Annotated in this window: 42 protein-coding genes (1 of these 42 only partly in view); 10 read left to right on the forward strand and 32 right to left on the reverse strand. The window is 51.2% G+C overall.

The window, feature by feature from the left end:
* A protein-coding gene (locus CUZ56_RS08100) for a cation-transporting P-type ATPase (RefSeq protein WP_239442277.1) crosses the window boundary here: on the forward strand, positions 1–594 show its 3' portion. 2184 nt of this gene lie to the left of the window's left edge; the window shows 594 of its 2778 coding nt (coding positions 2185–2778); its start codon lies off the left edge, out of view; the stop codon is at positions 592–594.
* 146 nt (positions 595–740) lie between these two features.
* The gene (gene pgi, locus CUZ56_RS08105; RefSeq protein WP_126979874.1) at positions 741–2357 is read left to right on the forward strand and encodes a glucose-6-phosphate isomerase; all 1617 of its coding nucleotides are present in this window, start codon (positions 741–743) and stop codon (positions 2355–2357) included.
* Between the two features lie 80 nt (positions 2358–2437).
* Here pgi and CUZ56_RS08110 read toward each other — a convergent pair whose 3' ends face one another.
* Both CUZ56_RS08110 and CUZ56_RS08115 read right to left on the reverse strand, forming a co-directional pair.
* Positions 2438–3568, reverse strand: a complete 1131-nt coding sequence (locus tag CUZ56_RS08110; RefSeq protein WP_162615288.1) for a porin — start codon at positions 3566–3568, stop codon at positions 2438–2440.
* A 205-nt stretch (positions 3569–3773) separates the two neighbouring features.
* Positions 3774–4919 carry a porin gene (locus CUZ56_RS08115; RefSeq protein ID WP_126979876.1) on the reverse strand — a complete coding sequence of 382 codons (1146 nt, stop codon included), beginning with the start codon at positions 4917–4919 and terminating at the stop codon, positions 3774–3776.
* A 387-nt stretch (positions 4920–5306) separates the two neighbouring features.
* On the opposite strand from CUZ56_RS08115, the gene coq7 reads away from it, so the two are divergent.
* Positions 5307–5936, forward strand: coding sequence for a 2-polyprenyl-3-methyl-6-methoxy-1,4-benzoquinone monooxygenase (coq7, locus tag CUZ56_RS08120; RefSeq protein ID WP_126979930.1), 630 nt, complete (start codon positions 5307–5309; stop codon positions 5934–5936).
* Between the two features lie 85 nt (positions 5937–6021).
* Here coq7 and CUZ56_RS08125 read toward each other — a convergent pair whose 3' ends face one another.
* Complete coding sequence (locus CUZ56_RS08125) at positions 6022–6459, reverse strand: OsmC family protein (RefSeq protein WP_126979877.1); 438 nt, start codon at positions 6457–6459, stop codon at positions 6022–6024.
* Positions 6460–6810: 351 nt separating this feature from the next.
* Here CUZ56_RS08125 and ilvA point away from each other — a divergent pair, with 351 nt between their 5' ends.
* Together ilvA and CUZ56_RS08135 are read left to right on the forward strand one after the other, a co-directional pair.
* On the forward strand, positions 6811–8373 hold the full coding sequence (ilvA, locus tag CUZ56_RS08130; RefSeq protein WP_126979878.1) for a threonine ammonia-lyase, biosynthetic: 1563 nt from the start codon (positions 6811–6813) through the stop codon (positions 8371–8373).
* Positions 8374–8379: 6 nt separating this feature from the next.
* Entirely contained in the window at positions 8380–9285 is a 906-nt protein-coding gene (locus CUZ56_RS08135; RefSeq protein WP_126979879.1) for a 5'-nucleotidase, read from the forward strand.
* Positions 9286–9449: 164 nt separating this feature from the next.
* On the opposite strand, the gene cydX is transcribed toward CUZ56_RS08135, so the two are convergent.
* The 13 genes from cydX to CUZ56_RS08200 form a co-directional block, all read right to left on the reverse strand.
* Positions 9450–9554 (reverse strand): cytochrome bd-I oxidase subunit CydX, encoded by a 105-nt coding sequence (gene cydX / locus CUZ56_RS08140; RefSeq protein ID WP_126979880.1) that lies wholly within the window; start codon positions 9552–9554, stop codon positions 9450–9452.
* 30 nt (positions 9555–9584) lie between these two features.
* Positions 9585–10745, reverse strand: coding sequence for a cytochrome d ubiquinol oxidase subunit II (cydB, locus tag CUZ56_RS08145; protein ID WP_126979881.1), 1161 nt, complete (start codon positions 10743–10745; stop codon positions 9585–9587).
* A 5-nt stretch (positions 10746–10750) separates the two neighbouring features.
* On the reverse strand, positions 10751–12436 hold the full coding sequence (locus tag CUZ56_RS08150; RefSeq protein WP_126979882.1) for a cytochrome ubiquinol oxidase subunit I: 1686 nt from the start codon (positions 12434–12436) through the stop codon (positions 10751–10753).
* A 72-nt stretch (positions 12437–12508) separates the two neighbouring features.
* Complete coding sequence (cydC, locus tag CUZ56_RS08155; RefSeq protein ID WP_126979883.1) at positions 12509–14233, reverse strand: thiol reductant ABC exporter subunit CydC; 1725 nt, start codon at positions 14231–14233, stop codon at positions 12509–12511.
* Entirely contained in the window at positions 14230–15945 is a 1716-nt protein-coding gene (gene cydD / locus CUZ56_RS08160) for a thiol reductant ABC exporter subunit CydD (RefSeq protein ID WP_239442292.1), read from the reverse strand. Before cydD ends, cydC begins: the two co-directional genes overlap by 4 nt.
* Before the next feature lie 244 nt (positions 15946–16189).
* A complete protein-coding gene (locus CUZ56_RS08165; RefSeq protein WP_126979884.1) occupies positions 16190–16684 on the reverse strand; it encodes a hypothetical protein in 495 nt (164 codons plus the stop codon).
* 139 nt (positions 16685–16823) lie between these two features.
* Positions 16824–17222, reverse strand: coding sequence for a hypothetical protein (locus CUZ56_RS08170; protein ID WP_126979885.1), 399 nt, complete (start codon positions 17220–17222; stop codon positions 16824–16826).
* 146 nt (positions 17223–17368) lie between these two features.
* Entirely contained in the window at positions 17369–17887 is a 519-nt protein-coding gene (locus CUZ56_RS08175) for a hypothetical protein (protein ID WP_126979886.1), read from the reverse strand.
* 62 nt (positions 17888–17949) lie between these two features.
* Positions 17950–18612, reverse strand: coding sequence for a hypothetical protein (locus CUZ56_RS08180; RefSeq protein ID WP_126979887.1), 663 nt, complete (start codon positions 18610–18612; stop codon positions 17950–17952).
* Positions 18613–18874: 262 nt separating this feature from the next.
* Positions 18875–19912, reverse strand: a complete 1038-nt coding sequence (locus CUZ56_RS08185) for a hypothetical protein (protein WP_126979888.1) — start codon at positions 19910–19912, stop codon at positions 18875–18877.
* A 241-nt stretch (positions 19913–20153) separates the two neighbouring features.
* Positions 20154–20885 carry a hypothetical protein gene (locus tag CUZ56_RS08190; RefSeq protein WP_126979889.1) on the reverse strand — a complete coding sequence of 244 codons (732 nt, stop codon included), beginning with the start codon at positions 20883–20885 and terminating at the stop codon, positions 20154–20156.
* An 18-nt stretch (positions 20886–20903) separates the two neighbouring features.
* Complete coding sequence (locus CUZ56_RS08195; RefSeq protein WP_126979890.1) at positions 20904–21476, reverse strand: hypothetical protein; 573 nt, start codon at positions 21474–21476, stop codon at positions 20904–20906.
* A 128-nt stretch (positions 21477–21604) separates the two neighbouring features.
* A complete protein-coding gene (locus CUZ56_RS08200) occupies positions 21605–22153 on the reverse strand; it encodes a GbsR/MarR family transcriptional regulator (RefSeq protein WP_126979891.1) in 549 nt (182 codons plus the stop codon).
* Positions 22154–22488: 335 nt separating this feature from the next.
* Between CUZ56_RS08200 and CUZ56_RS08205 the strand changes: the two genes are divergently transcribed.
* Positions 22489–22968: a dual specificity protein phosphatase family protein gene (locus CUZ56_RS08205; protein ID WP_204250864.1), complete on the forward strand. Its 480-nt coding sequence runs from the start codon at positions 22489–22491 to the stop codon at positions 22966–22968.
* A gap of 113 nt (positions 22969–23081) precedes the next feature.
* On the opposite strand, the gene CUZ56_RS08210 is transcribed toward CUZ56_RS08205, so the two are convergent.
* From CUZ56_RS08210 to sucC, 4 genes are all read right to left on the reverse strand, one after another.
* Entirely contained in the window at positions 23082–23756 is a 675-nt protein-coding gene (locus CUZ56_RS08210; protein WP_126979893.1) for an FHA domain-containing protein, read from the reverse strand.
* A 172-nt stretch (positions 23757–23928) separates the two neighbouring features.
* Positions 23929–24675 carry a TerC family protein gene (locus tag CUZ56_RS08215; protein ID WP_126979894.1) on the reverse strand — a complete coding sequence of 249 codons (747 nt, stop codon included), beginning with the start codon at positions 24673–24675 and terminating at the stop codon, positions 23929–23931.
* A gap of 214 nt (positions 24676–24889) precedes the next feature.
* A complete protein-coding gene (sucD, locus tag CUZ56_RS08220) occupies positions 24890–25786 on the reverse strand; it encodes a succinate--CoA ligase subunit alpha (RefSeq protein WP_126979895.1) in 897 nt (298 codons plus the stop codon).
* 11 nt (positions 25787–25797) lie between these two features.
* Complete coding sequence (gene sucC / locus CUZ56_RS08225) at positions 25798–26958, reverse strand: ADP-forming succinate--CoA ligase subunit beta (RefSeq protein WP_126979896.1); 1161 nt, start codon at positions 26956–26958, stop codon at positions 25798–25800.
* A 124-nt stretch (positions 26959–27082) separates the two neighbouring features.
* On the opposite strand from sucC, the gene CUZ56_RS08230 reads away from it, so the two are divergent.
* Both CUZ56_RS08230 and CUZ56_RS08235 read left to right on the forward strand, forming a co-directional pair.
* On the forward strand, positions 27083–27442 hold the full coding sequence (locus CUZ56_RS08230; protein ID WP_126979897.1) for a hypothetical protein: 360 nt from the start codon (positions 27083–27085) through the stop codon (positions 27440–27442).
* Between the two features lie 37 nt (positions 27443–27479).
* Positions 27480–28238 carry a MarC family protein gene (locus tag CUZ56_RS08235; protein ID WP_126979898.1) on the forward strand — a complete coding sequence of 253 codons (759 nt, stop codon included), beginning with the start codon at positions 27480–27482 and terminating at the stop codon, positions 28236–28238.
* Positions 28239–28261: 23 nt separating this feature from the next.
* Here the strand turns inward: CUZ56_RS08235 and CUZ56_RS08240 are convergent, their stop codons facing one another.
* From CUZ56_RS08240 to CUZ56_RS08290, 11 genes are all read right to left on the reverse strand, one after another.
* Positions 28262–29083, reverse strand: a complete 822-nt coding sequence (locus CUZ56_RS08240; protein ID WP_126979899.1) for a M55 family metallopeptidase — start codon at positions 29081–29083, stop codon at positions 28262–28264.
* A 9-nt stretch (positions 29084–29092) separates the two neighbouring features.
* Entirely contained in the window at positions 29093–30148 is a 1056-nt protein-coding gene (locus CUZ56_RS08245) for a DmpA family aminopeptidase (RefSeq protein ID WP_239442295.1), read from the reverse strand.
* Between the two features lie 22 nt (positions 30149–30170).
* Positions 30171–31052, reverse strand: coding sequence for a glutathione ABC transporter permease GsiD (gene gsiD, locus CUZ56_RS08250; protein ID WP_239442298.1), 882 nt, complete (start codon positions 31050–31052; stop codon positions 30171–30173).
* A 23-nt stretch (positions 31053–31075) separates the two neighbouring features.
* Positions 31076–31996, reverse strand: coding sequence for a glutathione ABC transporter permease GsiC (gene gsiC / locus CUZ56_RS08255; RefSeq protein ID WP_126979901.1), 921 nt, complete (start codon positions 31994–31996; stop codon positions 31076–31078).
* 148 nt (positions 31997–32144) lie between these two features.
* Positions 32145–33695, reverse strand: coding sequence for a glutathione ABC transporter substrate-binding protein GsiB (gene gsiB, locus CUZ56_RS08260; RefSeq protein WP_126979902.1), 1551 nt, complete (start codon positions 33693–33695; stop codon positions 32145–32147).
* Between the two features lie 189 nt (positions 33696–33884).
* On the reverse strand, positions 33885–35435 hold the full coding sequence (gene gsiB, locus CUZ56_RS08265; RefSeq protein WP_126979903.1) for a glutathione ABC transporter substrate-binding protein GsiB: 1551 nt from the start codon (positions 35433–35435) through the stop codon (positions 33885–33887).
* A gap of 75 nt (positions 35436–35510) precedes the next feature.
* Positions 35511–37415 (reverse strand): dipeptide ABC transporter ATP-binding protein, encoded by a 1905-nt coding sequence (locus CUZ56_RS08270; protein WP_126979904.1) that lies wholly within the window; start codon positions 37413–37415, stop codon positions 35511–35513.
* Positions 37416–37439: 24 nt separating this feature from the next.
* Positions 37440–38402 carry an isoaspartyl peptidase/L-asparaginase family protein gene (locus CUZ56_RS08275; RefSeq protein WP_126979905.1) on the reverse strand — a complete coding sequence of 321 codons (963 nt, stop codon included), beginning with the start codon at positions 38400–38402 and terminating at the stop codon, positions 37440–37442.
* A 7-nt stretch (positions 38403–38409) separates the two neighbouring features.
* Complete coding sequence (locus CUZ56_RS08280) at positions 38410–39333, reverse strand: MurR/RpiR family transcriptional regulator (RefSeq protein WP_126979906.1); 924 nt, start codon at positions 39331–39333, stop codon at positions 38410–38412.
* A 392-nt stretch (positions 39334–39725) separates the two neighbouring features.
* Positions 39726–40841, reverse strand: a complete 1116-nt coding sequence (locus tag CUZ56_RS08285; RefSeq protein ID WP_126979907.1) for an alkene reductase — start codon at positions 40839–40841, stop codon at positions 39726–39728.
* A 110-nt stretch (positions 40842–40951) separates the two neighbouring features.
* Positions 40952–41365: a hypothetical protein gene (locus tag CUZ56_RS08290; protein WP_126979908.1), complete on the reverse strand. Its 414-nt coding sequence runs from the start codon at positions 41363–41365 to the stop codon at positions 40952–40954.
* Positions 41366–41659: 294 nt separating this feature from the next.
* Between CUZ56_RS08290 and sstT the strand changes: the two genes are divergently transcribed.
* Both sstT and CUZ56_RS08300 read left to right on the forward strand, forming a co-directional pair.
* Positions 41660–42889, forward strand: coding sequence for a serine/threonine transporter SstT (gene sstT / locus CUZ56_RS08295; protein ID WP_126979909.1), 1230 nt, complete (start codon positions 41660–41662; stop codon positions 42887–42889).
* Positions 42890–42945: 56 nt separating this feature from the next.
* The gene (locus CUZ56_RS08300) at positions 42946–43317 is read left to right on the forward strand and encodes a hypothetical protein (RefSeq protein ID WP_126979910.1); all 372 of its coding nucleotides are present in this window, start codon (positions 42946–42948) and stop codon (positions 43315–43317) included.
* Here the strand turns inward: CUZ56_RS08300 and CUZ56_RS08305 are convergent.
* Positions 43300–44205 (reverse strand): LysR family transcriptional regulator, encoded by a 906-nt coding sequence (locus CUZ56_RS08305; RefSeq protein ID WP_126979911.1) that lies wholly within the window; start codon positions 44203–44205, stop codon positions 43300–43302. The two genes, CUZ56_RS08300 and CUZ56_RS08305, sit on opposite strands and share 18 nt — an antisense overlap.
* Positions 44206–44841: the final 636 nt, after the last annotated feature.

Here is a 44841-nt window from a genome sequence, read left to right on the forward strand (position 1 = left end):
GCGCTGGTGATCATTGCAGCCATTTTCCTGCAGTTCACCCTACCGCTCACCCCGGCCCAGGTATTGTGGATCAACATGGTCACCTCCTGCACGCTTGGGCTTGCACTGGCTTTTGAAGCGGCCGAGCCCAATATCATGACGCGCCCTCCCCGCGCTTCCAGTGAAAAACTGCTCTCCGGCTTCTTTATCTGGCGCATTATCATGGTTTCTGTACTGATGATGGCTGCAGTGCTCACGCTGTTTCTCTGGGAACTCAGCCACGGCACTGCCGAAAACACCGCCAGAACCATTGCCGTGAATACACTGGTTGCCGCGGAAATGTTTTACCTGCTCAACAGCCGGCATGTTTATGATACCGTACTCAGCCGTGAAGGCCTGCTGGGAAACAAATACGTGCTGTTATCCATCGCTGCCTGTTTTGCTTTGCAACTGCTGTTTACCTACCTGCCGGCATTCCAATATTTATTTGGCTCTACAGCACTTGATTTAACCCAGTGGCTGAAAGTCTTTGCCGGTGGGGTGTTTGTTTTCCTGGTGGCTGAACTCGAAAAATGGATCATACGGCGGTTTATCTCTTTAAAACCGGCAACATGACCCTATGACCATGCCGGCACTTCTTTAAAGTGTGCCCCATTTGATCGCATGCATCTTCTTGATAGAATCACAATAGCAGCCACCCCACGTGATAAGGCTGCCATACGGCTTAGCCTTACCATAACCTTTTAATGTGCTTCACCCATATGCCAACACTCCGCTGCGACCAAACGCCCTCCTGGAAACAACTGCTCGCCCATGCGCAGCAACATGCACAAATGCCAGCTTTATCTGCACTGTTCGAGCAGGACGCACAACGTTTTCAACGGTTTTCATTTACCGCCCCTGCCGTGTTTGCAGACTTATCCAAACAGCAGATCACAACACCCGTTCTCGACAGCCTGCTGTCACTGGCTCGTGAATGCCAGCTTGAAACCAAGCGGGACGCCATGTTCCGTGGTGATGAAATCAACATCACAGAAGGCAGACAGGTACTGCATACCGCTTTGCGCGGTGGCGCCAACAGCCCGCATTACAACGAGGTGCAGGGTGTGCTCACGGAAATGCTGGCATACGCCGAACAGATTCGCAACCAGCCCCAGATTACCGACATCGTCAACATCGGCATTGGCGGCTCTGATCTGGGACCCCGCATGGCCGTACAGGCTTTAGAGCCATTTACCCAAACGGACAAACGTTACCATTTTGTATCCAATGTCGACGGTTTTGATCTGGCCAGCATATTGCAGAAACTGCGGCCACAGAATACGCTGTTCATTATTGTGTCCAAAACATTCACCACACAGGAGACACTGAGCAACGCACACAGTGCCAAGGCCTGGTTTGAAGCCAGCGGCGGCACCGGCTTAGCGGACCACTTTATCGGCGTCACCACCAACATTGAAGCCGCCAGCGCTTTTGGCATACAACGTACCTTCGGCTTTTGGGACTGGGTCGGCGGCCGTTACTCCGTATGGTCTGCCGTCGGACTGGTACTGGCGATGGCAATTGGCGCCAAGTCCTTCCGCGCTTTTCTTCACGGCGCCCGGCAGATGGACGAGCACTTTATGCAGACGCCGCTGGAACACAATGTTCCCGTGTTGCTGGGGCTGGTGGACATTTGGAACCGCGTGTTTCTGCAACGCTCATCCCGTTGCGTTGCGCCTTACCACCAGGGGCTGGCACGCTTTGCTGCCTACCTTCAACAACTGGAAATGGAATCCAACGGCAAAGGGGTGGATATTTTAGGCAATGCGGTTGCCTACCCGACCTCGGCCACCGTCTGGGGCGAGGCCGGCACCAACGGCCAGCACGCTTTTTTCCAGATGCTGCACCAAGGTACTGACATCATTCCGGTTGACTTTATCATCGCCAAAGAAGCCATTTACCCTGCTGCCACTTTGCCTGACCAGGTCGTCAATCAGCTCAAGGCGCAACACCAGATATTACTTGCCAATGCACTGGCACAAAGCCGGGCACTGATGATCGGAAAAACCCGCGAACAGGCACTGGCAGAATTTGCTGGCAAACCAAGCACCGGTATCGACGCCTTGACTTTAGCCAAACACCGCACATTCCCAGGCAACCGCCCAAGTACAACGCTGCTGCTGCAAAACCTGAGTCCTGAAAGCCTGGGCGCATTGATTGCATTGCATGAGCACCGGACTTTTACCTGTGGCGCGATCTGGAACCTGGACAGCTTTGACCAATGGGGCGTTGAATTGGGAAAAACGCTGGCAAAAGACCTGCTGCCCCGCTTTAAAACCGGTCAGACCGAAAACCTGGATGCATCAACAGCAGAACTGTTAAAACGCATAAGCTGACGCTTCTTTTTCACCCATAACAAAAAGAGCCCATGAGGGCTCTTTTTGCATCACTTGGAAATACAATCAGAAAAATAACATCAGAAATTATGAATCATCCCGATGCTGGCACTGTACTTGCGCTCTGCAGCATTAAAGGTTTCCGCATCGTTGTTGGTTCCACCGTATTGCACATACAGCTGAGTGCGCTTGGACAAATCATAGGTCGCAAATAATTCCCATGCCAAAGGCTTGACTTCGCGATCCGTATCATATGCATAAGGAACCCAGGTTGAACCTGATGGAATCCACGCATATTTGGTTTCTGTGCCGCTGTAGGCCTTCATGTTATAAGCAACCTGCGCACCGACTGTGAAAGCCGTATTGCTGATTGGTGCAGCAATACCTAAAGAGAAGCCACGGCCATCATTCTTCAGATGGTTATCAAAATACGAAGCCGATACCAGGAAGCTGCCAAAGTCATATTTGGCACCAATACCCCAGGACGCGCTGATATCCGTACCAGGCATGCTGGCCGGCTTGCTTTCATAAACAGCACCAATGGTGAAATCACCGTAAGAGTACATGGCGCCGATGGTATAAATCGTTTTGGCTGATGCATAAAGCGGATTGCCCCAGATATCACTGCCGGTATTCATCCCATCCAGGCCGAAAGCATCGTCATTTTTCAAAATAACCGCTGCCTGGAATGAAAACCCGCTGAATTCGGGTGATACATAGGCAATGACCGAATCTGCATGATCATAAGTTCCATCTGCAAACCTTTGCGCATCCCCGGAAACCCCGGCGTTACCCAGTGAAGAGGTCAGAGCAGGCGCACCGCTGACGTCAAATTCACTCATGATGTTGCTTGCAACTGTTGACTGGCGACCAGCCTGAATGGCACCAAAATTCCCTGCAAGTCCTACGAAGGCAGCACGGTTAAAGCCTTCTGATGCACCATCTTCAGGGTTAATTTCTGATTCCAGTTGAAAATAAGCCTTCAAGCCATTACCCAGATCTTCAGAACCTTTCAATCCCCATACAGACGTTGCTTTTGAGCCACCCCACTGCTGGAATTTACCATTCCCGGTTGCCGCACCTTCATAAATCCCCTGGTTTCCCACACCATAGCCTACATCCAGAGTTCCATACAGAGTTGCTTCTGATTGTGCCCATGCGGGAGCTGCCAACATGCCAATTACTGCTGACGCAAGTAAAGTCTTTTTCATGATGTCCTTTCGTTTTTGATATGAATCAATGGGAATGATTATCATTTAGAGATAAACTTTTCTCAATAAAAACGAAATACTTGATCATTACGCATGGTGCGCGAATACAACATTCAGATTACGCACAGCCGCAAAAACGTTGAACACAAAAAAAGAGCTCCCGAAGGAGCTCTCTCTGATTCAATCAACTTATCAGATGAACTGATTAGAAGTTGTGGATCAAGCCGAAGTTGGCACTGTACTTACGTGAAGCACCCTGATATTCTTCAGCATCGTTGTTGATACCACCGTACTGGAGGTACAACTGGGTACGCTTAGACAGGTTGTAGTAAGCGAACAGTTCCCATGCCAGAGGCTTAACTTCTCTGTCACCGCTGTAGCTGTACAGATCCCAGCTGCTGGTAGAAGCATTGGGGAACCACACGTAGTTGGTTTCTGTACCGTTATAAGCTTTGGTGTTGTAAGCAATCTGTGCACCAACAGTGAAGGCACCGATAGGAGCTTTCACGCCCAGGTAGAAGCCTTTACCATCGCTCTTGAAGTGGTTGTCAAAGTAGCCACCGGAAACCACGAAGGAACCGAAGTCGTACTTAGCACCAATACCCCAGGAAGCGCTGATGTCAACTCCAGGAACGTCAGCAGGTTTGCTTTCGTAAGCAGCACCAATGGTGAAGCCACCGTAGTTGTACTGAGCACCCACTGTGTAGATGGTCTTGTTTTCAATCAGGCGAGGATTGCCCCAAATGTCGGTCACGCCAGTGGCCACACCGTCCAGACCGAAAATGTCATCATTCTTCAGAACCACAGCACCTTGGAAGCTGAAGCCGCTGAAGTTAGGAGAAACGTAAGCGATAGCAGAACTTACACGTGAGTAGGTTCCCAGGCCGCCACCGTTTGCATTCTGAGAAATAGCGGAGATACCAGCATTACCCAGAGCAGAAGTTACGTTAGGAGAACCGCTCAAGTCGAACTGACCCAGAACGTTGTTGATGACGTGTGTTTGACGACCAGCTTGGATAGCACCGAAGTTACCGGCGATACCAACGAAAGCTGCACGGTCAAAACCGCCTTTATCAGCGCCAGACTCAGGATTGAAACCCTGTTCCAGGTTGAAGTAAGCCTTCAGGCCATTGCCCAGGTCTTCAGAACCTTTCAGACCCCAGCGTGATGTAGAGTTAGCATTACCAAACTGTTGGAATTTGCTTTCATGTGGGCCACCCAGTTCGTAAGCGCCGTTGTTGCTGACACCATAGCCAACGTCGATTTTACCGTAAAGGGTAGCTGTTGACTGGGCAGCTGCAGCACCTGCAAATGTGCCGAGGACGGCCAGTGCGATTAACGATTTTTTCATTTCCAATTTCTCCAAGTGTTAACAGAGCGCGCGGTCTTCAGAGATCACTTATCTGTCTTCCGCACTACCTCCTAATCGGGAAGTAGACTCTATTGCACCAAATCTTGGACTTTATGGCAAACTTTTCTGAATACCCATTCCTGTTTTCGTTGCCACTGTGCAACAATTTATCCGTTCTTTTAGATACATCCCAGCACGGTCAAAAATGGCAAGGCTGCGCCATAAACCCATGCTTTGCGCTAAAATTAGGCCATTAAACGCTAACTGAATTCAACTTAAGACAAAAACTTGCCTTTTTGTCAAAAACCAGAGGTATTTGCAGTGGCACATACAGAAACATCTCCCCGTTCCGGCTGCCAGCAACGGCCCATAGAACAGCCTGCTACATTGGATGACTGGCTTGCCGCAGCCGATGTGGCACTGAAAACAGTTTTTGCCCGCCCTGCAGCCGCCCGTCCCAACCCAGGGGACAAGTTTGTTGATACGCATGACATGCAATTGGACGAAAAACAACGCCGGCTTTCCGGCGCTTTGATACGGGTTGACCATGTCGGCGAAGTCTGTGCTCAGGCACTTTATACAGCGCAATCTTTAACCACCAAAGACCCCGCTTTACGCAACCATCTGAAAAAAGCCGCCCAGGAGGAAATTGATCACCTGGACTGGTGCCGCGACCGGCTGAATGCTTTAGGTACCCATTCCAGTGTGTTGAACCCTCTGTGGTTCGCCGGGGCATTTGCCATCGGCATGGCTGCAGGCAAACTGGGCGGCGACAAGGCCAGCCTGGGGTTTGTCATTGAAACTGAAAACCAGGTTGAGGCACACCTGCAGGGACACCTGGAACGCCTGCCCGCCAATGATGCCGCTTCGCGGGCAGTGGTGGAGCAGATGAAAACAGACGAAGTGGAACATGCCCAGGCAGCCGAACGCGCAGGCGGCATTAAACTGCCACTGCCAATTCGATTGGCCATGCGCGCTGCCGCCAAAGTCATGACAACAACTGCGCATTACATTTAATCAGTTCCTTTGAACTGTTTACGCTACGAAAGGCCATCCTCACTTTAGCGGATGGTCTTCTTTTTTGATAAGCCGCTTCTGCGTCTTACCCTTCAACAATTTCAAAACTGCTCGTCATCGCAGCCGTCTTAGAAAGCATCATAGATGCCGAGCAGTATTTCTCATGCGAAAGCTGTATCGCACGCTCTACCGCAGCTTCAGAAAGCCCTTTTCCCGTCACCACATAATGCATATGAATTTGCGTAAACACCTTCGGGTCTGTGGGCGCACGCTCAGCCTTCAGTTGAATATGGCATCCGGTTACCTGCTGGCGTCCGCGCTGTAAAATCATCACCACATCATAAGCTGTACAACCACCGGTGCCGGCCAGCACCATTTCCATCGGACGCGGTGCCAGATTATGCCCGCCACCCGGGCTGCCATCTGCATTAGGCGCACCATCCATTACAAGCGCATGTCCGCTGCCTGTTTCGGCCCAAAACCCCATTCCTCCTGGCCCTGTCCAGCTCACTTTACATTCCATAGATAGCCTCTTTTTTCAAACAGTCTCCCCTCCGAAACCAAGTGTCCCAACAGGTAGTTCTGTTGTTTCAGAATAACACTCCGGTTGCATTAGGGTAAACCCTGCAATATAATTCATCCATTGTTTCAGGTTGTCTCCTCCACCTCCTCCAATTGGTGGATTAAGCCCAGATTATGAAGTATCTGGGCTTTTTTTTGCCTGAAACTTTTCACAAACCCCTATTTGGCTCCTTAGTCCTGTCATTTGGTCTTGATTTATGCGGGCTCGTTTACTTTTGCCGTGTATCAGTTGTATGATGAAAAGTTTGGAATTTCATCAATATATTCAATACAACCTGTACAAAAAATAAACATGACAACCGCCCCAAAACAAAAACGCAGCCCAGCACTTAAACATCCTGACCTGTCTGATTATTTGAAAAAAATCCTGACTGCCAAGGTTTATGACATTGCGCAGGAATCACCCCTGGAACAGGCGAAACTGCTTTCCAAGCGGATGCGAAACAAAATTCTGCTGAAAGAAGAAGACTATCAGAGTGTTTTCAGCTTTAAACTGCGTGGCGCCTATAACAAAATGGCGCACCTGTCCAAGCAGTCTCTTGAATGTGGTGTCATTTGTGCTTCCGCAGGCAATCATGCACAAGGTGTGGCATTGGCAGCACAGCAACTCGGATGCCGGGCGGTTATTGTCATGCCGGTCACAACCCCCCAGGTAAAAGTCGATGCTGTTAAACATCTGGGCGGCGAGGCGGTTCTGTTTGGCGACAGCTATTCTGACGCTGCCGCCCATGCCCAGCAACTTGCTGAAAAACAGCACCTGACATTTGTACACCCGTTTGACGACCCTTATGTCATTGCAGGGCAAGGCACCATTGCCATGGAAATCCTGCGCCAGCACCAAGGCCCGCTGGATGCGATTTTTGTGCCTATTGGCGGTGGCGGCCTGATTGCCGGCGTTGCGGCATACATCAAGGCGGTACGCCCGGACATCAAAATCATTGGTGTGCAAATGAATGATTCTGACGCCATGATGCGCTCTGTGCGCCAGGGACGACGCATCACACTGCCGGATGTCGGCCTGTTTTCCGATGGCACGGCTGTCAAACAGGTTGGAGAGGAAACATTCCGGCTCGCACGCGCATTGGTTGACGATTTTGTGGTGGTGGATACCGACGCCGTCTGCGCTGCAATCAAAGACGTTTTCCAGGACACACGCAATATTGTGGAGCCGTCCGGCGCCATGTCCGTTGCGGCGGTCAAGCAATACATCACCACAAACAAGATCCGCGGCGGTACTTTTGTTTCCATCCTTAGTGGCGCCAACATGAATTTTGACCGGCTGCGCTTTGTTGCTGAGCGGGCCCAGATTGGTGAAAAACGCGAAGCGCTGTTTGCCGTCACCATCCCCGAGCAGCCAGGCTCATTCAAACGCTTTTGCGAAGTCATCGGATCGCGCAGCGTTACCGAATTCAACTACCGTATTTCACGCGCCAACCAGGCCCAGATTTTCACCAGTATTGCCACATCCGGCGCAGAAGGTGAAAGCGATAAAATCACCGCGCAACTCAAGCGTGCTGGCTTTCCGACTCTGGACATGTCGGATGATGAACTCGCCAAAGAGCATATCCGTTACATGGTTGGCGGCAAAGGCGAACTGGCCAAAGATGAGCGGCTGCTGCGCTTCACCTTTCCTGAACGGCCCGGCGCTTTAATGAAATTCTTATCCTCCATGTCGCCTACATGGAACATCAGCCTGTTTCATTACCGCAATTCCGGTGCGGACTTTGGCCGTATTCTGGTCGGTATTCAGGTTCCGCGCAAAGATAACGCTTTGTTCAAAGAGTTTTTGACCTCTCTGGCCTATCCATGGGAAGAAGAAACTAAAAACCCGGTGTATCAACTCTTTTTGCGCTGACCCCTTATGTCTACCCCTCGCACGCATCAGCTCGTCGTCGCCATTTCCTCGCGCGCATTGTTCAATTTTGAAGATGAAAACCGCGTTTTTGAAACCGGGGATGACCGGGCCTACATGGAACTCCAACTGGAACGGCTGGAGCAGCCTGCAACCCCCGGGGTGGCCTTTTCCCTGGTCAAAAAACTGATTGCCTTCAATGAAATGGCGGCAACCCCACGGGTAGAAGTCGTGATACTTTCGCGCAACGACCCGGTTTCAGGGTTAAGGGTTTTCCGTTCTGCCGCACACTACGGCCTGACCATTCAGCGCGGTGTATTCACCCGCGGTGAATCGCCCTGGCGCTATCTGGTCCCATTGCAGGCTCATCTTTTTCTCTCGGCCAATCCGTTGGATGTACGTGCGGCATTGCAGGCAGGTTTTCCGGCTGCCACGGTGTATCCACAGTCTGCATTGGCCTCAGACGCACACCCCGACGAAGTGCGCATTGCTTTTGACGGGGATGCGGTACTGTTCTCAGACGAAGCCGAACAGGTCTATCAAAAAGAAGGCCTGTCGGCCTTTTATCAGCATGAATCCAGCAAGGCAGCCCAGCCCTTGCCTGCTGGCCCGTTCAAACCATTGCTGATTGCACTGAACCAGTTACAGCAACAACCCGCGCCTCACATGCGTTTGCGCACCGCCCTGGTCACAGCACGTTCGGCACCCGCACACGAACGCGCCATCCGCACCCTGATGGACTGGAACATTGAAATTGATGAAGCCATGTTTCTGGGCGGGTTTGCCAAAGGCGAGTTTTTACGCGAATTTGAACCCGATTTTTTCTTTGACGACCAGACAACCCATGTGCGCAGTGCTGCCTCCCACGTGCCATCAGGACATGTGATTAACGGCATCACCAACGAAAATAACTGAAATTAACAACCAGATATTTTCTGTCCACTGATTGCGCTACGCCGGTTTAACCTTAAATAGATCCAAATGAAAACGCCTGTAAGAATCAACTTACAGGCGTCTTGTCAAAATGCGCTGCCTGCACTAAGCAGGCAGAAACTCACGGCTTATCCTTTAAGCCAGCATCAGTTCTTTTGATCTGCGTTCTCACGGATGTCAAACCACATCCCCATGAGTACGCCGAAAAGTGCTGCAAAAGGTAAGCCCAGGATCCAAGCGAAATACCACATGTTTAATTCTCCTTTCTGTACCTTGAGCAATCAATAAGAGAACGTCTTGCTGTCGTCCACACTGTCGCGGGTAACCTTACCGCGCAACACGTAGAACACATAGCTGGTGTAAGCCAAAACAATCGGCACAAAGATCAACGCAACCACCAGCATGATAAACAGAATCATGTGGCTGGAAGACGTATCCCATACCGTCAGGCTATGACTGGGGTCGACGCTGGAAGGCAGAATCATCGGGAACATGGACACGCCCACGCTCGAAATAATCCCGGTCATAGACAAGCTGCTGCAAATGAATGCCAGCAATGCCTTACCCGCTTTCAGCAGAACTGCTGCCAGCAAAGCACCCACAATCCCCAGGATCGGAACGATCCACAGGATGGGCAGTGCGCCATAGTTGGCAAACCACTGTTTTTCAACCCCGCCTACAGCTGTTTTCAGCAGTGGGTTAGAAGGGCCGTCCAGCACAGCAGGAGAAGAGTAGGCATAGCCCTTGATGCCCATGTACAGCCACACCCCGGCCAGAATGTACAGCACAGCGGTTGCAATTCCGGTAATAGAGCCGATGGTGCGAGCACGTGACTCTACAGCACCCTGGGTTTTTACAGCTACCCAGGTGGCGCCGTGTGTCACCAGCATCGCTACAGAGACCAGGCCTGCCAGAATACCAAACGGATTCAGCAATTCAAACAGTGTGGTGCCGTCATAGTAAATGCGCTGTTCCGGGTTAAAGTGGAAGGGAACCCCTTGCAACACGTTGCCCAGTGCCACACCAAAAATCAGGGCAGGCACAGCACCACCGATAAACAAGCACCAGTCCCAGGTTTTACGCCATGTTGCATCATGCAGCTTGCTGCGATACTTGAACCCGACCGGGCGCAGAATCAAAGCAAACAGTGTTGCAAACATCGCCAGATAAAAGCCCGAGAATGACACTGCGTACAGGATTGGCCAAGCGGCAAAAATAGCACCGCCGCCGGTAATCAGCCACACCTGGTTGCCTTCCCACACGGGGCCGACAGTATTGATCACAATACGGCGCTCCACATCATTTTTGCCGATAAAGGGCAACAATGCTGCAGTACCTAAGTCAAACCCGTCCGTGATTGCAAAACCGATCAGCAGCACACCCAGCAGCAGCCACCAGATCACTCGCAAAACTTCATAGTTAATAAGTGTATGTAGTTCCATGTTTATTACTCCGCTGCAGCCAGTTTGGGTTCATTAGCTTGTTTCTGCAGGGCTTCCGGAGAGCCTGGCTCCGGCTGCGGCCCCTTACGAATGCTCTTGACCATCAGCGACATTTCAACAATGATCAACACGGTGTAGATCAGTGCAAAACCGGCAATAGTCAGCAGCAGTGCCCATGCGCCCAGTTCCGAGTGCGCTGATACTGTTGGCAACACCCCTTCAATGATCCAGGGTTGACGTCCCATTTCAGCAACCATCCAGCCCATTTCTGCTGCGATCCAGGGCAGAGGAATGCTCCACACCGCCAGTCTGAGCATGAACGGATGTTTCTCCAGCGTACGGCGAGCCGACATGAAGAAGAAGACAAGCATGAACAGGATCAGGTAGAAGCCAATTGCCACCATGATACGGAACGACCAGAAAGCCGTTGCCACATGAGGAATGGTCTTGGCAGCTGCCAGCATGATTTCGCTTTCAGGCACATTGCTCAGGTCAGGCAGTTTATTGCCACCTTCAGATGCCGCAGTCGGGCCTCTGAGCAACAGTGCGTAGCCATAGTTGCGGATGTTGTCATCCACCAGCGCTTTCAACTCAGCCGGTGCATTGCCATAGCTGCCATATTCCTGGCGGATTTGCTGCAATGCATTATAGGCAACCAAACCACTGCGGATACGGTCAACCGAGGTTTCAACCTGCGACTCTTTCCCGTCCAGACGGCGGCCAAATGCCAGTTCATTGATACCAGCGAGCTCCTGTGTCAGGGTACGTGTACCAATCAGCCCCATCACGATGGGAATATGGATACCGCCTGAAGTTGAGCCTGCATTCTGTGTTCTGGCTGTCTCTTCATCTGAATTCTGGCTGGTAAAGCCAATCAGCATGAAAGAAGCCGGTGCAGGTTCCGTGTCCCACATGCCTTCAATAGCAGCCATCTTCATTGGCTGGTCTTTACCAACCATATAGCCGCTCTCGTCGCCGAGGAACACCACAGACAATGCTGCGCACAAACCAAATGCCGAAGCCACTGCAATCGAGCGCTTGGCAATTTCCAGATGGCGACCTTTGAGGATATACCATGCAGAAACACCAATCACGAACGCCGCAGCTGTACAGTAACCGGCAGAGACCGTATGGACAAATTTAGCCTGTGCCACCGGGTTGAACAATACATCAGCAAAGTGTGAAACTTCCATACGCATGGTCGCCGGGTTGAACACTGAACCGGTCGGGTTCTGCATCCAGCCGTTGGCAATCAAAATCCACAGCGCTGAGAAGTTAGAGCCAATTGCCACACACCAGGCCGCAACCAGGTGAGCACCTCTTGACATGCGGTCCCATCCAAAGAAGAACAACCCAACAAAGGTTGACTCCAGGAAGAACGCCATCAAGCCTTCAATCGCCAAAGGCGCGCCGAAGATGTCGCCTACATAGTGACTGTAATAGCTCCAGTTCATACCGAACTGAAACTCCATCACAATCCCTGTAGAAACACCCAGGACAAAGTTGATACCGAACAAAGTGCCCCAGAACTTGGTCATCTGACGCCAGATGGGTTTATTCGTAAAGTAATAAACCGTCTCTATTGTGGCAACCAGTGCCGACAGACCTAATGTGAGGGGGATGAATAGAAAGTGGTACAGCGCCGTCAAGGCAAACTGAAACCGGGATAGTGTTGCAACATCAAAGTCCATACTTGTTAATCAGGCCAGCCTGACTCCCTTCGTGGTTAATTCTGATATACGCGATTTTGGCACAGAATGGAACTAATTGGGCCTTAGTTGACCTAAAGCAGCCGTATATTCCAATTGCCCCCTTTGATAACTGTTTTTTATTTGATTTTTATCAATGACAAAAATAAAATCAGCCGTTTCAGCTTCTCTTTTTAGATGGGTTGCAATCAGCATGGCCTGCTGCCCACCTTTCTCTGTTATCCGACGCAACACGTCTGCTGCTGTTTGCTGATCCAGCCCTTCTGTAGGCTCATCCAGCAGCCATAACGGGGCTTTTCTTAATAGCAGTCTCGCTAATGCTAAACGACGCGCCTGCCCCCCCGATAAACCTAAACCACCTTCTCCTAACCAGGAATCTAACCCATCGGGTAATTGTTTGATTGTATGCGCTAAACCGGCATCCTCCAAGGCCTGCCATAACATTTCATCAGATGCTTGTGGGTCAGCCAGCAACAGATTCCCACGCAACGTATCTTTAAACAGCTCCGTTCGCTGTGTCAATACGCTGAAACGCTCACATCTGATTTCACCACTATCCGGCTGCAGTTCCTGCGCAATCAGCGCCAGCAGTGTTGACTTGCCGCTGCCACTGCCGCCCACCAGCGCGATGCGCTGCCCTTTAAGCATCTCTAGGTTGATATCTTTGAGCACTTGGCGTGTTGTATCAGGATAACAAAAATTCACGTGTTTTAGCGCTAAAACAACATCCCCTCCCAGAGGGCAGGCCATTGTGGTTGTATTTTGGGAAACCGAACCATTTTTTTCCAGCCTCGGGGCCAGGCGCTTCACCGCCAGCAGGGTACGCCCAAGCTCTACCGCGCCACGGCGCAAGGCGGTAAAAGGCTCAAAAATCGCCAGCAGTACCAGTAAAGCAAACGCGGCAACAGCCGCCCCCAGCAATGCCGACTCAACCAGAACCACACATACCAGCAATACGCCTGAAAGCATCACCGCCGTAGCCAGGCCGTGGGCAACAGTCACCCACATTTCTAACCGGTTCATGTCATCGTCTGCACGGCTTAAATGCGCATCTGCCTTCATGATCAAATCAAACTGGCGACCTGCCTGCCCGGCCATCAGCAGTTCAACCTGCCCGGCCACCAGGTCCACCGACCTGGCACGCAGCGCTTCGCTGGCATAAGCCTTCAGGCGCGCTGCACGCTGCGCGCGCAAAGACATCAACAAAGGCACGCCAAGCCCCACCACGGCCAGCCAGATGACCAGTGCCACGCCCAGCCATGGATGCACCCAGAAGCCATAGGCCAGACCGGTCAATACCGTCGCAACCAATGCCGCAGCCACAGGCACCAAAATACGCAGGTACAAAGAATCCAGCGCATCAATATCCACCGTCAACCGAAACAGCAACTGCGCCGGCCTTTTCATCAGCGATCGCGCTGCCTGTGGCTCAGCCCAGCCCCGGAATAGCCGCTCGCGCAAATCCGCCAGAACCGCCAGCGTGGCATCGTGCGTTACCAACCGCTCACCATAGCGGGAAACCGTGCGAGTCAAAGCCAGAAAACGGATACTTGACGAGGGAATCAACACATTAAACAGCTTTGCCGTCATGAAGTCCAGGCCGGCAATAGACGTTGCGGTAATAAACCAGCCCGACACCCCCAGCAGCGCCAGGCCAAACACCACGGTGATAGACGCCATCAGTATGCCCAGCCACAGCTTGGCACGCTGCGCTTCAAAAAACACCTGCAATATCTGGCACAGTGCTTTCCAGGTACTTGCTTTTTGATACCGGCTCATACTGCCTCCCCTGAATACACAGGCGACAACTGCACCACTTTGTCCATATAAGGCAGAATACGCTCGTCATGCGTGGCAACAATCACCGTTGTACCCCGCTGTGCCACAGCCATCAGCCCTTGAATCACCGCTTGTGCCGTCTCGGTATCCAGATGCGCCGTCGGCTCATCGGCCAGCAGCAAGCCAAGCTGGGGCGTCACCATGGCACGTGCCAGTGCCAACCGCAACACTTCCCCCCCGGAAAGACCTACGCCCCCCTCACCCAACCGCCGTTGCAACTGTCCATGTGCAATATCAGTCATCGCAGCAGCATCTACTGCACTTTGCACCTGCTGCGCAGAAATATCTGCGCGGCCTAACGTGATGTTGTGCAACAAGCTGCCGGCAAAAATATGAGGCTGCTGGCTGATCCAGCCCATATGCGTTCGCAACGCATCAGCCGTGGCATCGGTCAACTGCACACCACCAATTTCAATGCCCCCTGCATTTGCCTGCAACAACCCTGCCAGCAAGGCCAACAAGGTCGATTTCCCCTGCCCACTGGGCGCCACCAATGCCACCTTCTCTCCGGCTGCCACCGTCAGATCAAAATCATGCAATACCGGCTGCACACTGCCAGGGTACTGAAAACTGATCCCCTTAACCTTCACCGCCAAAGCGCCGCCTGAAACATCAGGTGTATCAGACACATCTGGCACAGCGGTTGAAGCCGCACCGTGCCGCCCGCCGACCAGGTCTTCTCCCTGAGCACTCAGGCTAGCCATGCTGTCCATTGCCGCTACACCCGAGGCACGGTCATGCCAGACAGCCGAAAGCTCGCGCAACGGATCAAAAAAAGTAGGCGCCAGCAACAGAATAAACAGCCCCTGCGTCAGCGTCAGCTTGCTTCCCCAGGCTCCAAACGACAGATCCCCCAACAGGTGAAAACCAATATACACCGCCACCATCGCCACGCCCAGCGCGGAAAACAACTCCAGCACCGCTGAAGATAAAAACGCAATACGCAGCACCGACATCGTTTTGCGGCGCACACCATCGGCTGCGTCCCGCAGCCGCCTGGCAATTACATCCACCGCGTCAAAAGCCCGGATCGTCGTCAAGCCGCGTAAACGGTCCAGCAAAAAACCATTCATCTGCCCGATTTCCAGCATCTGCTTTTCGCTGGCCTCTTTGGCACGCCAGCCAACCAGAATCATAAAAACCGGAATCAAAGGTGCCGCACACAACAACACCAGCGCGGCAACCCACGAATTCACAATGACCGCCACCAGAAACACCAGCGGCACAATCATCACCTTCAACTGCACCGGCTGATACCTCGACAGATACGGCACAATCTGCTCGGCCTGCTCGGTCAGAACACTGGCCGCCTGTCCCGAAGTCGGGCGCGTTGTATCCAATGGGGAACGCCTGCTCAATGCCTCAATGGCCTGCTGCCGCAAGCGGCTCAACTGCTGCCTGGCTGAACGGAAAGAAATGCGTGCGCCCCAGGCATCCAGCCCGGCACGCACGATACCAATCAACAAAACCCCGATGGCACTGTACAAAGACACCGCCCATATATCCTGACCATCTGCCATGGCACCCACCGCCACGGCCAAAAGCCACGCCTGGGGCAACCACAGCAACGCAGCACCTAATTGCAGCATGCCACCGGGCGTCCATGGTGACTGCCGCTGGCGGCGTGGTTTTGTGGGGGCGGGCTGTTCCAATTATTTCTCCTGTCGTGCCGTGGAGGCATCATACTTTATATCCGCAGACACCACATTATGCCCAAAGCACACGGCAGCACCAATAACAGCATATCAAAACCATCAGAACAATAGCCAAACGCTGCCGTTGTCCATACCGCTGTTTATCCGACCTTTTGCTAATACACACAAATCATATTGTCTTGCCGTACGGACAAAACAAAACGCCCTGCACTGCAGGGCGTCTTTCACAAAAACCGCACGATCAAAGCGATTCACATGCCATCCGGTACAAACCCAATGCCGCAGCCCCGGCGTCCATTGCCACAAATGGCGCCTGATCATTTGAAGTGATATCCAAAATTTGACCTGATGCATCCAACGCATAAAAAGCGGGGGTTCTATAAGTACTGTCCTTGCACCTGACTTCAGAATAAATCAATGTTCCCGTCACACTCTCTGAACTCTGTGCACTTAACGGAATAGCCACAGGAAACACCATACGCAACCATACCGTACTCACGCCATCAGGTTGCAGCACAATACGCTCTTTGTTGGCATAAACCGCATTGCCCATGCCATCATCCTGCACCATTAACATCCAGCGTTCACGGGCACTGTTGGCCAGAAAATGCGCAGCCCCGTCCCTGTCCTGGGGAAACGCCGGCACATTTGCCGCCTGCTCATCCACCGGTGCCGCACAGGCCCCAGCCAGTAATGCTCCAATGATTACCAGTCCCCAATTGATCACTTTTTTCATGGCAAATCCTTTTCCCCAAAACCGGTCACTGTTGATGCGCCAGCATGCACATGCAACTGAAAACATCGCATCTGCCAATTATGGTTTGGATTATGACTTTGTGCAACGCCAAGGTTACCCCACGAATGCGCCAGGCAGATTACAGCCCTGATTCAACATCCTGTTGAGTGGAAGACTTTTGCACCAGCAAGGCCGCCTCTGCACGGCGCTTATCCAACACCACTTTGACCTGCCCCCAGATGTTCCACGCAATAATGGACACCGTCAGGAAAACAGCTAACACCACCAGCGTCAACGCCCGCCTGAGCACTTCCACCGCTTCAGCACCCGCATCATAGCGGCCAAAACACAGCATCAAAATCAATGTGCCAGAAACTGCCAGCAAATAAGCGCTTTTGATCCAGAACGCCGCGCCATCTCTATCCTCGCACAGCCGCACCAGAATTTTATACAGAATAGGCTTTAAATAAGACACCGCTAATATGGGGCATATCAAAGCAATGGCCAAAGAAAAAACAAAAAATGTGAGATTCATCATCCCCTCCTGTTTATGTAGACAAAATAAAAACTGTATAAAGACAAAAATGAAATCAATATCTGACCCTGTAGTTTCAGATACTCAACCTGCGACTTTTGCTGCGTTTATGATTAAACCTTCTTCTTAACCTGGGGCGGCCTAGCGGTCTATTCTGAAAGGCCAAACATCACAACAACAAGGTTGAACAACAGCCCAAAAATAACCACAACCGCCAACCCAAGCCAGGGGCCAAGCACTGAAAAATGAATCACATTCTTGATTCTTTGGCTACTTTTCAAAGCCTCGCCCTCATCCATCGCTTTCGGGCTTGCCTTGATATACGCAATAAATGCGCCACAAATGGCAGCAACCACAGGAAAGAACCATCCCCCTGCGTGCCACTCCACCATAACTTGATAGCCAGCCTGAGCAACTGCGCCTGACAACGCCGTCAAAACCACTACAAACAAATGCGATCTGAATATGCTGGCATACAGATTAAAAAATACTCCGGCACAAACAGCCGCCACACCCCCAACATAATAAAAGAGAAACCCAATAGGCAAAGTAAACAGAAATGCAAAAATCAGAGCAATTTCAGTGGCCCATTGCGATGAAACCCCTTGACGAGGCGACGTATTTTTTACATCTCCCACAACATCATCGCTATAGTTGTCATCCCCCATGTCTTTCTCCCATCCACCTGATAACCCAACATCAACCCAATACAAATCACCTTATCCGCCTTTTAAATCGCTGACATCAGAATGTGAATTAAGCAACCAACGGTCACTAAACCCACGATCACCCCCACCACCACGCCTGCCACCTTACTGACCAGATCACCGATTAACACCCCGATCACTATACTTGCCACCACGATCCCTACTGCAACAACAGCTCCCAATAAAATGTTTGGATTGCCCGATAACATCAAAAACATCCAGCCACCGAATAAAATCCCGGCAAACGCAAAATTGGCGATATTTAACCATTTGTGTTCTTGCAGTAATTGGCGCCGCTCAGGTACTATCCATGTAAAACCTCTGAGCATGACCAGGGAAATTACCCCACCACAAACTGCAGCGATACATATCAGTTCGAAACGATAATCCCTCATATCAGATGGCAAAAAAATGCTGTATGCATATTGGATAGTTTCCCCTGATATTGCAGTGCATATCATCACGCTCCACCCAGACTTGCAGTGATCCACATACCAATAAAAAAGCCACGCCGTCAAACAGGAGGGAATGCCTGCCATAAACCATGGGAAAACCATGAAAGGTCCAAAAAAAGTAAATAGCTGTGCCAGAAAAAGATATGCAAGCACCTTTTTCTTTGAGTTCCTTATCTCCCATGCTTCACTTTCGATTTGGGACTCTACATTTTTTTCATTTATTGTCACCATGATTTACTCTTATACGGATATATCATTAGCCAAGCCATTTCTGCCACATGAATAGAAAATGAACATTCGTTTCATGCCCCTGTAAAAGACTTCCAAATTACGTCAAAGATCAGCCACATCAGCAATAAAAAATACATGACCGGTATACCAAGCCACAAGCGAGAAACCGAAATGAATCATATTTTTAATATCTTCAATCCTTTCAGAAGAAAACATTGAATAACCTGCTGATTAACAGCAATCCCATGCCGTTAAAAAATGGTCATATCTCATTTTTAATAACCAGGAATGCCCAGCCACCAAACAAAACTCCTGCAAAAGCAAAGTTAAGCACTCCTAGCCTCCCCTGCTCTATTAAAGCCTGACGCTGATCGGCTGTTATTCGAACCACATCACCCAGCTTCACCAATGCAATCATCCCGCCACAAATTGCTGCAATACATGCCAACATGACATAATATTTTTCGAGTCCGAAATAAAACAATGAGCAGTAGACATACTGGATAACACCACCTGACAGTGCAGTACAGACCTCCACACTCCAGCAGTTCTCAAACCAGTCGACATACCGATAAAAAAGCCATGCGGTTAAAAGAGCAGGAACTCCAGCAAGGAGCCATGGTATAACCGCAAATGGCCCCATAAAAGAAATCATCTGTGCGAAGAAAAGACACCCAAAAATCACAAAATCTTTTGATCGCCTTTCATTCCACTTTTCTCGCTCAATTTCAAAATCCTCATTCTGTTCATCAATTGCGGCTGGACTGCTTTCTATCTGAGGCTCATCGTTTTCATCATAAATCTGCTCATCTGCATATACAGTCTTACCAGGCCATACCAAACGCACTAAAGACAGAATGGTGCAACTTACTGCTGCTATAGCGCTGGGCCACACGATAGCATTGGAAAGATAACGCCATTGAAACAACGCAGACACATTCCCTATATAAAAAGCACCCAGCAAGCCCTTTGCATAAACAGTAATCATCAAATAAGCAGCTTCAATCCCCGCAGCGGCCACGGCTGTTACAACAATAACCCGCCACCATACCATTGATGATTTCTCCAAATGGCTCAATAACATACCTGTAAGCAAGGCCGGTATACCGTACCTGGAGTATGTATCAATCACGGGTATATGGAAAAATGGCAGCATCCAGGAAATATTGTCCCCCCGAATAAGCCATGTATCCAATATGGAAAGCAATAGCGCAACTATTGGCCCCCAACCTACAAATAACCAGCAGGCATTTCGCTGCGCCCCAGAATTCTCTATTGGTTTATTTTGTATGTCAGCCATCTCTTATCCTTGTCTATGCTTTATTTCAAACACACAAATCAAATCTTTTTATATAACAGTTATTTCTGAAAATTAATAAATTCAAGGGTAAAAAAATTAAAACTGGATGGAGAATTTGCTCATTTCAAACTCACACCCTGTCGCGTCAAAATTATTTCCCCCTTACACAGCCGAACATGAACAGACTTGCAAACTTTTGTCTTCATCCCTTAAAGCCTGTTCAAAATGATTTTCTCATCTGTTATTTCCCGATAAACGTAGACACCAAATTTATGGCTATCCATCCTCCTTTCACAAAGACTGCAAGCACAATGATTGCCACTATAAACTTGATGCCAATCTTCCAAACAACAAATAAAACCCCTATCACAATGCCCATAAACATCGTTACTGCGGATATATATTGAACAAAATCAATACCCAGCAAAGCTACAAACATCCAGCCGCCAAACAGCATTCCGGCAAATGCAAAATTGACAATGTTCAACCACTTTTGCGCTTGTAATGCGTGGCGTCGTATCGGCGTTATCCGTAAAACTCCCCTCAGCATTACCAATGCAAGCATCCCGCCACAAATTGTGGCAATAGTTGCCAATGCAATACGGTACTCTCCCACCTTTGATAGAAAAAACCCCGTGTATATATACTGAGTACTCCCGGCTGATAATGCCGTACATGCAACAACACTCCAGCAAAATCGAAGATGGTTCAGGTACCAATAAAAAAGCCAGGCCGTCAGGAAAGCAGGAACCCCGGCAAAAATCCAGGCTGGAATAATGAAAAATAACCCTCCTGAGCTTATCTGTGCCAAACAAAGACATCCAAAAATTATTCCTCCCAGGTTTCTCTGTATTTGATCTTTAAGCTTTGGCTGCAATCCTGTGCCGGAATCATTGATTCGTTGCTTGTGCACAGTAACAGAAAACACATTCGACCCAGCGCAACTGTTCTTACCTTTGCAACTGCTTTTCATAGTGTTCCTTCCAGAAACCTATAGAAAATGAAAACTCGCTAAAAATATCATAATGACAACCCCCATCCATGGCCCTATGATGACAAAATAAATAACGTGGGCAGCACTTTGTCCCCATGATGACGAAAACGCTTTCACACCTGTCCAGACTGTTCCCCTGGTATTCCACCATGCAATAATTCCACCACACAGCGCGGCTAATAATATGAAAACATAATCCCGGCCTGTGCCCCTGATCAAAAAAAGATACACATACTCCAGTGCGCCCGCAGATAAAGCAGTGCATGCCACAACACCGCCCCGTGACTTGAAGAGCGCCAGAAACCAGTTGAAAAACACCCCGGTCAGCAATGCGGGAAACCCGGCCACAAAATACACAAAGAAAGAAATTGGCCAGAGCATCCAGTTGAATAGACATGCCACGATCAGCATAAACACCAACACGGGGGTTGAATGAAAAAACCGGTCGGCTCCCTCATTCATCAAACCAGCTTCAACATCTGCATCATGCATCACCTGTTCTCCATTTTTCAAAATCAAATCATGTGTATTTGCTTTTACAGCCTGATCATTCTCTTTTACCTTCATCATCGCCAATTTTACTTATTTAACATTTATTTCTGAAATTTAAGAAATGTAAAAGTAAAAAAAGAGGCAAAACCAAACCCAATGCCTGACTGAACAGGCATCAGTGCAATACACACAAAACTTTCAGTTACTTATGATTCTTTTTCTTTTGTTTTCCCGGAGCCACGAACAAGCTTCTGAATCCCTGCCCCCATTTTCAACACCTTTTGCATGGTAGCAGGCGATAACCGCATCATTTCCTCTGCCCATGAACCCAGCGTTTCCATCATCTCCAAGGTCTGTTTGACACGCTCCTGCGTATCTTTCCCTTCCTTGGCAAAAGCTTTATCCTGCGTGAGATCGCGCAGCATATGAATCGTTGGCGTAAATTCACGCTTCATGCGCTCTTGCACAATGATGCGAAACAGCTCCCACACATCATGGCAGGATTCAAAATAATCGCGCCGGTCTCCCAGCGTATGGGTAATACGGACCAGGCCCCAGTTCTGCAACTCCTTCAAGCAGGTGCTGACATTAGAGCGGGCTGTTCCCAGCGTTTCGCAAATCTCCTCAGCATGCAAAGCTTTGCCATGATAAAACAGCAATGCATGAATTTGGGCCATGGAGCGGTTCACACCCCAGGCTGATCCCATTTCGCCCCAATGGAGCACAAAGCGTTGAGCCGGTTCGGTTAGTTTCATGCTTTTAATTGTATTCTTAAACAGAATTTTCTGTCAATACAGAAATACATTGACTGATTCCAGAGCATGCGTTCGCATATTCCCATGCATTTTCCCCGTAAGCTTCACTTTGAGCCTGTTTCTATGGTCTAATGCAGAAGTCTCTGTATAACGGTGTTTCACTCAACCATTGACTTATGCGCACTTTTCCATACTTTTTGACCTGGCCAATTCTCGCAGTATGTGTTGCTTTTCTGGCATTAACCAGCCTGCCAGGCTGTACATCAACCAATGAGCCACCTAGCTCCAATGCCACAGCACGGCCTGAGCAATGGGCACGGCCCATAGATGCCTCCATGAACCTGTATCAGATTGATGAGCTGCTTTATCGCAGCCAGCAACCTACAGCAGAAAATCTGGCACAGATAAAAGCCCTGAATATTCAAACTGTCGTCAATTTCCGCCAGTACCATTCAGATAAGACATTGCTGTCAGGCACCCAGATCAATGAACTGCGCATCCCCATGTACACGGCAAATATTGATGATGCAGAAGTCATTGCCGCCCTGAATGCCATGATGCAGGCCAGACAACAGGGGCCGGTTTTGATCCATTGCCAGCATGGTGCAGACCGCACCGGCCTGATGAGCGCAATGTACCGTATCATTTATCAGGGCTGGAGCAAAGAGGCTGCCATTGAGGAATTGACGCAGGGGGGCTACGGCTTCCACACGATGTGGACCAATATTCCCCAATATATTCAAAGTGCAGATATTGCCAAATTAGTTCAGCAGCTTCAATTCAAGCCTGAGCCCAATGTGGCACTGCAACCATAACCGACCTGTTTGATACATGCACAGGCAAGCTGGCCGGAGTTCATGAACAGGCAGAGCTTAAGGTACGGTATGTGAATGGTCGGTAAAACTGGTTGTGAGGGAGATGGCGTTTTTTAATCTTCGTCCATGTGCCTGATAAAACGGACTTCCATCTCACCAATGGTGATGACATCGCCATCTTTCAGCAGCACCGGCTTGGAGGTGACAATGTCTCCATTCAGTAACGGGTTCATCCCGTCCACATGCGATAAAACCCAGCCCCGCTTCCCATAGGAAACTGAAGCAACCCCAACGCCCAGGCTGCCGATCGGGTTGACGGTTTTATCCAGCTCAACCTTGTCTTTTCCGGATTTAAGGCCTTTGGTAAATTCCAGATAGGCAGGAATGGATGTCATCGTATCCTGAAACCCTACTGTGGAAATCTGGGAGCCCGGCTGTGCCGCATAGTCCCCTGACGAGAATCTGGGTTTCTCTTTGACCGGCTTATCCATGCTATAAATCAGCCGGCATAACCCAACCATGATCTGCAGCCCGTCTTCGAGCTTGTAGGGCATATCAATCTTTTCGCCGTTGATATACGTTCCATTGGTACTGCCCAGATCCTCAATTACCATCGTATCATCGGAAATGATAATGACGGCATGATGCCCGCTGACCGTTGGGTCTGAGATCACGACCATGTTATCCGACCTGCGCCCAATGGTGGTACGCCCCTCCGTCAGATTAATACAGCGCTTTTCTCCAGCATGTATGATCGTCAACTGTGGATTGATCACTTCTTTTGGCATATACTTATTTAGGAAACATATTTCCGCTCAGACGTATTTATACTATAAAAAACCATCATTCGCAGTAGATGTCGCATCTCTTTGCTCAGCCAGACATCTTATTTTAAACAGCCCGCCCCTTGCCCGACAATATTATATCCAGCCTTATGGGCCGCCTTATTCATGTGTTCCTTTATTTTTTTTTGTTTTTAAGCATTTTATGAAGTATCCGGGCACATAATAACACACCAACAACACCGGCTACCCCGCCCATATAATGCAAAACAGCAACCGGCTCATATACCTGTGTCTGTTGCGAAACTTCCACCCATGCCGCAGGCCATACATGCTGGGCAATAAACTGGTCTGCCACAGCCATGGTGCCGGCAATCCATCCCAGCAGCATACCCCCCAGCGTAATGATCAGCGGGAACCGGTCCATCAGTTTCATCACAAACTGGCTCCCCCATACAATGATAGGTACACTGACCACCAGCCCGAATACCACCAGCAGCATATGATGATCCTGGTGCGCACCCTGCGCTGCGCTGGCAATGGCAATTACATTGTCAACACTCATCACCAGATCAGCCACAATGATGGTTTTCACCGCTTTCCACAGCTTATCACTGGCCTGAATACCCTCATGATCATCCGGTGGCTCCGGCAACAACAGTTTAGCGCCAATCACCAGCAACAGCAATGCACCCACTACTTTCAAGAAGGGTAAACGCAACAACTCCAGTGCAAAAAAAATCAGCACCACCCGCAAAACAATGGCGCCAGCCGTCCCCAGAACAACCCCTTTCAGCCGCTGTGCAGGTGCCAGCCTTCTACATGCCAGGGCAATCACCACGGCATTATCCCCCCCCAGGAGAATATCAATCATGATGATGGAGCCGACAGCAAACCAGAATTGAGCAGTAAAAAATTCAGCCATCCGTTGTTCTTTTTCCCTGTAAACAGCCGCACTGTTGAGCGGTTGGCATGCAAACCTCCCAAATCCGTCAACAAAGCATATCTTCGGCCATTATATGCAACCTGTATCCGGCGCTCTATAGTCACCGCCCCTGGTCATAAAAAAGGGAGGCCGGTTATGGCCTCCCTCTAAAGTGAATACAATAGCGGCGCAAATCGCGGCTATTGCATGGTATTTATCCGATCAGTTTTTTGATCAGAGCACCCATTTCAGACGGATTGCGTGTTACTGTAAAGCCACACTCCTCCATAATCGCCAGTTTAGCGTCTGCTGTATCAGCGCCACCGGAAATCAAAGCACCGGCATGGCCCATGCGTTTTCCGGGAGGTGCGGTCACACCAGCGATAAAGCCAACAATCGGTTTTTTCATGTTGTCTTTGCACCAGCGTGCGGCATCAGCCTCATCAGAACCACCAATTTCACCAATCATGATCACTGCATCGGTATCCGGATCGTCATTGAATGCCTGCATCACATCAATGTGCTTGAGCCCGTTGATCGGGTCACCACCGATCCCCACAGCGCTCGATTGCCCCAGACCCAGTTCGGTCAGTTGTGCAACAGCCTCATAAGTCAGCGTACCGGAGCGGCTCACCACACCAATACGGCCTTTTTTATGAATGTGCGCCGGCATGATACCAATCTTGATTTCTTCCGGTGTAATGATACCCGGGCAGTTCGGGCCCAACAGCAATGTCTTTTTGCCGCCAGCGGCTTCCTTGGCCTTCATCTTGTTGCGCACCACCAGCATATCCTTGATCGGAATGCCTTCTGTGATACAGATCACCATATCCAGGTCAGCCTCTACAGCTTCCCAGATTGCTGCTGCGGCACCAACCGGAGGTACATAAATCACAGAAACAGTGGCACCGGTTTCTTTGGCAGCTTCTTTGACCGTGGCGTAAATCGGCACGTCAAAAATCTTCTCACCGGCTTTTTTAGGGTTCACCCCGGCAACAAAACAGTTTTTGCCATTGGCATATTCAATACATTTTTCAGTATGGAACTGCCCCGTTTTCCCAGTGATCCCCTGGGTAATAACCTTGGTATTTTTGTTAACGTAGATAGACATGTCCGTATTCCTTACTTAACGGCTGCAACCACTTTTTTGGCTGCGTCGGCCATGGTATCAGCACTGATAATGGGCAGACCTGAATCAGCCAGAATTTTCTTACCCTGGTCTTCATTGGTCCCTTTCATGCGCACCACCAGAGGTACTTTCAGGTTCACTGCCTTACAAGCAGCAACCACACCAGTAGCAATGATGTCGCAGCGCATGATGCCACCGAAGATGTTGACCAAAATCGCCTTGACTTTGGGATTGCGCAGCATGATTTCAAACGCTGCGGTCACTTTTTCTTCGGTCGCGCCACCACCCACGTCCAGGAAGTTGGCAGGTGTGCCGCCAAACAGCTTGATGGTATCCATCGTCGCCATGGCTAGACCTGCACCATTAACCAGACAGCCAATGTCACCATCCAGGCTGATATATGACAAATCGTATTTAGAAGCTTCCAGCTCAGCCGGGTCTTCTTCGTCCAGGTCACGCAAAGCCACAATCTCAGGATGGCGGAACAGTGCATTGCTGTCAAAGTTGAACTTGGCATCCAGCGCTTTGATATTGCCATCGCCTTCCAGAATCAGCGGATTGATTTCCACCAGGGAAGCATCGGTATCCATGTACACTTTGTACAGTTTTTTGAATACGTCAACGGCCTTGTCCACTGAAGCGGCAGGAACGCCAATACCGGTAGCCAGTTGCTTGGCCTGATCATCAGTGATACCGGTCGAAGGATCGGCAAACACCTTGATGATTTTTTCCGGATTCGTCTTGGCAACTTCTTCAATTTCCATACCGCCTTCACTGGAAGCCATCATAGCCACCTTCTGGCTGGCACGGTCGGTCACCACCGAAACGTAATATTCTTTCTTGATGTCAGCGCCTTCTTCGATCAGCAGCCGACGTACTTTCTGGCCTTCCGGGCCGGTCTGGTGTGTCACCAGTTGCATGCCCAGGATTTCACCTGCCAGTTTTTTAACTTCGTCAAGGGAGCGTGCCAGCTTGACACCGCCGCCCTTACCACGTCCGCCCGCGTGAATCTGTGCTTTGACAACCCAAATGCTGCCGCCTAATTTCTGCGCAGCTTCTACAGCTTCCTGTACGGTAAACGCAGGATAGCCGCGTGGTACCGGTACTCCAAACTGGCGCAGAATTTCCTTGCCTTGGTACTCATGAATTTTCATGGAATTGCTCTCTGAATGAGTCTGAGTGAAAACAAACCGGTTCCCCAACGCCATTTCCGCGCTGACAAACCCCGCTATGCATAGCATGATGCTTCTGATACTTTAACAGCGCTGCGCCAAGGGCATGCCCCCACATCAAAATGACCATGACAAACCCGTACTTAATAAATGGCTATCACACCTGTTTTACCAAGCCGCGAAGGCCCCGCGCATAGACAACTGCTCACAAAAAAGAATCCCGGCGCTCGTTGACAGTCAAAATGCAGGCCAGCCTGTCATATCGGACAAAAAAAGCAATATGCTGATATATCAACAAGATACACCAGCGGCTCCGCTTGATTTACCGCATGGCCAACCTGCACCCTTGCATTTTCAAACACCAGAAAACCCTTGTGGTATTCAAAAAAATCATATATACCCCGCTACTTTAGCACGCCTGCCGGGGCTGCATTTCATCTTGATCAATAAAACCGTTTATCATTAGCTATCTTTTTTCATCAATCGGCAAGATTGATTCTGTTATGGAAAGTGCACTGCTAGGTTATTTTCTGGAATTTGGCAAAAGCTTTTTGCAAATTGTTGCAACACTGCTGCCCATCATGAATCCGCCCAGCGGCGCTGCGATGTTCCTTTCTGTCACGGAAGGCGCATCCGCCAAAACACGCCATGCATTAGCTAATAGCATTTCTCGCAACTGCTTTCTGATGCTGATCATCTTTATCCTGCTGGGCTCTGTTGTACTCAAGTTCTTCGGCATTTCAAAAGATATTGTCCTGATCGGCGGCGGCCTGCTGGTCGTTAAAATGGGCTGGGGCCTGGTCAATGCCGACAGTTCCACACCGAAACACGATGAACAACTGGCAGACTCCTACACGCCGGAAAAAATCCAGCAAACCGCATTTTTCCCGCTCTCATTCCCCATGACGGTCGGCCCCGGAACCCTGGCTGTGTGCATCACAGTGGGTGCCAGCTTTGCAGGGTCCACCGTCTCCATTACCGTTGCAAGGCTGCTTGGCGGCTTGCTGGGCATTATTTCGCTGGCCATCATCGTACGCGTGTGTTACGGATATGCCGAAAAACTGATGGACATGCTGGGGGAAACCGGCGCCGTGGTCTTCCTGCGCATTGCCGCGTTCATTTTGTTGTGTCTGGGTATTCAGTTGATATGGAACGGGATGGCAAGCGCCATCACGGAACTCTACCACCAGATGATCATCCCGCTGGCCAGCTCCACCAACCCGCCCGTTGCGCCACCCATGCCGGCACCTGCGGCGCAATAAACATCATGCTCCTGTGGTCGGCTTCAGCGTAACGAAGCCGACATGGCTGAGCAGCAGTTCAGTATCCGCATCGCAACCTCTGCCGTTTGCGCCTCGTACGCAACTTGTGTCGCATCCAAGCGCCTGAACGTCGGCCAGCCACAAAACAGATCGGCCATGGCAGACGATGTGGCACGAACAGTCACGGTGATCGGTTTTTGAAAGGCCGCGCATACTTTGATCGCCTGGCTTCCGGAAACCGCCGCCGATGCGGTCGCCCGAATCAGTTCACACGAAGCCTGGGGAGAAAGGGAAACACCGCTGTTCTGGCCCAACGCCTGTTTCGTTTGGGCAAACAAGGCATCGGGAAACAGTGCTTTATTCTCCTCAATGAAAACATCGTCGCCACTGCCCATGATCACCGGCACCCCATATTCACCAGCAACCGCACCGTAAATGGCCGCCTCGCCAACCGGCACGCCATTCAACAAAACCTCAGCAAACGCAAAGCTGTTGATGGTGTGCGCCAGAATACCCCTTCCGCCAGCGCGCGAGTGATACCCGATCAGGCACAGGCCCTGCACCCCTGGCGTCACCCCCTGCGCCATGCTCAATACACGTGGCCGCCCCTGTATCACCTGTGCCCTGGCATCCAGTTCTCCGGCCAGCATGTTGCGAAACCGTCCATGCGAATCATTGATAAGTACCTGCCTGGCCCCGCCATCATAGGCACCCGCAATCGCCGCATTGGCCTCTGCGGTCATCAACCGGCGTGCCTGCTCATATTCCAGGTTGCCAAAACGGGTCTGTTCAGGGTGATATACGCCAGCCACCCCTTCAATATCAACCGAGATCAAGATATTCATACCATTCCTTCAACACCAATGAGGCCGCCTCTCCAGCGGAAGCCCTGCCAGCGCATCCAGCAAAGACAGGCGCTGATGCCCCTGCCTGCCCGTCAGCGTCTGTGCATGCCACAGTGCAGACAAAATCGCCTGTTCAATGCTATCGGCAACCGCCTCAAAAACATCGTTCAGCAAATTGTCATGCAGCAGCGCCACCTCATACAGATCGTTTAAAACATCCTGCGGCAGCGTATAAGCCGTCGAAAAGGCCAGCGCAATATCCCCGCTACCATGACCATAGAATGACCCGGTACGGGCCAAACCCGCACCAGCACGCACCGCCAGCCGGTGCAGTTGCCTGGCATCCAATGGCGCATCGGTTGCCACCAGCAGAATAATCGACCCCTTGTCCGCACCGTGCGATTCAACATGCGGCAAAGCCGCCAGGTCTTTACCCACGGCGCACCCTGCAACAGTCAGGTTCGCCAGTTGGCCAAAATTGGCCAGCACCAGTGCCCCCACCCGATAGCGCTTTGATGCTGAAACAGCAACCTCGCGGGAAGAAGAGCCGATTCCGCCCTTCAGCTTGAAACACGACATACCGCGCCCGGCACCGACAGCCCCTTGCGCAAAACGGCTCTGTGCCAACGCATACGCCTCAAGGTAATGCGCCTCACTGACCGCCATTTGCTGAATATCGTTGAGATAGCCGTCATTACACTCCAGCACCAGCGGATTCACGGTCGGCAAATCCCGCCCGCAGGCCGGATTATCTTTAACACACTGCCTGATCTGTGCTGCCGACACGGCCGGAACGGCAAACGTATTGGTCAGCGCAATGGGCGTTTCCAAAACTCCCAGTTCCTCAACCTGCACCAGCCCGACACTTTTGCCAAACCCGTTAATGACAGCCACCCCGGCCGGTACACGCTGCATGAACACATTGCCCTGGTGTGGGCGCACAACCGTCACGCCGGTCTGAACATCACCCGCGTCCAGCGTGGCATGCCCTACAGTCACGCCTGCAACATCGGTAATCGCATTCAGAGGCCCGGCGGCAAAACGGCCTATATGAGGCATTTTCATATTCATCACGCGTTTGGGTTGGTTACAGCCTGTCAATCTTGGGGTCTAATGCATCCCTGAGTCCATCGCCCAACAGGTTAAAAGCCAGTACCGTGAAGAAAATGGCCAGGGCCGGAAATATCGCCACATGTGGCGCATTGATCATATCTGCACGTGCTTCATTGAGCATTGCCCCCCATTCGGGCGTTGGCGGCTGGGCCCCCATCCCCAGAAACGACAGGCTTGCCGCCGTGATGATGGACGTGCCAATACGCATACTGGAATACACCACAATGGTCGAGATCGTCCCGGGCAAAATGTGCCGCACCAGAATCGTCCAGTCACTTGCCCCAATGCTGCGCGTGGCCTCAATGAACGTCTGGTTTTTCAGCGCCAGTGTATTGCCGCGCACCAGGCGCGCAAACGCAGGAATACTGAAAATGGATACCGCAACAATCACATTGAGCATGCCGGAACCCAGCATCGCCACAACCCCAAGTGCCAGCAGAATCCCCGGAAATGCAAACAGCACATCCGAAATGCGCATCACAATCCTGTCCCACCAGCCTTCATAGTACCCCGCCAACAGCCCCAGAAACACCCCAATGACAGCGCCCAACATCACGGAAAAGAAGCCGGCGAACAAAGAAATACGCGCGCCCATGATGATCCGGCTGAAAATGTCGCGCCCCAGCGGGTCGACACCAAACCAGTGCACCATGGAGGGCCCTTCGTTGAAGCGGTCATAGTCAAAGAAATTCTCTGCGTCAAACGGCGTGATCCACGGCGCCAAAACCGCCAGCACCACCAAAATCACGATAAATACCAGTGCGATCAACGCCACATGCTGTTTGCGGAACTTGCGCCAGAACTCGCTCCATGGCGTACGCACCGCAGTCGAAGCAGAAGATACTGTTGTTGTCATTGAATCTGCCATGCCTAATCACCTCATTTATAGCGAATGGTGGGATTGATCAGCCCGTACAGCATATCCACCGTCAAATTGATCAGAATAAATTCCAGCGAGAACAGCAAGACCAATGCCTGAATACAGGGATAGTCAAGGCTGCTCACCGATTCCACCAGAAAGCGCCCCAGCCCGGGCCAGTTGAATACCGCCTCAACCACGATGGACCCGCCGAGCAGAAAGCCAAACTGCAACCCCATCATAGTCACCACCGGGATCAGCGCATTGCGCAAACAGTGCTTGAGCAGCACCACACGCTCAGCCACCCCTTTGGCGCGTGCCGTGCGCACAAAGTCCTCCTGCACCACCTCCACAAATGAAGCGCGCGTAAACCGGGCCATCACTGCGGCCACCGATGCCCCCAGCGTGATCGAAGGCAAAATGTAGTGCTTCCATGAGTCAGCCCCCACCGTCGGCAGCCAGCCCAGTTGCACAGAAAAAATCTGCATCAGCAGCATCCCCAGCGCAAACGCCGGAAAAGACAGCCCCGACACCGCCAGCGTCATCCCCACGCGGTCCGGCCATTTGTTACGGTACACAGCAGAAATAATGCCGATCACCATGCCGAAAATCACCGCCCACACCATACTGGCCAGCGTCAGTAAAAATGTGGGCATGAACCGCTCTGCAATTTCTGTGAAAACCGGCCGGTTGCTTTTAAAAGACGTCCCCAGGTCACCTTGAAACAACTTGACAAAGTACGTCACAAACTGCTGCGGCAGCGGTTTATCCAGCCCCATTTCACGCTCAATCAAGGCCACCGTTTCCGCATCAGCATCGGGCCCGGCTTTCAGGCGGGCCGGGCTGCCTGGCAGATTGTGAACAAACAAGAAGATGGCGACTGCCACAATCAGCAGGGTTGGAATCAACCCCAGCAACCGCTTCAAAAAATAATTCAGCATAAATACCAACCACATCCATGCAGATCAGCCATGTAACTCACCGCATTGTTCTCTGTTAAACCATAAACCCCTGTGCCCGGGAAAAAATCCACACGCACTTATGAATCAGCTCAAAATCACTTCTTCTGCACTTCCGCTCCCCTGCCTGCTACTCACTCACTGCCAGCTCGTTAATGTCAATGTTGCTGTCCGGCAGCACATAAATCCCCGTCACCCGCTTGTTATGGGCATAGACTATTTCGTCTGTAACCAGCGGAGCCCATGGCAAATCAACGGCAAGCAGTTCCTGTGCTTTCTGATAAATCGTCCGTTTATCTTCATCACCCGTTGCTTTCAAAGCCTGCTCCAGATAAGCGTCAAACTGCGCACTGCTGTAATAAGCCGTATTGTTCAGTCCCGGCGGCCAGGCCTGCGTAGACAGCAGCGGACGCAATGCCCAATCAGCCTCGCCTGTTGAGGTAGACCAGCCAATGTAATAAAGCCTGACACCTGCGGTTTGAGGGTCAGGCGCACCTTCCACCCAACCCGCGCGCTGGCCTGATTCCAGCCCCAGTATGCTGACCTTGATACCGACCTGTCCCAACTGCTGTTGCAAAAACTGCAATACCTTTTGCGTGGTCGTATTGTTGATACCGCCCCACAATACCGATTCAAACCCGTTGGGATAACCCGCCTCAGCCAGCAACGCCCGCGCTTTGGCCGGATCGTACGGCCACGGCGCCATCTTGTGCGCATAGGCTACCCCCTGCGGCACAAATCCCTGTGCCGGGAAAGCGTAACCGTTGAATGCCACCTTGGCCAGCGCCTCGCGGTTAATGGCATAGTTAATCGCCTGGCGAACCCGTATATCATCAAACGGCTTATGCAGCATGTTGAACGAAAGATAGCGCATCATGATGGACGGCGTTGTAATCACCTGCAGGCTACGGTTGCTTTTAAGCCCATCCACTTGTTCGTAAGGCACCGGAAAAGCAAAATCCGCTTCGCCGGTTTGCAGCATCGCAGCACGGGTGTTATTTTCCATCACCGGCATCCAGATCACCTCATCGACCTTGGGATAACCTGTCCGCCAATAGCCTTCAAACCGGGTGCCTTTGATAAAGTCGGTCTGCCGCCACTCAGCAAAAGTATACGGCCCGGTCCCCACCGGGTGAAACGCAATATCTTTACCATACTGCTGCAATGCTTTGGGAGAAATGATGGCTGCCGATGGATGCGCGATGGTGTTGATGAAAGGCCCAAACGGCTCCTTCAGTACAAAACGCACCGTCAAAGGGTCCACCACTTCCACGCGTTCAATGCGGTTAAACTGGTTATAGCGTACCAGCGCATTGGCCGGGTCTTTGGCCCGGTCAAAATTCACTTTGACAGCGTTCGCATCAAAAACGGTACCATCATGAAACTTCACCCCTGAACGCAATTCAAACGTATAAACCAGCCCATCATCCGACACGGTATAGCGCAGTGCCAATACAGGCTTGATCTCAAAGTTCCTGTCAAACTGGTACAGCCCCTCATAAAACGATTTGGTCACTGCCATGGTCATGGTGGTATTGGTGTTATATGGGTCCAGCGTTTCGGGCTGCCCGCCAACGGCCAGCACAACACGCGTTTGCGCCCTGGCCTGCATGGCGCATGCCATCACCACCACCATCAAAAAAACCGCTAACAGGCGGAAAAATCCAAATCGATGCGTCATATTATTCATGTCTCCTGTTTCTTATCCAACCCTTACTGCAAATCACCAGGGCGTATTCACACACCCTCATTATCATTAATTATCATTAAATCTCTGCCCTTTCAGGCTGCCGGGCACCTGCACCATTGAACTGTGCAGGTACATGCCGGGCAGAGCCGGCAAAGGTGCCGGCTCTATCCCATCACGGCCTTACTTCGTTACAGCAATTTCAGTGAAATTGATATTGCTGTCAGGCATCACATACACACCGCTTAAGCGTTTGTTACGTGCGTACACGGTTTCTTCGGTCACCAGGGGTGCCCACGGCAGGTCGACATACAGCAGTTCCTGCGCCTTACGGTACAGGTCACGCTTCTCGTCGTCGCTGGTGGACTTCAATGCGGCGGCAATATAACTGTCAAAGTTGCTGTTGCTGTAATACGCTGCATTGTTGAGCTTGGGCGGCCATGCTTCTGTGGTCAGCAGCGGGCGCAACGCCCAGTCTGCCTCACCGGTAGAAGCAGACCAGCCTGCATAATACATGCGTACACGTGATGTTTTAGGATCCTGCCAGCCTTCCACCCACTCGGTTCTCTGGCCTGGCTCCAGCGCCAGTACGCTGACCTTGATACCAACCTGCCCCAGTTGCTGCTGCAGGAACTGCAACACCTTCACCGTGGTGGAGTTGTTATAGCCGCCCCACAGCACGGTTTCAAACCCGTTGGGGTACCCGGCCTCGGCCAGCAATGCACGCGCTTTAGCCGGATCATACGGCCATGGTTCCATCTTGTGCGCATAGCCTACGCCCTGCGGTACAAACCCCTGCGCCGGGAAGGCAAAGCCGTTGAAGGCCACCTTGCCCAAGGCTTCGCGGTTGATCGCATAATTCACCGCCTCACGCACACGCACATCGTCAAACGGCTTTTGCTGCGTATTCATGGCCAGATAGCGCGTCACAATGGAAGGCGAGGTCAGGATATCCAGATTGGCGTTACTTTTAAGCGAGTTGATCTGCTCATACGGAATCGGGAATGCAAAGTCCGCTTCACCGGTTTGAAGCATCGCCGCACGGGTACTGTTTTCCAGCACCGGCTTCCAGGTGATGTTATCCACCTTCGGATAGCCCTGGCGCCAATAGCCGTCAAAGCGGGTGCCCTTCACATGGTCGGTCTGACGCCATTCCACAAACTTGAACGGCCCGGTACCCACTGGATGGAAGGCAATGTCCTTACCATATTCCTGCAGCGCTTTGGGCGAAATCATCCCTGCTGAAGAGTGTGCCAGTGAGTTGATAAAGGGGGCAAACGGTTCCTTGAGCACAAAGCGCACGGTCAGCGGATCCACCACTTCCACCCGTTCCACGCGGTTAAACTGGTTATAACGCGCCAGCGCATTGGCCGGGTTCAGTACACGGTCGATATTGACTTTAACGGCTTCCGCGTTGAATTCAGTGCCGTCATGGAATTTCACCCCGGCACGCAGTTTAAAGGTATACACCAGGCCATCATCTGAAACCGTGTAGCTTTCTGCCAGCACAGGCTTCACATTCAAGTCTTTGTCAAACTGGAACAGCCCTTCGTAAAAAGACTTGGTTACAGCCTGTGTCAACGTGGTGTTGGTATTGTACGGGTCCAGCGTTTCCGGTTGCTGTCCAATGGCCAGCACAACACTGGTCTGCGCCAGCGCATGACCGGCACCTGTCAGGGCGGCCAGCCCGATAATACCTGCAAGCAGGCGCGTTGCTACAAATCGATTTCTCATCAGAAGACTCCTTTGTAAAAGAATAAACCCCTATTCACCATAAGGCGTGCTCTTTGCCACAGAGCGCGGCCCTCATCAATACTCATCAGTAATCGGATGCTGAACCACAAAGTGCCCCGGCCCGACCTCTACCATCGGCTTAATCACAGGCTCATAACCCAACGGAAAAACCGGACTCGGAATTTCCCCCTGCAGCAACTCGTGCTTTTGGTGGCGCCGGGACGGATCCACCACCGGCACGGCTGACATCAGGCGTTTTGTGTAGGCATGCTGCGGATGCTCAAAAATAGCACGGCGCGGGCCAATTTCAACAATCTGTCCCAGATACATCACCGCCACACGGTGGCTGATACGCTCCACCACGGCCATGTCATGCGAGATAAACAGAAAAGCAATGCCCAGATCCTTCTGCAAATCCATCATCAGATTCACAATCTGCGCCTGTATTGACACATCCAGGGCCGACACTGCCTCATCGGCCACCACCACTTTCGGATTCAATGCCAGCGCACGCGCAATCGCAATACGCTGGCGCTGACCACCGGAAAACTCATGTGGATAGCGCTGCGCATATTCCGGCGGCAGCCCGACCCGCTCCAGCAGTTGGCGCACCTGCTCCTGCGCCTGTGCGCCCGAAGCGATACCGTGCACCAGCAAAGGCTCCATAATGGAAAATCCGACCGTCACACGCGGGTCCAGTGAAGCAAACGGATCCTGAAAAATAAACTGAATATTCCTGCGCAGATGCTGCAACTGCCTGGTTGGCAAATCCAGAATGTTCTGCCCGTCAAACTCAATGCGCCCGCCCTGGCTGTCCACCAGCCGCAGCAATGAACGGCCCGTGGTTGATTTGCCGCAGCCCGACTCCCCGACCAAAGCCAGCGTCTCTCCGGGGTAAAGGTCAAAGTTGACATGCTCTACCGCATGCACCTCGCGCTGTAACCGGTTCAAAATACCGCCCCGGATCTCAAAACGCGTAACCAGATTTTGCACGCGCAAAATCGGTGCCTGATCATAGCGTGCCGTATTCACGACTTCCGCTGTACCTGCACTGCCCGGCAAAGGCTGGCTCTGCGCATCCAGCAACTCAAACTTGGCCGGATAATCGGTACCATTCATGGCGCCCAGCTTGGGCACGGCCGACAGCAACGCACGTGTGTAAGGATGCTGTGGCGCTGAAAAAACCTGTTCGGAATCCCCTTCTTCCACACCATCACCACGGTACATCACCAGTACACGGTCGGCAATCTCTGCCACCACCCCCATGTCATGGGTAATGAACACAATACCCATGTGCATTTCCCGTTGCAGCTCGCGCATCAACTCCAGAATTTGCGCCTGAATCGTCACATCCAGCGCCGTGGTCGGTTCATCGGCAATCAGCAACGCCGGGCGGCACGATAAGGCCATGGCAATCATGACCCGCTGGCGCATACCTCCGGATAATTGATGCGGGTAACGCTTGAGCACGTTTTTCGCTTCCGGAATACGCACCAGTTCCAGCATGCGCAGCGCCTCGGCCAGCGCCTCAGTATGCGACTTTCCCTGATGAATCATGATGGCTTCGGCAATCTGGTCGCCGGCAGTAAACACCGGGTTAAGCGAAGTCATCGGCTCCTGAAAAATCATCGCGATATCCGCGCCCCGAATGCGACGCATGGTCGATTCGGACGCCGTTTTCAGGTCCAGAATATCTCCATTGCGACGCCGGAACAGCATTTCCCCGCCAATGATATGCCCGCCGCCATATTCCACCAAACGCATTACCGACAAAGATGCCACCGATTTACCTGAGCCCGATTCGCCCACAATCGCCAGAGTCTCCCCCCGCTGCACATGAAAATCCAGCCCCTTGACCGCATCCACGGTCCGTTCTGAAGTCGCAAAACGCACCGTCAGCCCTTTGACAGATACGACACACTGGTCAGGCAACAACACCCCGGCTGGCGTTTGCACTTCTTGAGACAACCCTGCAGACATCCTAATCCTTCAATCCTATAGTTTTCACTCAGCGTAAATGGCCGTCACCGGTTCTGTAGCACCACGTGCATAGCCCCGGTACATGCCTTCGCTATTCATCGGCATGCAAACATTGCCCGCCGCATCCACAGCAATCAGCCCGCCACGCCCGTTCATAGGCGGCAGCGTTTTCATGATCACCTGCTGCGTTGCCTGCTCCAGCGTCTGCTTGGCGTATAACATTCTGGCACACACGTCATATGCCGCCGCTACCCGGATGAACATTTCGCCATGTCCGGTACATGAAACTGCTGCGGCCCGGTCATCCGCATAAGTACCAGCGCCAATCAGGGGAGAATCGCCAATGCGGCCCGCATGCTTGTTAGTCATACCACCGGTAGAGGTTGCCGCCGCCAGGTGGCCGTACTGATCCAGCGCCACCGCACCAACAGTTCCCATTTTGCGGTTTTCATCAATCGGCGGTTGCGGACCTTTTTGACTGACAGCCACATCATGATCCAGCGCGACACGCTCTTGCTGCAGGGCTTTTTCCAACTGCTCACGGCGCATCGGCGTAGAGAAGAAATCCGGCTCCACCCACGCCAGCCCACCATACTCACGCAAAAACTTTTCCGCCCCAGCCCCGGCCAGCAACACATGGCGGCCATCTTCCATGACCGCACGCGCCGCCAGCACCGGATGCTGGATATGACAAATACCCGCCACCGCACCGGCACGCAAATCGGCCCCGTTCATCACTGCGGCATCCAGCTCATGCGTACCGTCATGCGTAAACACCGCGCCATGTCCGGCATTGAACAGTGGATTATCCTCCAGCAGCGACACTGCCAGACACACCGCATCCATGGCGCTCTGCCCTTCCTGCAATGCCTGCTGTGCCTGCTGTAATATATAACGCAACCCGTCGTGATAAGGCTTGGCCTGCTGTTCATCCAGACCGCTTAACGCGCCGGCCCCGCCATGAATGGCAATCACTGGAATTCCCATAATTTCCTTAACCTTTCTTCTTTCGGTATGTGCGGCTGTTTTTCTGAGCTGCCACCGGCTGATTGTCAATAACCCCCAATCGGTTACGAGCAAACCACGGTATGGCGTGCTCAACAATCCGGTTGGCAACTTCAATGGCATCAGGCGTACGCAGCGATACTGCACTGACCAGCGCTTCAATCAACGCCAGCACGCCTGTTTCGCAATTGGAACGGTAGCGCGACTGCGTCTGCGCATACAGCAGCACATCCGCAAACGGCACCAGTGGGGAGCGGGGACTGTCTGTCAGTGCCATCACCTTGACTTTTCTCTTCTTGGCAATTTCAACCAAGCGTACCGTGTCATCCAGATAACGCGGAAAAGCAATTGCAATCAGCATATCCTCTTTGCCGCTGCGCGCCAGGCAACGCACCGCATGCATCACACCGCCATTGGATACCAGCAGTTGCGTATGGTCACAACACGAATCCAGCCCATGGTGCAGCATACCACCCAGCCAGGCACTGGTCCCCAGCCCCAGGATATAAACACGGCGTGCCTGCAAGATACCCTGCACCGCCCGCTCGCAGGACTTCACATTCAAACGCTTTCGGGTGGCCTCGATGTTGCGCACACTTTCTTCCATCACCGAAGCAAATACCTCAGGCACCGTTGTGGGCGTTGCCAGATTGCCGCGCAAATGGTTCACCGGCGTGAGCAAGGGCTCAAACCCGCGTACCAGCTCGCTGCGAAAAGCAGCATAGCCATCAAACCCCAAAGACCGTGCAAAACGGTTCGCCGTGGCCACCGACACGCCGGCAGCATCTGCCAGTTCGTCAATCGGCATGGTCACCACATTCAGCGGGTTTTTCAGCACATAGTCAGCCAGATACCGGTGCGACTTTGTCAGACTCGGTATTGCCTGTACGATCTTTTCCTCAATATCAGCCATTGCCTGTGCACCCGCTTGCAACCATCAAAACGCCCACGGTTATACATATTTGCAATTTGTAAAAAATATTACAAAATAGATAAAAATGTAAATTTTTGATCATACTAAAACAAAAATCACGAACCGTCATGATTCTTTTGAATGAAACCGACAAGCTGGATGGATATTTCTTTTTCTTTTGTCCCATGACAAAGAACCAGGCAATGAATATGTCACTTAAATCAGACAAAATATTGTCATTGCACGCCATACACAACAAAAAATATTCACGTTACGCCACTTTGTCGTTCAATTTGATGTGCATCAAATTTGTATATTTCGCATGATCCCACTCAAATAAAAGGCCGCATCGCCGCGGCCTTTTATCAAGACACCCGATTCAGCAACCGGCTTCAGGGCAACGCCGGGTAATCAATATAACCTTTTTCACCACCCCCATAAAAAGTGGTTTGATCCGGTGCATTCAAAGGTGCATCGTCACGCAGGCGGCGCACCAGATCCGGGTTGGCAATATACGCCCGCCCAAATGACACCATATCGGCATAACCGCTTTCCACGGCTTTTTGCGCGCTGGCACGGTCGTAACCGTTATTCACCATCCACAGCCCCTTGCCACCGGCCTTTGTATAAGCCGCTTTCAGTTGCGCATAATCGAACGACTTGCCACCCATCTGGTAATCACGCGGGCCGCCGGTCGCACCTTCAATCACATGAACGAAAGCTAACGGGAACCTGGCCAGCTGAGCCACAAAATAATCAAACACCTCCTGCGGATTCGGGTCTTCCAGGCCATTGGCCGGGGCCGCAGGTGAAATCCGGATTCCTACCGGATGCCCGGCTGCAGCCTCTATGGTTGCCGCCACCACCTCCAATGGGAAACGGGCACGGTTTTCAACGCTGCCGCCATAAGCATCGGTACGGTGGTTGGCACCTGAGCGCAAAAACTGATCCAGCAGGTAACCATTGGCGGCATGAATTTCCACGCCATCAAACCCAGCTTCAACCGCGGCCTTCATGGCATGGCGGTAATCATCACATACACGTGGCAGTTCTTCGGCCAGCAAAGCTCGCGGCATGGACGTTTCCAGAAAACCGCCGGTGCCATCTGCATTGATCACATAAACGCGTGATTTCGCCTGAATCGCCGAAGGCGCCACCGGTGCCTGGCCGTCTTTTTGCAATGCCGTATGCGAAACACGCCCCACATGCCACAATTGCGTGACAATGTGCCCCCCAGCCTGGTGCACCGCCGCAGTCACCTGCTTCCAGCCCTGCACCTGCTGGGTCGTATACAACCCAGGCACATCCGAATACCCCTGCCCTTCCTGTGTAATGGAAGTACCTTCGGAAATCAGCAGCCCTGCCGTTGCACGCTGCTGATAATAAGTAGCCATCATGGCGGTCGGCACACCATCAGGTGCACGATTACGCGTCAGCGGAGCCATTGCAACACGGTTTGCCAGCGCCACCGTACCCATATTTACTTTATCAAACAAAGTCTTTGCCATATCGTTCCTTATCATTGTTATACATTGCCAGCAATGGTACCTGCATTACAGGCTGAAAATCAACCAAAGCCATGAACACCTTTTTTCAAAAGGGATACCTGCTCTCCTTATCAATCGGCCTGGCCCCCTTTCTGTGCATTGCGTTGAAGCATTCTGCCTGGAATCACCAGCAACACACACCCCACCGCACCCAGCCCGATCAAAAACATGCTCAATAAATGCAGCATTGAATCTCCCTGGTTGGCTGCCGCGATATGCTGCCCCATCTGGGAAGCGCCCGCCCGGTCAGCACGGGCACTCATCATGGCAACCATGCCCGGCTCGCCGCATTTGTCCAGCAACGTCTGAAGTGCCTGCATATCCGCGCCATGACCATATTCCTGACGGACAAACGCCTCACAGGCCTCTCGATCCTCGGCAGATACTGCCGGCCTGAACTGCAAATACAGCCCGACCAGCAAACACACCAGGCCCACCATACCCCAAACCCACTTCCACTTCTTTTGTGCACCCACAGCGATCATTCTTTCTTCATTTGTTAACCAAATCAAGCATAAGCAGCCATTATGCACCGGCCACCACAGGCAGACATTTTCCACCGCAACGCATTACCCCAGAGCAGCCGGACAAGACAGGCAACCCTATCAAAAAAGCACATACATCCGCTTCACCACTACAGCAGACAACAGGCACAGTCTATAATCACACACTTGGTATCCAAAAGAAAGGCTTTACCAGCCCGCTGCACTGCTGTTACTTCATCAGAAAACAGCCTCAGGCTCCGGTTTTAAAAATAACAAACACAGGTCATACACATTATGTATCCACAAAACTCGCTGATTCACTGGTTCAACCGCGTCAGCCTGGTCACCCAGATCCTTATCGGCATGATCCTGGGCGCCTTTCTGGCTTACTTTGCACCATCGGCAGCCCAATCGGTCAGCCTGCTGGGAGACATATTTGTCAAAGCACTGCGTTCAGTCGCTCCTATCCTTGTCCTGCTTTTGGTCACCTCCTCCATTGCCAACCATGAGCAGGGCCGCAAAAGCAATATGGGGCCGCTTATCGGACTTTATATCATTGGCACCTTCAGTGCTGCGCTCATTGCAGTCATTGCCAGCTTCCTTTTCCCCACTCGGCTGGGCAGACTTGAAGGCACAGAAACCGTCAGCGCACCCGGCGGCATTGGAGAAGTACTGGTCACCCTGCTCAACAACATGTTTGACAACCCAGTCAGTGCACTGGTCAATGCCAACTATATAGGCCTGATCGTCTGGGGCGTCGGGCTGGGTATTGCCTTGCGCCATGCAGCGCCCGCCACCAAAGGACTCATCAGGGACCTTGCCCTGGCAATTACCTTTATCGTCAAAATCGTTATCCGTTTTGCACCTATTGGTATCTTCGGCCTGGTGGCCGCCACCCTGTCCGGTAAAGAAGGGTTTCACGAAATTGGCAACTACGCCCGCTTACTGACTGTGCTGGTTGGGTGCATGGCCATTGTGGCACTGGTTGTCAATCCGCTGATCGTCTTTCTCGTGGCCCGCCGCAACCCGTTTCCTCTGGTATTCACCGCACTGCGCGAAAGCGGCATTCCGGCATTTTTTACCCGAAGTTCGGCTGCCAACATTCCGGTCAATATGGAACTGTGCAAAAAACTGGGATTCAATGAAGAAACCTACTCGGTTGCTGTGCCGCTGGGCGCTACCATCAACATGGCTGGTGCGGCTGTAACCATCACTGTACTGACCCTGGCCGCTGCCTTTACCCTGAATGTGCAGGTGGACATGATGACGGCACTGCTGCTCAGTGTTGTTGCAGCCATATGCGCCTGTGGTGCATCCGGCATTGCCGGCGGCTCACTGCTGCTGATTCCGGTGGCATGCAGCCTGTTTGGCATTTCAAACGAAACCGCTGCCCTGGTCATTGCCATTGGCTTTAGCATCAGCATCATTCAGGACTCTGTCGAAACCGCACTGAACTCCTCCACCGACGTGGTATTTATCGGTGCTGTGGATATGGCCGAAAAAGCCAAGGCAGCCAAAGCATAAAAGCTCATCCCGAACTCTCATAAATATAACAGGACAATTTATTCGAATATATCAAAATGCTGCTTCCTTTTTTTAAAGAATTATCAACATCACATTCCATCCTTCTTGCAGGTGCAGGAGGCGGGTTTGATATTGTTAGCGGCATTCCAATTTACTTCTATTTGCGCACACTTGGGAAAAATGTCGTTTTGGCAAACCTCTCTTTTACAGAACTCTCTGAAACAGAGAGTGCAGAGCCATGCCCGGGCATGTACCATATCACAGCCGACTCAAAAACGATCCCCTATTTTCCGGAAAAGCACATGCTCCAATGGCTTCAAGCACGTGGAGAATATCCAGATATGTTTGGTAACAAAACAGGCGTAGCAACCATCATCGAAGACGCATGCTCTATAAGTATCATGGGCACTTTAATCAGCAAGAGCTAATTGCTTATTTTTACGGGTAATCAATTGCTTGAACTTGTTCATTACAGGAGATGAGTCTTTAGTTTTCAAATGCATCATGCAAGGACGCATAACAAGCCCCAGATGATTAAGCTTAGCAACTGTGTAATTAGACTTTATCCTCTCAGGCAGTTCTCCGGCTGGCAAAATAGCAACAAGATCTTTATTTTTTAGAATTAAATCAAACAGCACATATTTATCCAAACTTTCCACGGCAGTGCGAAATGGAAGATTATTGCGCTTAAACAGGTCATAAAGCCTGTGGTAAAAACCATCACCAGAGGCACTCAAAAGTACCGCCAATGGCATTTTAGATAGCTCTTGCAAAGTAATTACTTTGTTACTGCATTCATATTTATTGGATATAAGCGCAACAAATTCAATTTCAGGCAAAGGTACTATTTCATATTTTGAGTCTAACTGAGAAGGTTCTTGGAGAAATGCAATATCTATGTATTCTTTATCCAGAGAGTTCCTTAGGTAGCCAGCATCTCCCATCACAGCACTGATACAAATATCGGGAAACTCTTGGTGGAGCAATGGGAGGTTGTCTGTGGCAAAGGATTGGCATGCAGGAGAGTAGCCTACACGAAAATACGATTGTGAGGCACCCTCTAATTTAGCAATCTCGGATTTCATTGAATCATACAGTTCAATAATTTCACGCGACTTTTGATAAACAAACGCTCCAGATGCAGTGACGGAGACATGATGAGAGCCCCTGTTCAATAACTTTGAACCAAGTTTTTCCTCTAAATTTTTAATTCCCAGGCTCAGCGGTGGTTGGGTAATATTAAGGGCATTGGCCGCTTTGATGAAACTGCCTTTTTCCACGACCATACAAAAATATCTAAGCTGCTTGAGACTCATTTAGAACACCCTTCAAAAAATGAACTCCTACTGCACATAAAAAACACTCAAACTGTCTGTATGTATACATGTATTTAATATAGGTATAAAACTACAATATTAAATACAAAAACTTTACATTTTTTGCCGTCAGGTTTTATATTTTGAAAGTGCATTTTTGTGCATGATCTGATGTGCCATGGCTATAGATAAAAACCTGTAACCCAGTAAACATCCAACGGGTACATTTGTATTGCCCTTCTGTATTCTTCTGCTTAGGGCACCAGAAAAAGTTTTTATAGTCAGAACCTATCGTAACATCACCCAACACCCCATACAACCATGTGCGTTATATAATACTCTGTAAGGTGTATTAAATTCGCACATAGACAGGCAAAATCCCCGTATAAAAGCTGCATATCTGCCTCAGCGCTTCTCCCTCACCTCTGCTTTTACAAAAAAAGGAGCAGGGAAAGATGAAATGAAACTTATGGGTCCATTTCATCCTCCCCTTTTAAGCCCCCAAGGGCCCCTCTCGCCCAATCAGAAGCTGTAGCGGAACTGCACTTTCAGCGCATGTTCCCGGCTCTGGTTGCCAAACTGTCCTTCGTAGCCGGCACTCAGCCTCATATCGGGCCTGATCTGATAGGTGCCGCC

Source organism: Saezia sanguinis (assembly GCF_003991585.1).
GTDB classification, from domain to species: Bacteria; Pseudomonadota; Gammaproteobacteria; order Burkholderiales; family Burkholderiaceae_C; genus Saezia; species Saezia sanguinis.

Excerpts from the sequence above, each read along its gene's own strand:
- pgi (WP_126979874.1), top strand. The coding sequence starts at position 741 with ATGCCAACACTCCGCTGCGACCAAACGCCCTCCTGGAAACAACTGCTC.
- CUZ56_RS08110 (WP_162615288.1), bottom strand. The coding sequence starts at position 3,568 with ATGAAAAAGACTTTACTTGCGTCAGCAGTAATTGGCATGTTGGCAGCT.
- CUZ56_RS08115 (WP_126979876.1), bottom strand. The coding sequence starts at position 4,919 with ATGAAAAAATCGTTAATCGCACTGGCCGTCCTCGGCACATTTGCAGGT.
- CUZ56_RS08125 (WP_126979877.1), bottom strand. The coding sequence starts at position 6,459 with ATGGAATGTAAAGTGAGCTGGACAGGGCCAGGAGGAATGGGGTTTTGG.
- ilvA (WP_126979878.1), top strand. The coding sequence starts at position 6,811 with ATGACAACCGCCCCAAAACAAAAACGCAGCCCAGCACTTAAACATCCT.
- CUZ56_RS08135 (WP_126979879.1), top strand. The coding sequence starts at position 8,380 with ATGTCTACCCCTCGCACGCATCAGCTCGTCGTCGCCATTTCCTCGCGC.
- cydX (WP_126979880.1), bottom strand. The coding sequence starts at position 9,554 with ATGTGGTATTTCGCTTGGATCCTGGGCTTACCTTTTGCAGCACTTTTC.
- cydB (WP_126979881.1), bottom strand. The coding sequence starts at position 10,745 with ATGGAACTACATACACTTATTAACTATGAAGTTTTGCGAGTGATCTGG.
- CUZ56_RS08150 (WP_126979882.1), bottom strand. The coding sequence starts at position 12,436 with ATGGACTTTGATGTTGCAACACTATCCCGGTTTCAGTTTGCCTTGACG.
- cydC (WP_126979883.1), bottom strand. The coding sequence starts at position 14,233 with ATGAGCCGGTATCAAAAAGCAAGTACCTGGAAAGCACTGTGCCAGATA.
- CUZ56_RS08165 (WP_126979884.1), bottom strand. The coding sequence starts at position 16,684 with ATGAAAAAAGTGATCAATTGGGGACTGGTAATCATTGGAGCATTACTG.
- CUZ56_RS08170 (WP_126979885.1), bottom strand. The coding sequence starts at position 17,222 with ATGATGAATCTCACATTTTTTGTTTTTTCTTTGGCCATTGCTTTGATA.
- CUZ56_RS08175 (WP_126979886.1), bottom strand. The coding sequence starts at position 17,887 with ATGGGGGATGACAACTATAGCGATGATGTTGTGGGAGATGTAAAAAAT.
- CUZ56_RS08180 (WP_126979887.1), bottom strand. The coding sequence starts at position 18,612 with ATGGTGACAATAAATGAAAAAAATGTAGAGTCCCAAATCGAAAGTGAA.
- CUZ56_RS08185 (WP_126979888.1), bottom strand. The coding sequence starts at position 19,912 with ATGGCTGACATACAAAATAAACCAATAGAGAATTCTGGGGCGCAGCGA.
- CUZ56_RS08190 (WP_126979889.1), bottom strand. The coding sequence starts at position 20,885 with ATGAAAAGCAGTTGCAAAGGTAAGAACAGTTGCGCTGGGTCGAATGTG.
- CUZ56_RS08195 (WP_126979890.1), bottom strand. The coding sequence starts at position 21,476 with ATGATGAAGGTAAAAGAGAATGATCAGGCTGTAAAAGCAAATACACAT.
- CUZ56_RS08200 (WP_126979891.1), bottom strand. The coding sequence starts at position 22,153 with ATGAAACTAACCGAACCGGCTCAACGCTTTGTGCTCCATTGGGGCGAA.
- CUZ56_RS08205 (WP_204250864.1), top strand. The coding sequence starts at position 22,489 with ATGAACCTGTATCAGATTGATGAGCTGCTTTATCGCAGCCAGCAACCT.
- CUZ56_RS08210 (WP_126979893.1), bottom strand. The coding sequence starts at position 23,756 with ATGCCAAAAGAAGTGATCAATCCACAGTTGACGATCATACATGCTGGA.
- CUZ56_RS08215 (WP_126979894.1), bottom strand. The coding sequence starts at position 24,675 with ATGGCTGAATTTTTTACTGCTCAATTCTGGTTTGCTGTCGGCTCCATC.
- sucD (WP_126979895.1), bottom strand. The coding sequence starts at position 25,786 with ATGTCTATCTACGTTAACAAAAATACCAAGGTTATTACCCAGGGGATC.
- sucC (WP_126979896.1), bottom strand. The coding sequence starts at position 26,958 with ATGAAAATTCATGAGTACCAAGGCAAGGAAATTCTGCGCCAGTTTGGA.
- CUZ56_RS08230 (WP_126979897.1), top strand. The coding sequence starts at position 27,083 with ATGCCCCCACATCAAAATGACCATGACAAACCCGTACTTAATAAATGG.
- CUZ56_RS08235 (WP_126979898.1), top strand. The coding sequence starts at position 27,480 with ATGGAAAGTGCACTGCTAGGTTATTTTCTGGAATTTGGCAAAAGCTTT.
- CUZ56_RS08240 (WP_126979899.1), bottom strand. The coding sequence starts at position 29,083 with ATGAATATCTTGATCTCGGTTGATATTGAAGGGGTGGCTGGCGTATAT.
- CUZ56_RS08245 (WP_239442295.1), bottom strand. The coding sequence starts at position 30,148 with ATGAAAATGCCTCATATAGGCCGTTTTGCCGCCGGGCCTCTGAATGCG.
- gsiD (WP_239442298.1), bottom strand. The coding sequence starts at position 31,052 with ATGACAACAACAGTATCTTCTGCTTCGACTGCGGTGCGTACGCCATGG.
- gsiC (WP_126979901.1), bottom strand. The coding sequence starts at position 31,996 with ATGCTGAATTATTTTTTGAAGCGGTTGCTGGGGTTGATTCCAACCCTG.
- gsiB (WP_126979902.1), bottom strand. The coding sequence starts at position 33,695 with ATGACGCATCGATTTGGATTTTTCCGCCTGTTAGCGGTTTTTTTGATG.
- gsiB (WP_126979903.1), bottom strand. The coding sequence starts at position 35,435 with ATGAGAAATCGATTTGTAGCAACGCGCCTGCTTGCAGGTATTATCGGG.
- CUZ56_RS08270 (WP_126979904.1), bottom strand. The coding sequence starts at position 37,415 with ATGTCTGCAGGGTTGTCTCAAGAAGTGCAAACGCCAGCCGGGGTGTTG.
- CUZ56_RS08275 (WP_126979905.1), bottom strand. The coding sequence starts at position 38,402 with ATGGGAATTCCAGTGATTGCCATTCATGGCGGGGCCGGCGCGTTAAGC.
- CUZ56_RS08280 (WP_126979906.1), bottom strand. The coding sequence starts at position 39,333 with ATGGCTGATATTGAGGAAAAGATCGTACAGGCAATACCGAGTCTGACA.
- CUZ56_RS08285 (WP_126979907.1), bottom strand. The coding sequence starts at position 40,841 with ATGGCAAAGACTTTGTTTGATAAAGTAAATATGGGTACGGTGGCGCTG.
- CUZ56_RS08290 (WP_126979908.1), bottom strand. The coding sequence starts at position 41,365 with ATGATCGCTGTGGGTGCACAAAAGAAGTGGAAGTGGGTTTGGGGTATG.
- sstT (WP_126979909.1), top strand. The coding sequence starts at position 41,660 with ATGTATCCACAAAACTCGCTGATTCACTGGTTCAACCGCGTCAGCCTG.
- CUZ56_RS08300 (WP_126979910.1), top strand. The coding sequence starts at position 42,946 with ATGCTGCTTCCTTTTTTTAAAGAATTATCAACATCACATTCCATCCTT.
- CUZ56_RS08305 (WP_126979911.1), bottom strand. The coding sequence starts at position 44,205 with ATGAGTCTCAAGCAGCTTAGATATTTTTGTATGGTCGTGGAAAAAGGC.